The sequence below is a fragment of the Arthrobacter sp. 260 genome (assembly GCF_013116745.1).
Classification (GTDB): Bacteria; Actinomycetota; Actinomycetes; order Actinomycetales; family Micrococcaceae; genus Arthrobacter_D.
The window spans coordinates 1-57,310 of sequence record NZ_JABFOE010000012.1; the positions used below are offsets into that span (position 1 = coordinate 1).

A 57,310-nucleotide genomic window follows, 5' to 3' on the forward strand; every position below is an offset into this window, starting at 1 on the left:
GCTCAGCTGGCGGAAATCAAATAGCGCGAGTCTCCATCAAACCCAGAGCGGTTCAATATCCATTGGGAAGAGAAGGTATGAAAGCCCGGAAACGGGGGTGGTCCCATGGGGGCGTCACCGACACGCAACAAACGTTATAGATGGCACGGTTGAGATGGGATTTGAGCTGGGGAACTGCTGACCTCAAGGCTCAATGTCCGGGACTTAGGGCCCTGTTGTGCGGCTGCCTATGGGTCTACTCTGAGCAAGCCGGGTTAATGCAAGTAACGCCTCATGACCCGTGAACATCAGATGGGGCTTTGGTGTGGGATCGTCTTCGCTCCCGGGGAGTGAAGACGATCCCAAGGCTTGTTTCACCCGATGGCACTCAAATTGAGGTAGGGCGGGGACCAGGATTCGAGAGGTTTTTCTTGGATATCAACGTAGGAAACGTTCCAGCGTTTCTAGCACTGACCGTCACCGTAAATTGGCCCAGAGACCAGCGGCGCATTCAGGAGCTTGGCCCCGCCGTCATGGCCTAAACCCACCTGGCTAGCCACCGCCTCTCACCTCACGCGAGGTGCTGTGTGAGGTGTACTCGCAGGGAGAGTGCATTGAAATGATGAGCCAGTGATTGTGTTCTATAGCAGGGAGCGTCGCTACTATCGTTAGCGACCGGCCCAGGGTTCACTCCTGGTGCTGCCGGTGACGGAGGACGAATATTATGGGTCGGGGAGCATAGCGATGGTAGGGCGGTGGTTGGATCCGCCCGTTCCTGGGATGATTTGCTGTTCGCTGAAATTGGTTCCGTCGGCCGATGAGTTGGCGAAAAGGCGCTGATCGCCGTTTGCACCCTTCCATGCGACAAACAAGCGGTTGTTGAAGGATGCTAGTGAAGGGCTGTCGTCTGTGCCTCCGGTGCCCGGGATGACTTTCTGATCCGTGAAAGTAAGGCCATCGGCGCTGGAGTTGTAGAAGAGTCGATTGTCTGAGCCTGCTCCTTTCCATGCCACGTACAGGCGATCACGCAGAACCGCCATCGCCGGAGCGTGACTTGAACCGCCGGTGCCCGGGATGACCTTTTGATCCGAGAAGGTGACACCGTCACCTGTCGAGCAATAGAACAGTCGTTCGTCGGTGCTGGCTCCTTTCCAGGCAACGTAGAGACGGCTGGTTGAGGTTGCGAGGGCTGGGCCGTGGCTAGTCCCGCCTGTTCCTGGAATGGTTTTCTGCTCGTCGAACGTGGTTCCATCGGGGGAAGAGTTGAAGAACAATCGGGAATCTTCGCCCGCTCCTTTCCAGGCAACGTAGAGACGGTTTGATGATGCTGCGGCGGCCGGACTGTGGCTGGTTCCACCCGCTCCTGGTAGGAGCATTTGGTCCAAGTAGTCCAGGCCGTCGGCGGAAATACTGTAGAAAAGACGCGGATCTGTGGTTGATCCTTTCCAAATTGTGTACAGGCGCCCGTGTAAGGCTGCGGCTGCTGGACCTTCACTCGTTCCTCCGGCACCCCTGACGACCCTCTGCTCGGTGAAATTCCCACCGTCAGCGGTGGAGTTGAAGAAAAGGCGTTGGTCCTCTCCGGCTCCCTTCCAGAATACGAATAGCCGATCGCGGTCAACACGGAGGGTTAGCTGCTCTTTTTCAGGATCTAGCGTCGCTACTGTGATCCGGAATCGGGCTCGAGGGATGTATACGGTCGACCCTAAGGTGGCGGGAATTGCTGCGAGGCTTAGGCTTGTTGTGCCGCGGCCAATGCCAGTTGCGAGATGGATGACTACCCAGCCCCTGCCGCCCGATGGGACAGCGGGAAGTGCGCGGTCCCAGTCCTCGTGGATCCGGTATTCAATGACTATGCGCTGACCCTTCGTGGGCAGATCCATAGTCGCGACTACCGAAGGACCCTGCCAGTCGACGGGCGGCGAACCGCGCAATGGGTACAGATCGGCAATAGCTTCCCCGTGATCGAGGAGTGTTTTGGATAGGTCGTTACTGACCTGCGGGTCGTGAAGATCTATCCAGGTGCAAGCCTCTAAGTTAGGAGCGACCATCCCCGGGCCATGACTGATGGGAGGTGTTGGTGCGCCGACACCTTGAAGGTCAGTGTCGTCAAAGGAGTATTTACCGCCCTCTGCCCCCATGACACAGAACGCGTCCCCATACTCGACGGGGCCGGTGGCGCTTTCTAAATTCGCGTGACCCGAGCCGTAGAAGTGCCCGAGTTCGTGGGCGACGATAGCGGGGGTGAGGCTTTGGGCGCCGAAGTGCGTGTAACGACCCGAGCGGCGGGCGCTGAAAGAATCTGCCTTATCGATGACGAGCAGGACATGATCGTAGATGCCCAAATCGTCGCCGATTTTCTTGGTCACTTCGGGAAGGATACTTGAGCCGGCGTCGCCTCCGTATCCCTCCCAGGTTGCGTCGGTGATGTTCAACTCTACCCAATCAAAAACTTTCCACTCTAGGTTCAATCGGCGGCCAGATTGGACGGCGAAATAGTAGGCGACACGCCCCATCATCTGATCAATCCATGAGGAAGTCATTGTTGTGATTCGTGGAGAGTTGTTTACGCTGAGGAGGAGCACTGCGGTTGCCATACCCGATAGTGGGCGCGGACGAGATTACTGTCAATGGGTTGTGGTGACGAGAGGCCGCCTGAGCAGGAGCGATTCGAGCAGGGCACCATGAGCCAAGTTTGAAAGCTCCGAAGCACCGCGTGTGTTTTGCCGGGGGCAGGGTTGGGTTAGTTATCCCTGGCGATCGATTTGGTGTTGGACGGCTAGGGCCATGGTCTGGAGTTCTTGTTGTTCTTCGTCGGAGAAGTGCCGAGGTTTCTGGTCAATGATGCAGAAGGTGCCGACGGCCCAGCCTTTGGACCCGAATATCGGGTAGCCGGCGTAGAAGCGGATGTGGGGTTCGCCGGTGACGAGTGGGTTGTTCTTAAACCGCTGGTCGGTCAGTGTGTCGCTGATGATCAGTGGTCCGGCTTGGCGGATGGTTTCGTTGCATAGCGCAATGTCCCGGGGGGTGTTCTGTTTGAGCGGTCCGACAACTGATTTGAGGAACTGGATCCGCTCGGTGATGAGGGCGACACTGGCAGAGCTGACCCCAAAATGTTTCTGGGCTTTCCGGGTGATCTGATCGAAGCGTTCCTCGGGGACGGTATCGACCAGGTGGGTCTGGTCAACGGAGAGCAGGCGCTGGGATTCAGCTTCTTCTGGGAGTAGGAAGGATCTGCCCGCGGCCCCTAAATCGGTGAGCGCTTCATCCACGATGGTCTGTGCCTGGTTGAGGCTGCCGGGAACCGGCCGGCCTTGAGCGTCCCTGTTGGTTATCTGGATGTCATCGCTGTAGGGGACCCGATCGTGCGAGGTGATGGATTGCAGCACTTCGTTGAGCGTCAGGGCGAGGGTGTCGCGTTCGAGCGACGAGATTCTTATGACCCCTCGTAGGTAGGCTTCCATTTCAATTTGAGACAGTGTCCCGCCGCGGGCGAAGTACGCGATCCACAGCTGGACCGGTTCTAATCCGGCTTGGGCCGCCCCGGAGACGGTCAGCTGATGCTGCGTTTGTTCATCCATCAATACCCTCGAACCCGCTTCGCGGGACCAGCCACCCTCAGTACAGGCAGTCGCATAGTTCCTGACCAAAAACCTAGTGAAGAGACTTGATCTCAAGATTAGCTCAGAGCACCCCGATCAAAGAGGGAAACCGAAGAATCTTTCTAGGGACAGTAAAAATGGGGGAGCCCAGGGCCCTGCCCGTGGAGGTTCCACGGCTCTAGACTGATGCCATGGAAGGCCGGGGAGGGTCGGTGGCGGTGCAGCTTCAACAGCTGATTCTGCGCTCTGAGAGCGTCGAATCGTTCCTGGAAGCTTTCGCTTTCTACACCTCGAGACTGTTCGGGTCAGAGGACGAGTATTCCTGCGGGGTCACACTCACCCGAGGGGACCTGACCGTCACCGCCGGCAGCAGCACAGAGGCCGCCGCGATTGAAGAACTCCGCCAGGGTTTCAGCGGCGACCCTTGGAGGAACAGCTCGCAGATCCATCAAACGTTTGTTGTTGACGAAGCCAGAACAGATGAGCGATTGCCGGGTTATGGGAAAGTTCTTCGAGACCGGGGTTTCCACGCAGTCGTTGGCGTGCCGGCAGTAATCGGTTCGGAGGGTGGGGCCGTCATTAGTTTGTATGCTCGGCGGCCCACGGTTTTCACCCCCGATGTGATCGAGCGTTTCGAAGAATACGTCACCGGCACTACGACCAGTCTTGAGCTGGCCCTGAAACTAGCGTTGTATCGGGGCGCCGCAGCGGATCTACTTGCAGCGATGGAATCGCGTACCAACATTGATATTGCGGTAGGAATCATCATCGCTCAGAACCATTGCACCCAGGCCGAGGCTGTCCAATTACTTCGCCGGGCTGCCAGGCATCAACAGATTAAACTCCGTGCACTGGCGGAACGGATCGTTCAAACGCTCAACGCGGCGCCGGTAGCCGCTCATTTCGTTCCTGCCCCGGGACAAAGCAGCGCATAAACACTTCAAACCAGGAGCGCTGATACCCACCAGGTAGCTCAACCTCCAGGGCAGCTATCGCGGGGACCACCTGACTCTTGTGCGGTGTCATTGGGCCCTATACAAGGGACGCGCTCGGCCGGATCATGGGGAGGACCTACCACCGCCGGGTTTCACTGAGCTAAGGACCAACAATGACTTCAGAGCAAACCCACCCCCAACCCGATACCACAACAATCCTTCCCCTGGTATCTTCTGTGCTTCCGCAGGCCAGGAATCGCCGCAAAAGTAGGGACACCGGTCAGCGGACACTGCTGAGCCGGCAGGGGGACCGCCGTCGGGAAACCGAACGAAAGCTCGAACTTCACAGGCGCGTCTACGCTCTCGCGCACCCCCGTCCCAGCCTGGGATAACCCCCCGCGAACCCTATGCCGGGCTCCGGATATGACGCCAAGAATGCTGGGAAAGAACACCGGTCGCTGAACCAAGGGCTATCGAATCAGTTGAATGCGGCCCAACGTGGTCAGCAAAGCAGGGGGTTCTTCGTCCACTAGCTAAGTAGGCTGCTAGTAACTGGTGGGATAGCGGCGCATACTCTGGCTAAGCAGGCCTCCGGGATCTTCGAAACGCACCACTAATCGTTTCGGCTACACCAGTGTTCCTGACCTACCGGAATGGTTGGTGCGACGATGAAAGCCGAACTCGCGAACCCTCTCGTGCCCTTCTGCTACCTCTGTGGCACGGCACGGTTCCTCATGTATGAAAACTTCGCCCCACCTCAGCTGCTCCCGTCCGGTCACCTACTGACGGGCGGCGTGAACTATACGTGCATGCAATGCGGACAGTTCAGCGGCCACAACATTCCAGCGGGCTGGCGCCCGCCCGAATAGCTTCACGGACCCACGATCCTCCCCTCATGGAACTCTCTCGCTGGCATGAAGGCATCACACCTGACGTCACAATCCTCTGCACACATAAGGGAAAACGCCAGGATCACCTACCGGCAAGTCAGCCGGAAGCGTAGACCACAAAAATCGCGGCAAACGGGAGAAGGACTGAAATGGGCTATTCAAATGAGCGGATCATCGAGCGGCTACAGCTATCAGGGACAAGTAGGGATCTGACCCGTCGCCTGACGCTGATCGATAAGGAAATAGATCAGATCCTCCGCTCCGGTGGGACATCCCGTGAAGCACGCGAACCACAACAACGCTTCAACGACCTCCTACCCCTGCCCTAGCGAACACAGCAAAAAGACGGTCGTTGGCTAAAGGGAAACGATGAAGGCCACGTTGTGAGCTACTCGAACGAACTAACAATCAGGAATCTACGCTATGACGGTTCTGACAAAGATCTCTTGGAAGAACTAGAAGCACTAGACCGAGATATCGACATGCTCCTCCAGACAGGCGGAAACCCCCGCGACGTTCGCCTCATACAGGAACACTTCGATGATCTTCTACCCTCAGAGTGACCCTCCGAATAGACGGTCCGATGGGTGAACCAGCATGCACTTTGGTGCGAGCTCGCGGTGCGATTGCTGCGCCTCCTGTGCCTGACAGGCCGCGGGGTCCGGGGGTAGGGCCTGAATCGCTTGGAATTGCCGTGCTTCTGAAAGCTAAGAATGGTTAGCCCATGGCAGAACGGACGGGGAAGCATAGGAACCGCAGAGCTCCTGCCAATTCCGGAACTTCGCGACTACCGGAGAATGGAAACTTTGCCTCCGCCGAACTGTTGCGTGTGACTCGGCTACGAGTGAGTACGCTACAGAGCGAGCGGAAGCGCCTGGCAACAACGGTCCACCATGCACAACTGAACGTACTTGCACAATCAGGCAGCCCAGAATACGACCACCGACTACTCACAGCCGCGGTCGAGGATCTGGACATCCTCGACCGGATGCTACTCCAAGCACAAAGCACCCAAACAACTCTGGAAAACGCTCCACGGGTCCGGTGATCCTGACCGGACCGTCTTGACGTATTAGAACGTTATCGGCGTTCCGATCCCCCACGATACGTTTTGATGGGATGGCTTTGCTCATTTATGGGCGTTGTTGTAGGCATCCACGATTGAGTACTGGATCCGTCCCCGCGCGCTGGGGTTGTGGCCGTTCGTTAGTGCCCATTGGCGAATTTTTTCGAGCTTTTCACGCTTGCGGCGGGTTGTGGAGGACCCATATTGTCTGCGTTTGCTGGTGCTTTCGTTGGCTGCACTACGACCTTTCTCCACGTAATCAGAGAGTTCTGAGCGCAGCTGGGCGGCATTCTGCGATGTCAGGTCAATTTCGTATTCTGTTCCGTCGATTCCAAAGTAGACGGTTTCCTGTGCTTCCTGGCCGTTGAGGTCATCGATCAACTGGACCTGCGTACGCTGCATCAGATTGTTCCTTTTCAAAGTATTGCTATGGGTTTGGGCACGAAGAAGGCCCTGCAACGGGAGGGTCTGTTCCGCTGCAGGGCCAGTTCTTGGTTGATCCTAGTTAGCCTCCGAGGCCTCCGGGGAGTTTTCCGATGAGGTCTTGAGGGTTGATGCCTAACTTGCTGAGCAAACCCTGGTCCTTGTCGGTATCTACCTGATCGGGCAGTTCCTGACTGGCTTGGTCGGTTTTATCGTCATCTCCCTGCCCCTTGAGATGGTCGAGGATCTGTTTTTTGTCGATTTTCACTATGCGCTCCTTCAGTTGGTTACTCGGTTCTGCGTGAAGACCTTCCAACGGGTGTGGCCTTCCCGGTCAGTTACCGGTGTTGTAGGGAAGTTGCTTAGGTTCGTAGGCCGGCTTTGTCTACTTTGCGGTGGAAACGCATGCCGGCGAGGCCTCCAAGAATCGCTCCGAGGAGGGCAACCGCGGCTGCGATGAGCGCGGCGATGATCCCTGTCGTTGTCAGGTCATCGCCTGCGGGGATCTGCGGGAAGCTGTTGATCTGGGAGAGGATGTTGAACTGATCCCCCGCGATGAGCCCCAGTATTGCCACGATAAAGGCGATGACGATGGCCCAAACCCAGACGGCGATGCCTTGTTTGACGCCGTTGAATCGTGCCATCCGGCCGGCAACGTATCCGCCGCAGTAGTAGGCGATCAGCAAGATCGCTAGTAGCACGATGCTGCTGATGATGCTGGCGGTTTGTGGGTCCGCGGTGGCTTCTCCGGCGATGTCGGTGTTTGTTGCCGAGCCTACGGCCGCGCCGAGCGCGGCAGCCAGGGCGCTAAGGAGAATCGCTGTTCCGGTAGCGGTGAGCCACCCAAAGAATGCGGAGCCGATCTTGATCCCGCCGAATTCTTCCTTCTCCCGTGCTACATCATGCTTCAAACCGTGATCAGTATCCCCATCATTGTCCTGATGGAGTGCGTCGCCGTGGTCGCGGTTGGCTCGCCTTGAGTCCGCACCACTTCCGGTATGACCTGAATGGTTTGAGTCAGGGTGATTATCCGGGGACTTAGCCGGACCTGCACTGGTACTCATGTGTACTCCTCTATCAAGGCCGTCACCGGCCCGGTCGGGTACCTACTCAGGGGTACCCGACCGGGCGGTGAGTTGCCAATGATTATCTAGCGGTTGTCCCGGCGGCTGTCGTCGGTGAGGTCGGCGTCAGTGTCGGTGTCGATTTGTTCCTTGCGGACTTCCTCCGTCACGGTTTCCTGATCGGTGACGGTTTCCTTGCCCATGCGGACACGTTCTACCGCAACGGTTTCCTTGTCCACGACGGGGGTTTCGGCGTGAAGGATCACTTCGTGTTCCTCTTCGCTAATGTCCGGCCCCGAGGTAGCGTCACCGCGGTTGGCATCGGTGATGGGCTCGCGCTCAATGGTCACTTCCTCACGGCTGACCGGCACCGTCTTGGTGACCATTTCGGTCACCACGTGCTTACGCAACCTGGCCCGACCGGTTTCCCGGCTTTCGGTACCAACGTGTAGGCGTTCCTCAGAACGAGTCATCGCGTCATCAGTGGTCGGACCGGACGTGTCATGGCCGACAACACCGGACTCGCCGACATTGTCATTGCGTTCGTCGGTGCGCTGGAAGCCCTGCTCGCCGCGCGTCGTCGCCGACTCGTCATACGTGCCGGCCTCGTCGTAGGTTCCGGTGCCGCTGGGGCTGCTCAGTCCATAGTGCTGATAGAGCCGGCTTTCTTCCTCGACGGAGAGGTCGCGGTCGGGATCGACCCGGGGGGCGTCTTTGATCTGGTCTTTGGTGTACCCGACCCGGACGTCGTCACCGTCGACGCTGGCGCCTTCCAGGGGCGCGAAGGATTCCGAGGTGCCGAACATGCCGGTCTTCACGGTGACCCAGCTGGGGTTGCCGGTCTGGTCATCCAAGTAGATTTGACCGACTGAACCGACTTTGGTGCCATCGCTGTCGATGACGTTTCCGCCGGTGCTCAGAAGACGGTCAATGTTTTCCTGCGTAATCATGGTCTGCTCCTTGCTATCTAACTTCGGTGATGTGCTGGACAGTGCGATTGTGCGGGTGGAGTCTAGTAGCGGTGCGCGCCCGGGCCCTGAGGCTCGGTCTTCGCTGCCTGCTGCTGTGCCTTGGTTTTGGCCTGCTGGGCCTGGTCCTTTACGGATGGCGCGCTCTGGGCTTGTTCCTTGATCTTGGGGGCTTCTTCTTCAGCCTTGGTGAGGTAGGTTTCCCAGCGCTGTGACATTGGCTTGATCAGCCCGCCGCCAACACCAACCACGATCACGCCGACAATGGCTGTGAGGACCGCGATGAGGATCGGGGTGGTGACGGTGACAGCGATGTCCACCTGGTTCAGCGCGGCGATAACGCCGATACCGATGATGAAGATGCTGGCAATGTTCGCCAGAGCCTTCCCGTAGGAAAGGCCGCCTAACGTGTTCTGGATTAGTCCCTTGACTGCTGCCGCGATCGCCGAGGCGATGATGACGATGATGATGGCAATAATGACCTTGGGCAGGAACGCGATGATACCGGCCAACAGGTCACTGACCGGGTTGGGCCCGAAAACGCCAAAGGCGAACTGCAGCACGAATAGCACCAACGTGTAGTACAGGATCTTCGCGATGATGTCGCTGGCATCCATCGAGGACTTATCCAACGCCTTCTTCACACCGCCGCGCTCCACCAAACGGTCGAACCCAACTTTTTCCAACACCTTCGAAAGTGCTTTCGAGATCGCCTTAGCGACTAACAGGCCAACAATGAGAATGACGAGGAAGAGCAGCAGCAATGGCACAAACGCCACCACCGCGGCCAACCCGCCCATAAGTGTTTCTTGCACAAAAATCTCCTAGTAGTCCGATCAACTTGCCTTGCGTTTTCGTCCCGAGGGGCCAATCCGCACTGCGCTTCAGTCCAACGGGGTCTTAGCCCCGGGATCTGTAGTCCCTAACAGTAAGTGCTAAACGACTTAATAGAAAGCCTGCTTATTAAAAGGAAGACTAGCGAAAATGAGATCGTGTCAGATTGCGTTAGGTCAAGAGCGATCCCGGCGTTACTCGTGTCGTATCCGGGATGTTCAGGCGGGGGAGTGGGGGGCGCCTTCAGTATCGATAGCCGCAGTCATTTGCCCAAGAAATTTGCTGACCGTTTCGGCTTCGGTGGGGGTGAGGGATTGCGCAACGGCAAGCATGCGCTGATAGACGACGCTGAAGGTTCGGTAGACATCAGTGTTCTCACCCATTGTGGGGATCAGGACCAGCGCGCGTTTGTCGGTGGGGTGCGCCCCTCTGGTCAGGTGACCACTTTTTTCCAAGCGGTCGATCAAGGTGGTGGTGGACGCCGTGGAAATGTTCAAGAGCCGGGAAAGGTCTATCGGCCGGAGGGTCCGGTCTTCGTGGTCTGCCTGCAAGAGATGCGCCAGAGCTGAAAGATCAGTGTCATTCATCTCCATAGAACCTTGCATTCTGTCCCGCTGCGCCTTTTCGGCGGCATGGTATGAGCGCAGGATATTCAAAACCTGAACACCATCCGCCCGGTCCGGTGCTGGGGCATGCCCGCACTCAGCTTGAGCAGAAGCGCGGGGCGGAGCCATTCACTAAGTCTAGGCCGCGAGTCAGGCATACAAGAGTGTGACCAACACACTGTCGACGCCGGAAGTGACCTCCTTGCACGCCAGGCGCAGGGCCTCCAAAGCACGAGCCACTGCTGGCTGTCTCCTAAAGCCTTACCTCCACTTCGAGGTTCCTGCCTGACTGGATACAAGGCGCACCTCTTTCCATCACGCCTTATGTGATGTGAAATAGTAAGTAGGCTTTGCGTCTACTGGTGAAGAAGCCCGGCAGTGGGCGTGAAGCCCCAGCACGCAGCCGATTTAAGAGAACCCACATCCAAGAAGCTTTGCCTACCAGTAGCTGCTGAGACTGGGACGGGGAACACCGGCCGTTGTCTTTCCCGAGTGATAGCGATAGCACGTGAGAGGAGTCCCATGTCAGATCTAGAGAATTGGTCAACCGGGCGCCTCCTGAGCACTGCTGCTCGGCTGTCCGAGCGGGTACTGAATAAGGCACTATTGGAACTTGGCGTCACCCCCGCTGGCATCAACGTTTTGACGGCGTTGAACACCCACGGCCCGATGGCCCAGAACGAGCTCGCGGAACTCATGCACGTTCAACCTCAAACAATCGGCAGAACTATCGAGCGTTTGGAAGCGTCAGATCATCTGACCAGAACTCGCAGCGGCCCGGACCGAAGGGTGCGGATGGTAGCCATCAGCAGCAAAGGCCGGACAGTACTGGAAGAAGCGCAGGACACCGAAAAGAACCTCACCAACGTCGCGGACTCGCAGGGCTATGAACTGCGCCGCCCCCTTCAGGCAATCATCCGGTATCTGACGTCGATCGCGAAGTAGACGGATCGTGCTGAGGGCTCTCGAAGATGCCAGGGCATAGACCCCGAGGATAACCCCGTTCACCGACCGTCCCGGGCATGAGCCACGCGTTGTGTACCGTCATCATGTGCCCTTTCTTACTGTGAGGCTGTGCGCTTCAGCAGTGCTGATCAGCCGAGGGTTTCTCAGCATCGAGATGGTGGTCAATCTGGTTAAAGGTTTACGGAAAGGCCGGAGTGCCCTAGGCTCGAAAATGTCGGTTTAGCAAAGAGCCTGCAGGAAACGCTTACCTTGTGGAGCACCTCATGGACCTCAAATCCCCAAACATTCTCGGCACAGACACCGATCGAATTCTCGAAGAATATCGCCTTTCCAATAGCTCTCCGGAGACTTCCGCCCTCTCAGATTGCGACCTCTACGCACTTTTCGATCTGGGCGACGACGAGCTGCCCATGCTTCCAGCAGATCTTTCCGAACTCGCCGTCGAAGAATTGGTTAGCCTGTGTAACCGGATGTTTCGGGAGATGAATAAAGACTTCCCCCGCTTCGGTGCACGCGAAGACTACGGAATCCTCTCCGACGAGCTCAACCACCGATTGGGACAGCACCCTCAGTGATGACACCCGCCTGAACCACGAAAAATTGTCACGGACCTGACCCCATTGCTGCCGGTCCTGCCAAATTCTAACCGTGCGGGGTGCGGCGAGTAGCTCATTCGAAGTGGGTTCGGGCGCTTTCGCCTCCGCTAGAGGTAACGAGTTGCGCGGCGAGATCCCGCAATTTGATGTTCCGTGTGCTTGAAGCGGATTTCAGGATTTCGAACGCCTCATCTTGGGTGCACCGGTTCTGTCCCATGACGATGCCCACCGCCAGATCAATGGTGGTGCGGGATTCTAAAGCATGCGCTAGATCGTTGGCCCGCTCGGTGCGTTCCGCGACCAGGACGGCTAACCGAAACGCTTTAGAGGTTTGACGAACATGCGCCTGCACGATGTCCCGCATGGACCCTTCGAAATAGTTCGGCTCTCTCGAGTACAGGTTCATCGCTGCTTTCGTTTCCCCTTCAAGATCGAACGGGATGGCCAGCGACGAGAGTATCCCTTCTTTCACCATGACTGGCGTGTACTCGGGCCACCGCTTTTCCGTGCGCATATCGGCGACGTAGATGACGGTCTGTTCACGAGAGGCTCGGAGGCATGGCCCGTCACCATATTTGTACTGGATTTCGTCGGTTTTCTGCGCTTCGGCGCTGCTGCTGGCAACGGTGCCGGCCCTGCGATGACGTAACAGGGTGATCCCACACAGAATGTCTTGATCATTCGAGAGGGCCTGTACCGAGAACCGGACAAGTTCGTTGAGGAATTCGTCGACGTCGCCGGTATTCAGGACCAGGTCCTGCATGTAATCGCCGAGGGAAGAGCTATGAGGATCCGTCATTGGGTCTCAACTTCGGTCAGGTCCGAAAATGTGGCTCAATGGTCCCCGCCGTGATGGGCATGTACGGAGGGGACGATTCAGACGCAGTGACGAACGTGTAAGCGGCCGGGGTCTGGGACCGCATGACCACAGCCTACCTACCAACCTTGTGTTCCTGACGATGGAGGTCCGCGAAGGCGTCCGCCAAAACAAGGACCTCACACGGTCAGGGAACGGTTCACTTCGGCCTCGGCTAGCTGTGGTGGCTAAGACCGGCGTTCCATGATCAGAGTGACGTATTAGAACGTTATCGGCGTTAGGGTGTCGGGTTCGAGGCATAGGTTCGGGCCGGTTGTTCATTTCGTCTAGTGATCCAGCAAAACAAGGGACAACGGCCGATCGGTCCTGCGAGACATCCACCTGTGGGCGGGTGGAGCCCGAAGGATAGAACTCAAAGCCGTACACCTGTGGGTGAGTCGGAGTCGGCAGCACCCAACTTTCAAGCGGTCCGGGACAACCCCCGCCACCGCGCCGAGCCAAGCGAGTTCCGCTTCTGGTGTAACGATTGCAGAGGCACATTCGAGGACACATACGAAGGTATTCACGCCAATTCTTGTCGCGCCTCATTGAGTAGTTGAAGCAAATCCCCTGACACCACTGTGAAACTTTCACCGGCACGGTACCTACCAGTATGGAGCCCTTGCAAGAGCGTTGTGGGACATGTAGATGATCTAGGGTACTGGCGTGAATTTTTGTGCGGCAGCGGTCATGACCTGCAGAATCTGGTCTCGCTGTGCCGGCCTGGTGTTGAGGTTGGTAGCACTGGGGTGGGGGACTGTTTCCCACGGGATGGTTGCAATCTTTGGGGAACGGGACCGAAGGAGTTCCCAGCCCGCGCGTGCCAGTGTGCCCATAGGTATCACGAGCTGCAAATGTGGGAAAAGGTCGAGAACGGTTTCAAGGTCGCTCGTTGCTTCCACTACATCCGCCATCCTTGTCGTACGGGTGCGGGATCCGTCGGGAAGATACCAGGGAACGATATTCCAGCTAGCAAAAGCTTCCCTAGGTAGGGCTGCCTGCTGTATGAGTGTGAACCAGTTCGCGGCCGTTCCATCATTGTTATCGATGGAGATGATCCCGGACCCGCGGGATGCCGAGGATCTGCTGCCAGGGGCTTCGAGTAGGAAGAGGACGCGGGCGTTAATCCCGCCTCCGCTGGGATCAAACCAAGGAACCACCGATTCAGATGCTGAGGTGGCGCGGGCACGGTTCAGGTCACGTACCCAATCGTTGAGCGGCTTAACGTGTGCCTCATCAAGCAGGGACAGTTTCCGCTCCACTTCGGCCCGGTTGCGGTGGGCACGGGGAGCCTGAGGCCATTGCTGTACTTGAGGTGCAGTTCCAGCCCTGGAGTGACTGAAGTGGGCGGTGTTTTGGGTGTTGCTGGACGCTTCAGTATCCGTTGTTCCTTCGGTGCTCTCTGCTGGTAGCAGCGATAAGGCAGCCGCAAGGTCCTCGGCATCAGGCAGGGACTGTTGCTCGGCCGGGGGCAGTGTCTCGTAGGTGTAGGTGGATATTGCCATGGGACTGCCTGACTGGTTTAGCGCATACCGAACGGTGTGATCGTTCCGGCTCCCACAAATCAAGATGCCCACCGTGGGCGCGTGAGCTGGCCGACGGAGTTTGTCATCGACCAACGCGATATAGAACTGAAGTTTGCCCGCGTACTCAGGTTGGAAGCGCCCCGTCTTTAGTTCGATGACGACGTAGCGCAGCTGGTCTACATGGAAGAACAACAGGTCGAGGTAGAAGTCATCGCCGCTGACGTCGAAGTGGACTTGGCGTCCAACAAAAGCAAAGCCCGGTCCGAGCTCTCGCAGCGTTTCTACAATTCGGTCCATCAGCGCTTGCTCTAGCTCACGTTCGGCCACGTCCCCGGTCAGGCCAAGAAATTCCAGTGCGTAAGGGTCTTTGGCCATCTGCTGTGCCAGTTCTGAATCCTGCGTCGGAAGATGCTGGCTGAAATTTGAAGGCGCGGCTCCGGAACGCTCGAGGGTTTTGTTCATGATCATGTTCATCAACACGTTCCTGGACCAGCCGTGTTTGACCGCTGCAGCAGCGTATTCGTCGCGGCCTTCAGGGCTGAGGTTCTTATCGATGAGCACCCGGATGTGTCCCCACGGTAAATGTCCCACAGGGTGTGGGACATTTACCTCCCAGCCTGGCCACGCGCCGGCGAAGCTGCGCATGTACTGCAGATTGCTGCGCGATAGACCGGTCATGTCCGGGAATTCGCGGCGCAAATCTGTTGCCAGGCGTCCGATGACGGCGCTTCCCCACCCTTGCCGTTTCTGTTCTGCCAGGATTCGATCCCCAATGGTCCAGTAAAGGCCGATAAGGGCCGTATTCACGCTCCGCTGGGCCTGCACACGAGCCGAAGACACCCGGGCCTTCAGATCCTCCAGAAATAGGGAATAGCCGGCAGGTACCACTGAGTCAGGTTCGGACATAACATCAACCCTAAGCCGGGGTTGACTGCGCCCGTGTCTGCGTACATTCTCAACTGGTGAAGCTTGAAGAAAAACGCATTGCCTTGCTCATCGATGCTGACAACGCGCCGGCAGCTAAGGTCGACGTCGTCCTTGCTGAAGTGGCACGTCATGGTGTCGCCAACGTGCGGCGAGCTTACGGTGATTGGAAGAGTCCTCATCTTCAGCAATGGGAAGCCGCTCTCCACCCATATGCGATTCGTCCCATGCAGCAGTTTGCCTATAGCACTGGCAAGAATGCATCTGACATGGCCATGGTGATCGACGCTATGGATTTGCTTCGTGCAGGTTCAGTCGATGCCTTCGCTCTCGTATCCAGCGACGCTGACTTCACTCCGCTGGTGATGCGCATACTGGCGGACGGTTTGAAGGTGTACGGGTTTGGCCAAAGGAAGACCCCGGAGCCGTTTGTCAACGCTTGTTCGCTGTTCACCTACGTCGAGGGACTAGGACAGACAACCACAAGCCTTGAGACCGCGTCAGAGGGCACCGACCCGAACAAACTACGTGGCGATACCCGTCTCGTGCTCTTGGTTCGCAACGCTGTCGAGGCTGCCAGTACTGAGGATGGGTGGGCTCACCTAGCCGCGGTGGGAAGCCAAATCGGTAACCAAGCGTCTTTGGATCCGCGCAATTACGGCTACCGGAAGCTGAGCGACCTCATCGACGCGATCGGCCTGTTCGAACTCAAACGGGAGGACCAAAGAGTTTTGGTGCGGGACAAGCGAACCCTGGTACGCAGCGTCATAACGTGAGCCCGTCGCTTATGGACAATCTTCTAGTTCTGGTCGGGCTGACCGTTCCACGCCCGTAACCCTGGAGAGCGGTCGTCCCACCTGCTTTCTGCTATCACTTTGACTCTTTGAAGAACCGCGCGGGAGCTCTCCTCGTATGAAGGAATGAGATTGCGAACATAGGCGGCGCCACGTCGAGGAAACGAAATGCGATGCCGGATCTCCAACCGGGTTCCTTCAGCCGTATCTGTTAGGAAGTAGCCGACCGTAGGAGCGAACTCGCCACCACCGATCGGACGAGTGATCGAATACTCCGCGGGTACCTCATCGATGACCTCCACGGCGGTCACCTGTTCTTTTCCACCCAGGGTATGAATGAAGACCTGAATTTCGCCTACTCCCATCGGTGTTCCCTCAGCCCTGAAGGCTCGGGTAACCGTAGGTGCCATCAGCGGAGCGCTCTCGGCCGGTTTGATAAGGTCCCAGACCAGTTGCCTGGGCGCCCGAATATCGGTGTTGGCTCTGCCCTCGAGCGTCTCGTTCTGCCCGTCGGCTTTCGATGATTCCCGTCTCCCCATTCACCCAGTATCGCAAAGGCCAACCTCTCGTCAGGTACACAGCGCCCGTTCACCCGGGCACTCACACCCGAAGAACCGTTGTGGAAGTCGTGAGAAAAGCCTCACCGAGTGCGCCGCCGTCAGCCGAGGGGCAGTGCAAGATTCCCCAAAGTTTAGGGGACGCCTGGTCCTCGACGACGTAACAGGGTGTTATCGGCGTTTCTGCTCTTGGGGACTGTGGCAACTGGTCAGCCTGATGAAGGGCATGGTCTCCCTGTCCAGAGTTGTGCCAGCATTCCAGTCCGCGAGTGATGCTGCTCGTTACGGGGAAGGTCGAGGCGTTAGTTGTTCGCGGTTTCTAAGGTGATGGGAGCAGGGGGCCAGGTCGAGCCGTCCAGCAACGTGCGATCTCCCAGGACTTGATCTAGTTGTAGGGTGCGCTCGACCCATGGGTTGCTGGGACAGTCGGCGCCACCCTGGATTAGTTGGGACGTCCAGTAGACGGTGACTTCGTCCTCGGTTTCAAGAACGACGGGTTCGGTTGCCAAGAAGGGGGCGGGATCCCTAGCGCCCGTGCAGTCGGCCTCAGAGACCCGCAGATTCACGGTCTTATCTTCCGGGGTCGAGGTGTCGGGGGAGAGAGCTAACGTCGCCCACATATCTCCCTCGGTTAGGGCTGGTCGGGCACTGCAACTAGATTGCCAGCTTGTGGCACGCAATTGCTCGCCCTGACGTCCCAGGACGACGTACCAATCAGTCTCAAGGGAGAAGTCAGCCGAGTTGCTTGGGGAAATCAGGAGGCCAAGGGACCTCTCGGCGGTAGCGTCGTCCATCCACAATACGGCCCGATTAACCTCTTCGACGTCGGCTTGCTGCAATGGCATTGGGGCGTCGATACCACCCACTTCTTTTAGGTCGGCCAAAGCAGTGAAAATTGCTTCGGTTTCCTGGGGATCGACTTGGATCCCCCCGCTGGCAACCGTGTCAGCAGGGAAGGGCAAGCCGTCGCTGCAAGTAACCATGACGCCACCGTCTGGCGCTTGCCACGGCTGCGCGCCAGGGGTGCTTTGCGGAGGTGGTGTCGCGTCTCCACCTTTATCTTGGGTCGCGCCTGTCATGCCGCAACCAGATAGCGGAGTGGCAAGGGCGAGGATCACCAACGTGCTGAGGGTTAGCCTGCGCATGTTATCCATCCCATTAGCCATCACGGACGCCGTTCCAATGCTCTGAGTCTGACAGAGGTTCCGCGCGAATTCGAGGGGCGTGCACGAGAGGCTCCGCTCGCCGCCCCGCAGAAGACCGTGGGGCGGTAGCTGCAGAAGTACCGAAGACCGAATCGGCGAACGGCACCGGGAGCCCGGGTGACGTAATAGACCGCTATCGGCGTCTCGATGAGGCTAGGGAAGCTTCAGCCCAAGCACCTAAGGCGCGGATATTCACCAGGATATGTTGCACATTCAGAACTCTTGATGCTCAAGCTCGCTGAAAAGCGCTTCGGTTAGGTCGCGGAGGGCCTGGTTTGCGTAGGGAACGAAGGGTGCGTCGTAGACCCAATCGGCGTCTGTTGGAAAAGGGAACGTGACTAATTCGGCCCCCTTCGGGATCCCACCGGAGTTGCTTTTGTAACCGTAAAAAAGAATGCGGAGGCCGCGCCCGTCCTCGGTGCGAAAGCTGAGCCAGTTCGACACCGCGTCTCCAGCTGGATGATCGAGGTGAGTCCGATACAACCGGGCCAGTTCGAGCAGCTCACACGCAGCTTTTGTATCCGGGTATTTACCTGCGACTGCGTCCAGGAATTTCTTCATACTTCGAACTTTCAAGTCCCCATAGACTGTCTGAAATCTGACGGTTACTGCCGCAAGAGTTGACAGCGTTTTATAGAGACCCTGGAAGTAGCTTTCGTAGAGATCGAACACTTCATGCTGATGGTGAGCGGGCGGTATGCTTCGCATCGTCATGGTCGTGAAAAATCCGGCGGTGTTGGCAAGCTGCTCGCTCTTCAGCGTCAGTCGCCCCACTGCTTCGACATAGTTGGCGATAGCTCGGGTGCGTCCATAATCCATCCCCGGTAGCGGGTACAAACGGTCAGCCCAGTTATTTATGAATTGCACGCTAAGCAGGCGCGGCGGAACGACTACTTTTTCTACCAGGGTTGGGTTCATTTCTAGCAAGGTGTTCCTTTCGGCGAAATTAGATGGCATGGATATTATCCAGACTCGGTGCTCATCAACAGCATCACACAAACCTGCAGAAGTACCGTTTAAGATTGAGACGGTCAAATTATCCTGTCGCTCGTAGGAAAGTCAGAGGTATCTGGCAAGATCAGAGAGTCTCCCTTCGCGCCGTCTGAAAGAGCACATATGCCGAAACCACTGTTCATCGCGCTCCTCCTTGTGTTGCCGATCATTTTGGCCGTGGCGACACAGAGCGGTTGGGTGCTGATTCTTACGGTTGCACTGCTCCTTATTGCTAATCCAATCATTCGCACGATCCGCAAGGCTCGCTACTTCCGATCAGAGCAGTTCCAGGACCTGAAACAGGAGATTGCGTCGGTCGTCAAGGAGCACAACGAAGTCGTGAATTACGTCGCTGAGATCAGGTCCGAGGGGGCATTCGAGCTCGGAGCGTCGTCCACTGGCCAATTTGCGCATCTCGCCACGTTCGAAAACACCTCGGCGTGGAACAATCGGCGCGATCGCAACGTAGCGGAATACGCTCCGCACGTGCACAACGCCTCTCTTCAAATCGTTCGGAACGCCAGCCAGGATCCCATCAAGTACCTGATGAAGTACTTCGGGATTAAGGCTGATCAGACGACTCTGATGGACGTTCAGCGCGTTGCCAACGACATCGCTCGTCTCGAAGAAGCTGTCGGTAACGTCAGAAGTCGCGAAGCCGCCATCACAGCCAAGATCGCTCCACCGGCATTCATTATGGAGCACTATGCGGGGGAGTTCTGGAACCAGATCGGGGCGCACCTGTCGCCTATCCAGGTTCCCTATCCGCTCTATAAGTTTCAGTACACATCGGCGGGCGGGAACACCAGTCAGGAGCTGAAGGTTGACTTGAACACGCCCACGCTCGAGGCGCTGTCGGAGATCCTCGTCGAGAAGATTCGATGGGCAAAATCTGCTGCCGGCCAGCGTGCACTCATGACAGCGCGGCTCCGGAGCTACATCAAGGAGCGGGACCACTTCACCTGTCAGCAGTGCGGCATCTCGACCGCGGAAGCACCCTATTTGCTGCTAGAAATCGATCACATCATGCCTGTGTCGAGGGGCGGTCTGAGCACCCCGGAGAACCTGCAGACTCTGTGCTGGCGTTGCAACCGAAGCAAAGGAGCAAAGGTCATCGCCTGACCCAGAACAAATTCAGAGTGGTCTGAAGCGCACCTAGTCTTTTACTAGTTCTCGGATGATCCCGCTGTATCGTCAGTGGTGGGCAGAGGAATAGTTCGACTAGTCCCGAGCATTCCCGTTCTTGCTCATCCGCTTCATGAAATCGGCGAATGATCCGGGATCAGAGTAGGGCAGGATCGTCCAGTGCAAATCTTCAGCTGAGTCGATCAGGCTGAGATCTGCACAGTCCTGCTGCCGAGTGTGATCTTCGATCAGATGCATCTGGATTACTTTCGCCGCATGCTGAATGTCCTCAGCTACGCCATCAGCGGGAATATTCAGGGGTGATGTGACAACATCACCTGCTCTATCGACGTAGAAGCCTGCTTGCTTGTCCAGATTCCGCCGCCTTGCGGTCGATTCGAAGGTGGCCAAATCTGGAAGTTGGTAATACTCCACTCGTCGTCTTTGATCCCAGAACCCACCGAGGCGTGACGCGAACTGCTCGGCCACTTGCAACTTTTCAGCATGTGGTCGGCGTGTAGTGCGTAGTCCTTCAGGTACTCGAACTTTTCCCCCTGGCGTGGGCGTTTGCCCGAAGAGCCCTAGAGGCGCGGTCCACTCCCTCTCCGAGGTCTCGTAAAGCCAACGTGCTTTTGCAAGCTCCTCGATCGCCAGGACGACGAGCGACTGAGATCTGCCCGGGCTTTGGTGCCCAGCAAGGAGGGCGGCGTCCTCAATCAACGCCACTGCATTCGCCATTAGCGATTTCCACCACCGGCGCGCAAACTCTGCGCCGATGTACTCGATTTCAGGCTTTTCCATGTACTGATTATCGCGTGAGGTGCTGACAACCGAGTCAAGCCCTGGTCGTTCCGCTGGCCCCAAAGGTTCGAAGAAGACGACCAATATGTAGTCGGCTGGCCTCAAATGTAGGCCGCGAGGCACCCATACGTAATAGGAATCGGACATTCCCAGCGGTGGCTCTAGGTTCCAGAACTGACTTCGTGGACGCTTATTGGTGCCGGAGCGAATCGAAGGGAACGTTCAGTAGCTCTTTCAGGTTTGAATGTCAGTGGGCCGTTCTACTCTGGCTAAAGACCAGCCTTTCGAGCTGGTTCCAAACGAAGGAACACCATGGCACACTCAGTTCCCACCATCACTTGCCCTCACTGCCGCCACACCTTTGTCGGCGTGAAAGTAAAGACGCACGGCCTTATTCGGTGCAGTAAGTGTGGAAAGACAATCAGGATCTGATCAAAAGCACCTTAAATCGCAGCCACAGGAGCACCGTCGACGTACCCCTTGGTAGGAAGCTGGCTGTAACTGTTTCGGTCAAACTCTGCCCAACCATCAGGAGAACTTATGAGTGCTAATCAATATAGGGGCCAACTTGAACGCAAGCGTCGGCAGCGCTCGGAGGCTGAAACGAAAGCCGGGAATTACCGATCGAAAGAGTCTCAGAAGCGGAGCGACGCCACGAAAGCCCGTCAGGCTGTGAGTAAGGCCAATAGTTTGAATACGGCTCAGAGCAAGTCACGTGAAGCAGAACGGCGGGACAAGGAAGCAGAGACAGCTGGCAAAGAAGCCGGACGGTGGCAAACCAGGGCCTCGGCATACATGAAGGAAGAGATTTCTCTTCAAAAGAAACTGGCGCAAGCCGAACGCTCCGAGAGTGACTCCGCCGAACGAAAGCAGAAGCGTGAGCAGCAGCAGATAGACCGACGTGCTGCAGCCGAACGCGTGGCCCTTGAGACGCGGGTCGCCAATGCGGAGGCGACAGTTATTAAGGCGTCCCGCCCACTTCCCGCACCAAAACCCGAAAAGTTACGAGTCCTAATTCTTGGTGCGTCCTCTGAAGGAGATCTGCGGGTAGGCCGGGAACAAAAGCGAATTCGTGCCGCCGTTGAATCAGCCTTGCATCGAGATCAAATTGATTTGGATGTGCGGCCAGCAGCTACGACGGCAGACCTGCTCGACGGAATCACTAAGTTCCGCCCTCATGTAGTGCACTTCTCAGGTCACAGCAATCAGGACCTCATTGTCTTCGAGGACGAGGGCGATGCACCACATAGCGGCGTTATAGTCACCGCTCGTGCCTTCGCAAACGCGGTCCAGGCGACCGACACCCCACCCCAGCTTGTTGTATTGAACTCCTGTAACTCCGCTTCGCAGATCGAAGATCTCGTGAGCGTCGTGACACCATTCGCTATTGGGATGGCGGACTCTATCGATGACGTTGATGCGATTAACTACGCCGCATGGTTCTACGCCGCTATTGCAAACGGACAGTCCATCAATGCTGCGCATCTGGCAGGGCGGGCAGCACTGGAACTCGCGGGCTTAGACAGCGCAACTTTACCCACCCTTGCCGCCGCCGACGACGCCGATGCGTCGTCGGCTATCTTGGTACAGCCCGTCGACGACACACGCTGACCATCCGGCGCAGGGTTCGAGGTTGGAAACACTCATGATGTCGATCGCAGACCAAGTTTGGTGGTCAAACTTGTGATGACCTTTTGCTCATGGGGTTCGTTGGACGATGCGGTAGACCGTGGATCTGGCGATTTTGAAGAGTTCGGCGATTTCGGTGGTGGTGTGTTGTCCTCCCTTATATAGGGAGATGAGGTGTGCTTCTTGGGACTTGGTGAGTTTGGGTTTTTTGCCGCGGAGTCGGCCTTTGGCTTTGGCGACTTGCATGCCTTCGCGGGTGCGGGCGCGGATGAGGTCTGATTCGAATTCGGCGACCATGGCGAGGACGTTGAAGAGGAGCCGGCCGACGGGGTCGGTGGGGTCGTGGACGGATCCGCCGATGCTGAGTTTCACGTTTCGTTTGGTGAGGTCTTCGATGATGTCGCGGGCATCGGGGAGCGATCGGGCTAACCTGTCGAGTTTCGTGATGACGAGGGTGTCGCCGGCTCTGCAGGCGGCGAGGGCTTCTCGGAGTCCTGGTCGTTCGCGGTTGGTGCCGGTGAGTCCGTGGTCGACGTAGATCCGGTCTTCGGGGACATTGAGTGCGGCGAGCCCGTTGCGTTGGGCGGTGAGGTCTTGTTCGTTGGTGGAGACGCGTGCGTATCCAATGATGTGTCCGGCCATAGGGTCCACTGTAGCGCTAGAGCCACCCAAGCGAGACAGTTTTACGGGCGGGGTAAACGCGAACGTCCCAAGCCAGGTTTCATATGGGTGTTGTCAGTTTCAGAAGACGTCTGCACGGAATGTCAGAAGTCGTGTGCACTGCTCGCCGATGCGGATGTGTCCCGTCAGGCAGACATTCGGTGAAGGGCAGGGTCAGGAAGCGCAGCAGGAGAGTTTGGAGACATCCGTTGTATAGGACTGGGCGGCGATCTTGATCCCTTCGGCCATCGTCAGGTAGGGGCTCCAGAGGTTCGCGACCTGGTCCACGGTCATCCCGGCTTCCAGTATGTAGACGCCGGCGGCGGCGAGGTCTCCGGCGTCCTTGGCGACGGCGGTGATACCGACAATCCGTCTGGTCTCGGCGTCTGCGACGATCTTGATGAAGCCGCGGGTGTCCCTGTTCACCAAGGCCCGAGGCACGTACTCCAGGGGCAGGACCCGGCATTCGCACCGGATGCCGGCTTCGTTGGCTTCCTTGTCCGTCATTCCAACCGCGGCCAGAGCGGGGCTGGTGAAGGTGACCCGGGGAAGGTGCCGGTAGTCGACCTCGCGGCCGGCGTTGTTGAACGCGTTCTCCACCATCAGGGATCCGTGGGATGCTGCGACGTAGACGAATTCGCGGTGTCCGGTCACGTCCCCAGCGGCCCAGATCCGTCCATTGGAGCTGCCCAGCTGGTTATCGACCAGGATCTCGCCGCCATCTCCGGTCTTGACGCCGACCCCGGACAGGTTCAGCCCTTCCGTGACCGGCCGGCGTCCCGTGGCGACCAGCACCCTCGTGGCTCGGAATTCCTCCTGCCCGCCAGAGATGGTCGCGGTCGCGATGATCTCGCCTGTGGCCGGGTCCGTGCGCACGGAGGACACGGCCGCCCGGCGGACGACGCGGATCCCTTCGTCGGCGAAGATACCCATAAGGGCCCGGGAGGCCTCGGGTTCCTCCGCGGAGGCCAGGCGGGAGCGGACCAGGATGGTGACCTTGGACCCCAGACGGGCGAAGAGCTGGGCCTGTTCCAGGGCCACGTACCCGCCGCCGATGACCAGCAGAGACTCGGGGACCTCCTGGAGTTCCATCGCGGTGGTGGAGGTCAGGTATTCCGTGTCCGCCAGACCCTCGATCGGTGGCACCCATGGAGCGGAGCCGGTGGCCACCAGATAGTGCGCGGCCCTCACGGATTCCCGGGCACCGTCGCCTCCGGTGATTTCCAGGACGGGATCGTCCTGGGTGCCGGCGAAGACGGCATTGCCCTGGCGCAGCTCCCAGCCGTAGTCCGCGATCAGGTCCACGTACTTATCCGAACGCATCGTCTCCACCAGGAAACGTTTCCCGCCGATCAGCCCGGCCATGTCCACTTCCCCAGCTGAGGTGCTGATGCCGGGGAACCTGCCGGAAGCGTCCAGGGCAACATGCCTGGCCTCGGCCGCAGCTAGGAGCGCTTTGGAGGGAATGCAGCCCGTGTTCACACAGGTCCCGCCGACGGTGGAACGCTCAATCATCAGGACGCGTTTGCCAAGGTTGGTCGCCCGGATCGCCGCCGCGAACGCTGCGCCTCCAGAACCGATGACGGCCAGATCAAAATCAGGTGTTGGTTCAGACATGAAATCCTCCAAAGTCGTACAACAGCGCCGTTCTGAACTACCCGTAACGGTGCCTCGTGCATGGTTCTGCCCCCAGTCTGCACCTTCCACCATGGGGGAAGGTCAAGAAACCCATCGCGCCCCTGGTCTGGGCCCCGAACCGCGGAGCCCCGAAGATGTGGTTTCCCCGCTCCGGGTTGCAGAACCGGCTTCCAATAGCACTTCTTTACCTTCCACTAAACTGGAAGGTAAGGGGAAGCCCCGGGATAAGAGGTACATGATGCGTATTGGCGAAACCGCCGCAGCCGCCGGAATGACGACGAAGACACTGCGGTTCTACGAGGACCGTGGCCTGTTGCCGGCCACCGACAGGGCACCGAACGGATACCGCGACTACCCCCACGAGACGGTCAGCCGGCTCGAATTTATCCGCCGCGGACGCACCGCCGGACTCACCCTGGCCCAGATCGGAGAGATCCTCGCCGTCCGGGACATCGGCCACGCCCCCTGCATACACGTGAAGGATCTGCTGGCCAAGCAGCTCCACGACCTCGACGCCCGGATCGCAGAACTCACCGCGCTGCGGGCGACCGTCGCCGAGTTCCATGAAGCGGCGGCCGCGGGAGACCCGGCAGCCTGCGATCCCGAACGCATCTGCAGCTACCTCTAATGAGAGCAACGCCTATTACTCCCTCTGCCCGCCGTACCCACCATTCCGCTGGCACCGCGTAGTAGTGCGGAGTCCTTCTTACAAACGAAGGATTCCGAGAAAGCATCGAATCGAGAATCCCTAGATCGATCGCTCATCGAAGTGGCGCGACGTCCTGCCGCGGAAAATTGGCTCGACGAAGAAGAATCTGCAACCCGCCCCCGTTCTCACAAATAGTTCTCGAATCTGTACAGTCGAACTAAGACCCCGAACCGAGTTTTGAGAAGAGAACACCCTCCATGACCACGCACCGCATCGGCTACGCCCGGGTTTCCACCCGGGACCAGAATCTGGACCTGCAGCGCGACGCCCTACAGAAGGCCGGATGCGACAAGATCTACAAAGACACGATCAGCGGCACCAAGTCCCAACGCCCCGGCCTCGACCAGGCGCTGGATAACCTGCGCAAAGGTGACACCCTGGTGGTGTGGAAGCTGGACCGCCTGGGCCGGAGCGTGAAAGACCTCCTGGATTTCGCCGGCGGACTGAACGACCGCGGCGTAGGATTCGTCAGCCTCACCGATGCAATCGACACCACCACGGTCTCCGGACGCTTCTTTTTCAACGTCATGGCTTCCCTGGCCCAGATGGAACGGGAACTCATGATCGAACGTACCCAGGCCGGCCTGCAGGCCGCTCGTGAACAAGGACGGGTCGGCGGCCGCAAACGCATCATGACGGATGCCAAGATCCGCTCAGCCCGAAAGCTCCTCCACCAGGGAACACCGCCCCGGGAGGTCGCCGACACCCTAGGAGTCTCCGTTCCCACCCTCTACCGATGGGTCCCGGCGACAGGCGCGACCGAGGCACCAAAGAAGTAGTTCCTGCAGGTTGGTGCAGGCGACTTCTGAAAAATGACTGCTGGTGCAGAGGACTATTGAGCAGAATGCACTTCCGTGCAGGGCACTTCTGACGTTTCAATGTCCATACTCGTCTGCACTACCCCGGAATTCCGCGGGCGCCCGTGCAGACAGCTACTGAAAACGACATTGTCGTTGACTGGACTGCTTGTAGCGAATACGAACAATTGCGGCACTGTTCAGGACGGCAAAGTAACACTAGAACTGCTGGCCTACCGCGTAACAAGTCGCTCACGAAAGGTCAGCCGCTGATGTATAGTTCAGTAGATGCTGACTACTGCCTCACGCTTGGACGTGATGAACCGACTCGGCCGTGCCATGGCCGATCCGACCCGCTCTCGGATCCTCATGATGCTGTTGGACGCACCGAGCTATCCCACTGCCCTTGCTGCCGACTTGGGCCTGACGCGTTCGAATGTGTCTAACCACCTCACTTGCCTCAGGGAATGTGGGATCGTCTCTGCTGCGCTTGAGGGCCGCCAGACACGGTACGACATCGCTGACCCTCATCTTGCCTCCGCGCTCACCGCGCTGGTCGATGTCACTCTCGCCGTGGATGAGAGCGCCCCCTGTATTGATCCTGCCTGTTCAGTTCCCGGGTGCTGCAACGCAGCAGCGGACGCATGATGCTGTCCTCGGTTCTGCAGGCGATTGGCCTGTTTGTCGCCACCAATATCGACGACATCATCGTGCTGTCATTGTTCTTCGCCCGCGGTGCCGGGCAACGGGGGACAACAGCCCGGATCCTCGCAGGCCAGTATCTGGGCTTCGCAGCCATCTTGGGTGCGGCCGTGCTCGTGTCGTTGGGGGCAGGGGCATTCCTGCCCCCGCAGGTCATCCCCTACTTCGGACTCATACCCCTATTCCTGGGGCTATGGGCCGCATGGCAAGCTTGGCGCGGGGATAATGACGATGACGACGAGGCGAAGGTTTCCGGCAAGAACGTGACCATGTGGACTGTCGCTGCGGTCACCTTCGCCAACGGTGGGGACAATATCGGCGTCTACGTGCCGGTCTTTCTCAGCGTAGGACCTGCCGCCGTCGTCGCCTATTGTGCTGTCTTCCTCGCGCTCGTCGCGGTCCTCGTCATGCTGGCAAAGTTCGTCGCCACCAGGCCGTCGATCGCCGAAATTCTAGAACGCTGGGAACACATCCTCTTCCCGATCGTCCTGATTGGTCTCGGTGTCGTCATCCTCGTCAGCGGCGGAGCCTTTGGACTCTAACAAGAGCAGGTCAGACACCCATGCCGCATGTTCGCCCCTCGTCATGGTTCAGCTCGAACCGCCAAACGAAGCTGCGAATAACCGCCATTCTTAGTTAACAGTCACACAGTCACACATATGGGATTTTTGTGGCCGGGGGAGTGGCGAAAAAGTGTCGCGGTGAAGGACCGGCTTACGCTCCACGGTCCGACATGCGTTGTGGTCAGTTTCGAGGCGACCAATTCTTGTGTCTCGATGTTGACACAAGACATAAGCGCGTGTTTGTATTGCGTTGAAGATACAAGACGGGCTTTGCGGGTTGAGAGTGGGGAATGATGGGTGCTATATGGATATTGCTAGCCATTACGTTTGTGGCTTTGATCATCACCGCCTTGGGGATGATCCTTCGGAGGTTGCCAAATAGTCGAACTAATCTACAGAGGCATGTTGATCAGCTTTCGAGCGGTGAGAGGGACGCCGCGGTCGCTTATCTTCGGCGGGAGTGGCAGGCTTTGCTGGTCGCGCTGTTGGCTGGCATGGCTGCATCGGTTACCGCTTTTTCCCTAGGCGGTTCGCTGACTTCTCTGCATGGTTTGCCCTACGCTCTCGCCGGTGGCATAGGCGCATTGGTGGCGCTTTTGGTTCTCAATCTATGGCCACGTGTTCAGTGGTTGGAGGACGAGAGGCGGCCTAGAGTGGCGGATCTTGAGCCCCGAAACTCGATGAGTTTCGGTAGACAATGGGTGTTCGTTCTTCCTCTGGTTTCTGCGGTGCTCTTGATCTTGGGGCTTATTCTCACCGGAAGCTATTCAGCGACGGATGAAAATGGACTGCATCGGATCTACGCCTACCGAGGGTTATCGGGGTGGGGTGTAGAGGACGGCCAAGTTGTCGATGTTCAATACAACATGAATGCTACTGGGCCATTCCCGGGTTGGTTTTACGGCGTTCCCGTCGTGGTGTGCACTGTGTTGTTCATTGTTGCTGTTTATTGGACGCTGCGTCGCATCGCTTTGGCACCGCGGCCAATGTCCCCTGAGCTGTTCACGTTGGATGATGCTTTCAGAACCTTGCAGACGAGATTCGTGATGGCGTTCTCAAGTGCGGCCTTGGGCTTTCAGATTGCGGGTTTGGGTTTCGTAACTGGTATTGCGCTGCTCAACGCTAACCGGGATCCTGTTCCGACCGCGGACCTTAGCGCTGTTCCGGGCACCGTTGCTGTCGAGCCGGGTCACACGCTGGCGATCGTCCTGATGGCCGTGTCCGTGGCTATTGCAATGACCGGTCTAGTTCTGCTCTTTCGCGCTATGGCCGCGGTGTCAGATGCAGCGGCGGTCAGCCATGGCATCAGGCCACCTGTAGGGCAGGTTCCAATCTGATGATTAGTGTAGATCCGGCTTCTTCGATCTCTCCTACGGAGCAAATCAGATCCCAGCTGGAGGCGCTCATTAGGACCGGCCAACTGATTGAAGACAGCCGACTACCGACGGTCCGGCAGCTGGCGGCCGACCTTCGCGTCGCAGTCGGTACCGTGGCTAAGGCCTATAAGGAGCTCGAGCACGTCGGAATGATTCGGACCGGACGCGCTGCTGGCACCAGGGTCAACGTCGGTTTCATTACGACTCCTCCGGTTCTCGCGGCCGCACAAGCATTTGCTAGGACGGCGATAGACGCGGGATTGGACTTAGACCAGGCGCAAGGGATCCTCGCGACCGGCTGGGGCAGCTACCCCAAATCCCCCTGATTGCGAACAGGTTGTCGCCTTCTCACCCCGATATGCAGCCATTTGCATATCTTTGCGGGGCTCGGTGTCGCGGTGGGGGATCGCTAAATAGGACGGCAGAACCGCCAACTGAAGCTGAGATTAACCGCCATTCCTGGCTAACAGTCACACGTATGGGGTTTTTGTCGCCGGGGGAGCGGCGAAAAAGTGTCGCGGTGGAGGACCGGCTTGTGACCGGCATGAGGATTAAAACCAGATGAAGAATTTCACTCTGGCCTTCCATGGTGCGTCCAGATGAACAACTTGGATCTCCGGGTGTGCAGGACTCGATTTGAGCATCAAGACTTATCCTGAAAGTGTCATATGACGGACTACAGCACGGGGGAACTTGTGAATGATGCGGCCATGCCGATTTTTGTGGCCCTAATTTTCTTCGTCTTCATGGGCTTGGTGTTCGGCTGCACTGGAGCGATGCTTAACTCTGGTCGGATCACCCGTAACAATGCTATCGGGCTTCGTACACGTGCGACCCTTTCCTCAGACGAGGCTTGGGAACGAGGCCATAAGGCCGGGGTGCTATGGGTCGCAGTAAGTGCTATTGGAGCGGTTACGGCAGCTGTCCTAGGGTTAATTGCTCTCTTTGTCACGGGCTTTGAACCAAATGAACCGACAAATGCAGTAGTAATCCTTTCAGGCATGCTTGCAATCATCGGACCGCTTATCGCGGCAGGGATAGCCGCAGATAGAGCCGCAAAGAAGGTTAGCTAGTTCTCCGTGAGGAAGACTGTTCAGATCGCGCTCTTCTTCAGGTTGGCGACTCTCCTTCCAAGACCCTAAATACAGCAGAACCGGACACCGCCAAGTGGTCGTAGCGGAACCCTGGTGTACGGGAGGTCATCGTGCTGTCATGTGAGGCGAACTTCTAGCAAAAACATGTAGCGCTGAGGGATCCTCCTGTAGGACACCGTTGACCTCCAACGTCGTGAATGGGCGGTAGATTCTAAGGAACCATAAGGGGCAATGTGAAAGTCAGGTTCTTCAAACGCCAGCAACCGATCGAAGAGGCGGACCGGGCCCGCCAGCTCCTCGCCCCAACTCCCGGCGATGTCCTGACCGCGCGGGTCATTGCTCTGGTGGGTGATGCCGGCAATGTAACCGTGTCCATGGTCCAGGCAGAGTTCTCTCACGTCATCATTGTCCGGCCGCACCGTGTGGGTGCGATGCCGTTCAACCTTTGTGTGACCCCCGGCTTCGTCGTTGTCCTGGAGGGAGCGGATCTTGGTTGGTGGACATTCGGAGGCGACTACGACAATGACGGCGTGATCGAAGCCCTCGAAGTGGTCGAACACCTGGTCCTTCGTGGGGGCACTGTTCGTAGCACTCGACACACCTCTGAGCTACTCGATTCAGACGGCAGAAGCGTCAGCGGACCCCACCGAGATGGCGTGCGGACGCGCCACACGCAAACCGTCGAATACCTTCCCTACCGGGGGCAATAATCGAATCGAGGTTGTCAACCTTTGGCGCGGTTGGATGCACCCCCGCCGACAGGGGACGAGGACCGGCCGGTTGAGAACTACTGCCATTCCGATGGAGGATCGGCTTATGGGACGGACCACTGTCTCGCAACCAACTATCTAGTCGCAATTTAGCGCTCCTACTTAGGAGACAGAGTGGCAAGACAGCGAAGAGCGGCAGCGGCGGGGGAGTGCGGGTGTCTCGTTCCAGAGTCTTGTAACCCAAAGCATACGAGACAAGTACGTGAATCTATGGACCGAGGAGTACATCTCATTCACCGCAAGAGTCAGCTCCCTTGGTACTTCTTGACACTTTTCAACCACACGTCGAGCACCTCAATTTCGTTCGTGAGAGTTTGTACTGACGGAGGTGTGTAATTTAACTCGGGGTGAGGATCATGCCGAGCAGCCCATGCCGAGATCATGCTGTAGGAATCGTCGTACGTCTTGATGTCATCAGGAGTGACTCGACCAATGACTCTCAGCTTTCCGACTCGGACTTCAAGAGCTCGATAGTCCACAAGCGGCTCGGCCAGCACTTGGCTGATGATGCGTTCCCAAGTCTGGGACATGTGACCCGCGATCTCCTCGGTTGCGCGCTGGTAATCCGGTTCAGACATCCCTTCCTCGTTGCGGCGTAGCGAAGCGACCTCTTGCCTGAGGCTATTCACGCGTTGCGCGGCGTCCTGCGCCGTCCACGGATGCTTGAGGGTGGTGAAGCCGGGGCCGATCTTTCGCTTGCGTTCGATGCCGCGGGTCGCGAAGGGAACCTCATCTACCTCTGTGGCTTTGCGAAGGGCCATAGTAAATCCGATGTCATGCGTGAAGACAATGACCTGCCGCTCTCCAGCCAGGTCGACGATTCGATTGGCGACCGCCTCTCGCCGCATGTGGTCGAGCGAGGACACGGGGTCGTCGAATACCAACGCCGACTTGCTCGTGTCGAAATGCACTTCTGTCAGGAACCCGGCGAAACCGAGCGCTGTCTTCTCGCCTTCCGAGAGGACATCGACGAGGCGGGCGCCTGCACTCGCGTTCAAGAAATCGGCCTTATGGAGCAGGCCAGCTCCTTGGCGCGATTTTGTTGCCCTAAAGGTGACTCGCTCCAGTTCGAGCCGGTCCGTCTCGCGAGTGAAACGGTCTCGGGCTTCTTCAGTAACGTATTTTTTCGTCAGCTCGCCCACCTTGTCGGTGATGGCGCGCGTGTTCGTTTCCGAGAACTTATCGCTGAGCACCGCCAACTTACGCAGGCGGGTACGTTCCAACTCGATCAGGGTCTTCCCGTCGCGCATCGCGATCTGGTTGCGCAGCCGGTTCTCTTCAGTCTGGGCCTGAGTGAGACGTTCGGTGAAGTCAGTGGCATCAATTAGATCAGCTTGATCTCGGAGGTCTTTCTCTTGGGTGGCAAGCGTGGCGACCTCCGCGGCGACGCTCACGCCGGTCGGTAGCTCATCGGAGATCATGGCCGCCTGGCGCGCGCGGAATGCGTCGAACAGCACCTGAATTCTCGCAGCAAATCCCGGTTCTGACTGCTCGACCGCCGCGATGGCGACCACCACCGGTTGGCTCTCGACTGGTTGCCGGCCGAGAGTTGTGAGAAACGCTTCGAGCGCCTTCTTGGCCGACTCAGCGTCCTGAGCCGTTGTGTCCGAGACGAACTCGTGAAACCGCTTCAGGCGCGCCGCGCCTCCGCCGTCGAGAGACTGCTGACACAGAACGCAGACTGCTCCGTCATCTGAGTGCGGAAAGTCGTGGTTTGGGTAGACGACACGCGAGTACTTCTCCGCCGCTTGCCACAACGCCTTCCAAATCGGTGATCCGATGCCGGTGAGCGGCTCGTCTCCGAACGTAGTGAAAGACGCTGCGTCCGCCGCTTCCTGGGCTGCCTTCGCGCTCTCGCGCAAGCCCTTGAGCTTCTCGTGCACAGCCAAGCCCAAGGAGCGGTCGAGGCCGGACAGGTGACCTGCGGTCAGATTCAGCGCATCGGCCGTGCGGATCAGCTTCTGCTTCTCCTGCCCCGGATCAGCAGTCCGAAGCCGAGCCACTTCCTCGACCTGGTCGCTCAGCTTCTGATCGATATCGTGAGGGCAAGACGTTGCCGTGGCGATCTCGTCATCTTTAGTGTTTGCCGTGAGAGACCGAAGAAACGTTGCAGCTGAGCTTGGATCGGTGACGACTGGGAGGGCTTCAGGCGTGCTCTTCTCGGTTTTCCACCCATCAATGACACGTCGTACGCCTGCGGTCACCATCGAGAGATCATCCAGAAGCTGAACCGCCGAAGGTCGGTAGGAGATCTCAGCTTCCGAGTTGATGTACGTGTCTCCGCAGCGCTCGTCATATAGAGCCACGCGGCCGAGGGCAGGATCGGCAGCGGACCCAAGTGACGAGACGTGTTCGGTCTCAGCGATGAGGAACGTCACCTGCCCGGACTGCTCTCCCGGAAATTCAGTAAAAACGTCTGGGAGGATGTCTGCGCGGTGACGTGCGCGCACCATGGACTGCAGTATGCGCGCATAGCCGGACTTCCCGCTGCCATTGTTGCCGTACACGACCGTAAGACCGTCCGGCGCGAAGGTCAGCTCCTGGTTCTCGGCAAGTCGATTGACATTCGCCACGCCTTTAACAGAGATGATCCGAACGGGTTCATCATTCGCGATCTCAGGGGCGGTGACCGACGCCAGCCAGCCCCCTTCCGGAGCAGCGGGTGGCAACTCGAACAGACTTTTAGCGATTTCCTCGTAATCGTCCTCACCGATCGTCTCACCGCTGGCTATGCGCGCCAGCGCTCGTTGCTGCCACCAGGATCGGGTAGCAATCCAGTCGAGTACGTCTTCGTAAGCGGACATTTGATCTCGTTCCATCGAGGCTGGCGTTGCTCAGCCGGGTGCAAGGTGGCTAGTCCCGCAAGGCTATCGGTTCCAAACTTAGCCACCCCAGGAGTGATCGCGCTCTCAGCGGAAGTCGCCTCCATAGAGGGTGTTTCCAAACTTTTCTGTCTCATATTGCATGAAGTTCGAAGCGGACCGCCCCATCTGACACGCCAGATAGCGGTGCAGAAAGACGGCCATATAGCGCTGCGATCCACATATGGGATTTCTGTCGCTGGGGGGAGCGGCGAAAAAGTGTCGCGGTGAGGGACCGTCTTACGGGCGGACATCCTCACGTTGACCGGCGTTGTAAAGCCTGAGGTTCCCACCGTAAGGAATTTCTACGGGTTGTAGAACAGTAGGGTATCGTCGCACTAATGCCGTAAGAGGAGGTTGAAATGCGTCGTTATCGTCCATTGCTGGGCATCACCCAGAAGAGGGTGGTTCCGGTGATCCTCATCCTGGGGGTTTCACTAGCAATGACAGGCTGTGCCGTTGAAGATCCGCTATCCGAACAGGCCCGGGCAGGTGATAGTAAAAACTACATTGCTGGCGACGGCTCGGTTTCGGAGTTCGCCCCCGACTCCCGTGGGGAGCCCGTGGGTTTGGTGGCTGAACTCTATGACGGCACGGCGGTGGACGTAGCCGATTGGAAGGGGCAGGTCACCGTGTTGAACATCTGGTATGCCGCCTGCGCACCCTGCCGGGTGGAAGCTCCGGACCTCCAGGCCCTTTATGAAGAGCACAATGGTGCCGGGGTTCAGTTTCTTGGGGTGAACATCCGGGACGAAAAAGCCACCGCCGAAGCGTTTGAACGTACCTTCGACATCACCTATCCGAGTGTCAACGACGAAGATGGTGGAACGCTGCTGGCACTGACCGAGTACGTTCCGCCGCAGGCTGTTCCCAGCACACTTGTACTGGACAAGCAGGGTCGGGTGGCTGGACGTATCATCGGCCTTGCTGAGAAAAGTACTCTCGATGCACTCATTACCGATGTGCTGGCCGAACAGTGAGTATAGGCCTTCCGTCTTTACCGCACATGGCGCCCATGGCGGTAAATAATCCGTTTGCTGAAACCATTCTCAGCGGTTCGTTGTTGCTTGCCGTTCCTGTGGCGGTGCTGGCGGGCCTTGTTTCCTTTGCTTCCCCCTGTGTACTGCCGCTCGTGCCAGGATATCTGGGGTATGTCACCGGGTTGACCGGGGTGGATTTGGAGAAGCAAAAGCGTGGCCGGATGCTCGCTGGAATTGGGTTGTTCGTGCTCGGCTTCTCTGTGGTGTTTATGTTGATTGGTGCGGTTTTTGGGCAGCTGGGGGCATGGCTGCAAAATGCGGAACAAGCGTGGATCACCCAAGTGCTCGGCCTTGTGGTCATCCTGATGGGCGTGGTCTTTCTCGGTGGCTTGTCGTGGTTTCAAAGGGACGTGAAGTTACATACCAAAGCGCCTACCGGCCTGTGGGGTGCACCAGTGCTGGGCATCACCTTCGGACTCGGTTGGGCGCCGTGTATCGGCCCTACACTCTCGGCTGTGCAGCTCCTAGCTTTCACCGATGGATCCGGAGCCGCCAAGGGGGCATTACTGACTTTTTTCTACTGCCTGGGCCTTGGTGTGCCGTTCCTGCTCATCGCGCTGGGTGCACGCCGCGGAATGGGCGCCTTGGCTTTCTTCCGCAGGCACAGGAAAAAACTACAGCGGACCGGAGGATCAATCCTCATAACCCTCGGCCTGCTGATGGTCTCAGGACTCTGGGGTGCATGGGTTTCTCAGCTGCAGAACTGGTTTGCGAACTCCGTACTACTTCCCATCTGATCGAACTCTTTTCGGGACGCCAAAATCTGGGCAACTGGTTCCGGCGGTCGGGAACGAGCCGTCGTCTACCGCACAAGAGCGCGCGCTCCTAGTCAGTTAGCTTACGTTTTACTAGGGTGGTCGTCAGGTGAACAAGCCGGGAGGACCCATCACTGTTTCAGCGCGGGGCAGAACGGGCATCACCGTACAGACGGTGATGCGCCTCGTGTTGAGCTTTTCACTGCTGATCGCGTTCACCTCTTCTGGCGCCGCGGCTTTGTGCCTTCAGATGGAACAACACAATCCCTCCCCAATGGCGCACCTTGCGGTGGGTATGGATTTATTAGGGCAGGGTAGCGAGGCGAATACGCCAGTCATGACCGTGGCACCCTCGCATTCCCCGTCGGCACAAACGTGCTGCCATCAACAGGTAAGCACTGCGGAGCGGGTTACGGCGCCGCAGCGTGCGCTACCGGCGGAGCAGGGCGTGGCCCTTCCAGTGTGGCTGGAACTGCTTCCTGCAGATCACAGGTATATGCCGCCGGGATTCTTTGATCCGGCTCTTGAGAAGCGTGATCATCTTCGGCCGTCGCTGACGGCTCTATCCATCAGTCGTACATAAACCACTCTTCCCTGGTGCGCCGGTCCTCCCTGGCCCGCCATATCGCCTGCCTCCAGCCGATAGCATCGGTCTTCCGGTCGCCCCATCGGCGCCCAGCTCCAGAACGAAAAAGACGAACAGCAGCTGACGTAGATCAGTTGCACCCTGATTGAGGAGAAACCAATGACACATCACGTGACGTCAATGCTCGATACCTTTCCCAAGGATCTTGGGGGAGTGGATAAGGAAAAGCTCGCCGAATGCATTGAGGCTTGCTTCGAATGTGCTCAGACCTGCACCGCATGCGCGGATGCGTGCCTAAGCGAGGGCATGGTCGCTGAGCTGACGAAGTGCATCCGCACCAACCTGGACTGTGCCGATATTTGCGCGACCACCGGCAACGTTTTGACCCGTCGCACCGGGTACGACGCGGCGCTCACACGGGCCGTGCTTGAGGCCTGCCGCGCGGCCTGCAAAGCCTGCGCGGATGAGTGTGGACAGCACGCCGAGATGCACGATCACTGCCGGGTCTGTGCCGATGCCTGCCGGCGCTGTGAAAAGGCTTGCGAAGAACTACTGTCTTCGCTGGGGTAGACACCTTTTCCCTACCGGTGATCCAAGGAGCACTTCATGAATTCAGCAGATAACACACCAGGTAGTCACCCAGTAAGAGGCTCCGGGCGCGAGCATCACGAACACGGCCAGCAAGAAACGGTTTCCGGCAAAGACAACGCCCGGGGCGGCCAGGACCAGTCCAAGAGCAGTGGTTCAGCCAAAATGTATCTAAAGTTCGGTGTCATCCTCTTGATCAGTCTCGGGCTGATGTGGGTGCTGTCAATGTCGATGGTGCGGTCCATCGATCACTTCTACTTCAACCTAAGTAACTTCTGGATGGCGTTGTTAATGGTCGGGGCGATGGCGATCGTCATGGTCGTGGGCATGTGGTCGATGTTTAAGAACAAAAAAGCGAACATCGCCATGCTGGTCGGATTCACCGTGCTCTTCGTGGGCGCGTTCTCCCTCGGGCGGACGGAAACCTTCGTCGGCAACGAAGAATTCCTGAAGTCAATGATTCCGCACCACTCCCGCGCCATCCTGGTCTGCCAGGAATCAAACATCACGGATCCAGAAATAGTGGAACTGTGCGATGCGATCGTGGAGACCCAGCGAGAGGAAATCAGCCAAATGCAATCGATCCTCGACCGATATGCATCCGAGTGACAAAGGAACACAAGAGGTTGGGGCGCTCTCTGAATTGAGGGCGCCCCGCCCTTGCTCTCGGCCTGTCATGGTCGGGAAAAGTACACAAGAGGGTCGGCCTTGACTTATACCCCTAGGGGGTATACTTTGTGGGTACCGGAACGGGAAGTCCGAGCCCGACTAAAGGCCGCTTACTCCTTGAAGGTCCCTCAACGCGACTGCAGCCAACGTGGACGACCACCATGTTGTTTCAGCCGCTGAATCTCGAATACCCACCCCTTCTGTTTGGAGATCATCATGTGCGGCACTTCTTCCGATCTGACTCTGACCGACACATCATCTTCCGGATGCGCCTGCTGCGCCCCCCAGGACAGCAAAACCACATCAGTTCCCACAGTTGGCAGCATCAGCGCCAGTTTCGGTGTGGCCGGCTTGACCTGCGGTTCATGTGCGTCCCGGGTTACCTCTGCAGTCGGCGAGATCGATGACGTCACCGACGTCCAGATTAACCTCGTTTCCGGCGGGACCTCCACGGTCACCGTCCTCAGCAACCAAGCTGTTCCCGCAGCAGCAGTCCGCTCCGCGGTCGAGCAAGCCGGGTACCAGCTTTCTAACGCCTGATCTTTTCTCAGGTCCGGGACACGATCCCGTTTGACTGAAGGAGAAAAACCATGAAACACCAGCACCACACGAATGCCGATACGCACGGCCAGGCCATGCCCACAACGGAACCGACCTCCGCGTTGGATCCTGATCAACACGAAGACAACGGTCACCGAACCCGGCCGGCTGACGCGGACCATGAGGTGCACTCCCACGGCGAGCATGCCGGGCACTCCACCGCAATGTTCAAAAACAAATTCTGGTTGAGCCTGATCCTGGCCGTTCCAGTGGTGTTGTTTAGCCACATGTTCGCCATGATCGTCGGCTACACGCCACCGGATTTCCCGGGGTCGATGTGGATTTCACCCATTCTGGGCACCATCATCTTCTTCTACGGCGGTGCCCCGTTCCTCAAAGGTGGGGTTACTGAACTCAAGACCCGGCAACCCGGGATGATGCTACTGATTGCCATGGCCATCAGCGTCGCCTTCATCGCATCCTGGGTCACAACCCTCGGGATAGGCGATTTCAACCTGGACTTCTGGTGGGAACTGGCATTGCTGGTGGTCATCATGTTGTTGGGGCACTGGATGGAAATGCGTGCCCTCGGATCCGCTGCGGGTGCCCTGGACGCGTTGGCCGCGCTGCTACCGGATGAGGCGGATAAGGTCACCGACGCGGGAATCGAAACCGTCCCGGTGAGCTCGCTGGTCACCGGCGACGTCGTCCTGGTCCGTTCAGGGGCCCGGGTGCCAGCTGATGGCGAGATCGTTGACGGGATAGCCGAGTTCGATGAGGCCATGATCACCGGCGAATCCCGCACCGTGCAACGCACGATCGGTGAGGTGGTGGTCGCGGGAACGGTAGCCACCGATAACGCGGTCCGGGTGCGGGTTACCGCCGTTGGGTCAGATACTACTCTGGCAGGGATCCAGCGCCTGGTCGCTGAGGCGCAGGCCTCGTCGTCGAAAGCCCAGGCCCTCGCCGACAGGGCCGCTGCACTGCTGTTTTACTTCGCCCTGATCGCTGGCATCTTCACCTTCATCGCGTGGATCCTGCTGGGGAGCCCCGATGATGCGGTCATTCGGACCGTGACGGTCTTGGTCATCGCCTGCCCACACGCCCTCGGTCTGGCGATCCCGCTGGTGATCGCAATTTCGACGGAACGCGCAGCGAAAGCCGGTGTGCTGATCAAGAACAGGATGGCGTTGGAGCGCATGCGCACCGTCGACATTGTGTTGTTCGACAAGACCGGGACCCTCACCGAAGGTCGGCACGCTGTCACCGCCACCGTCACCTCCGGGACAATGACTGACGCGGAAATGTTGGGCCTGGCCGCAGCCGCAGAGTCCGACAGTGAGCACCCGGTCGCCCGGGCCATCGTCAAGGCTGCGATGGACACACCGGAATCTACAGCGTTCGGTTATCGTGGCAGCGACTTTTCTTCCATGACGGGCCGGGGCGTTCGGGCGACAGTCAACGGGACAGCGGTCATTGTTGGTGGACCGAATATGCTCAAGGAACTGCAAGTAGAGACCCCTTCGGACATGAGCGCTACCGTCCAGGAATGGGTCGGCCGCGGCGCTTCTGTGCTGCATGTGGTCCGGGATGGCGCCGTTATTGGGGCTGTGCGACTCGAGGACCGGGTCAGGGATGAGTCCCGGGCGGCGGTAAAAGCGCTACAGGCCCGGGGCGTGAAGGTCGCGATGATTACCGGCGACGCACGCCAGGTCGCGGACGCTGTCGGGACTGAACTCGGTATCGACGAAGTTTTCGCCGACGTGTTACCGCAGGATAAGGATTCCAAGGTCGCTGAATTGCAGTCCCGCGGCCTGAAAGTGGCGATGGTCGGCGACGGTGTGAATGACGCCCCCGCCCTGGCCCGCGCCGAGGTCGGGATCGCTATCGGTGCCGGAACCGACGTAGCAATGGAATCCGCCGGCGTGGTGCTGGCGGGCAACGATCCACGGTCAGTCCTGGCGATGATCGACTTGTCCAGGGCTAGTTACCGGAAGATGATCCAGAACCTGGTGTGGGCCACGGGATACAATCTCATTGCTGTGCCGCTGGCCGCCGGCGTGTTGGCTTTCGCTGGTTTCGTGCTCTCGCCCGCAGCGGGAGCGGTCCTAATGAGTGTTTCCACCATTGTGGTCGCCCTGAACGCCCAGCTGCTGCGCAGGATCGACCTCAGCCCCGAACGCTTCACCACCACCTAACCGGAGTGAGGGAACTCCCGGCGTCGTCCTCTTGATTGGAGGACTAGGTCAGGAGTTCACTAGGCTGGAACAAGCAACGGAAAACGAAGGGTAACGGCAGTGGCAGGCATGATCAGGCAACGGGCAATGCTCGATCTGTCGCGGTCAGCCCTCACCTTTCTATGGTTTACCGCAATGATCATCGGGATCCTGGCAATGCACGTATGGATGGGCGGTCACGGCCCGTCAACGCATGGTATTTCAGCGCAGGGAGTTTCGGCGCAGGGCGCCTTAGCCCACGGTGCTGTGGTTTCGACCAATTCCATGACATCGGACACCGATCCTGCGACGTCGATGAGCGGTTCGCATCCCGTCCAGGGAAACGATGTCCCCGCAGCCTCGGAGGGGACCGCCGCCGAAGTTGGTCAGGGATGTGTGGGGTCCTGCGGCAATGACGGGGCGGCCCTGGGAATGTGTCTCCTGGCGGTCATCGTCGTCGCCGTGCTGGCGTTTCTCATACGTTCCCAGAAATTCGTTCCCGGGTCAGTACTTCTGCGTGGTCCGCCCTTGATTCGGCTGCGGCCCCTATCGATCCCTGTTCCTTCTTTGATTCAACTCTGTATCAGCCGGACATAAAACGCCGGCACCTGCCTTATCCGTGTGCATCTGCTCGCACCCGTTGGCATGCACGCCCAGTACGGGCCCCATTACAGACTATTCATCAGATGAATTCACAAAGGATCAGATCACCATGAAGCGTTCCCTCTCCCTCTCAGCATTGAGCGTCGCAGCCGTCATCACCCTCGCGGGATGCGGAAGCGACAACGAACCCGCTACCCCGGCAGCCGAGCCAACGGCTTCCACCCAGGAATCATCACCTACGGCAACCGAATCCAGTGCTGAGGTGTCCGCCGAGCACAATGACGCGGATGTCATGTTCGCCCAGATGATGATTCCCCACCACCAGCAAGCGGTGGAAATGAGCGACATGATGCTCGCTAAAGATGACGTCAGCCCCGACGTCCTTGACCTGGCCACCCAAATCAAGGATGCGCAGGGTCCCGAAATCGAAACCATGACCAGCTGGCTGGAAGCGTGGGATGAACCCGTTGAGCCTGAAGGCGGCATGGAGGGCCACGACATGGGATCCATGGGTGGCATGGACGGAATGATGGACGACGATCAGATGGCTGACCTCGAATCAGCCGAAGGCGACGACGCAGCCAGGATGTTCCTCGAATCCATGACCGAACACCACAACGGGGCGGTAGACATGGCGCAAGAAGAAATCGACAACGGCGAGAATCCTGAAGCGATCGCCCTCGCCGAGACGATCGTGGAAACCCAGCAGGCCGAAATCCAGGAAATGGAAGAACTGCTCGCCGAACTCTAACTCGGCACTAGTTCGCTAGTAGGGAGGGCCAGACATCTGGCCCTCCCTACCTCTCCCTTACTTCCTGTGACCCGAAGGATTATCACCGTGCCCCGCCCCAAACTTCTTCTCTCCTACCCGCAACGAGGCGCCAAAATGGCGGTCCTCACCGCCGGCCTCCTGGTCCTCACGGCCTGCTCACCGCAAGTCCCACAGGGCTCGGACACCAGTGAATCCTCTGAGTCTGCTACCAGCGCGCAGGGCTACCCCACCGGTCATATCCATGGCATGAGCGTGAACTCGAATCGGGTGCTACTGGCCACTCACGATGGGCTGTTCGACGTCTCCGAGTCGCCGGCAATCCAGATCGGGCCGACCATTGATTTGATGGGTTTCACCACGGCCGGGAACGGCGAATTTTATGCTTCAGGTCATCCCGGCCCAGGGTCTGATTTGCCGAACCCCGTGGGTTTGATTCGGTCCACTGATCAGGGTCAGACCTGGCAGCCGTTGTCCCGCCAGGGGGAGTCGGACTTCCATGCTCTCGCGGCCACTGACGGCGGAATAGTGGGATTCGACGGTCAGCTTCGGATCAGCGCCGATGGAACGACGTGGGAATCAGTGGATGAGCAACTTCCGGCTTTCAACCTGGCCGCAACACCCCGAGACAGTATTGTCCTGGCAACCACCGAGGACGGCCTGCAACGCTCCACCGATAACGGAGCGACGTGGGCCGCAGTGCCCAGCGCACCCTTGCTGATGCTCACCGCACTTTCTGAGGGAAAAGCGGCCGGAATTACCCCTGAGGGCAGGATTTACACCAGTAGTGACGCTGGTCTGACCTGGGTCGAGCAAGGGGTAGTTCCCGGTGAGGCGGCGGCGATTGCGACCCACATGCTTGACGACTCCACACTGCGGATCTGGGTTGCCACCGAAGACAGCGTCCAGGTATCCAACGACAACGGTCAGACCTTCATGGACATTAGGTCGAACCACCAGTAGCCACTAGACCCTGCAAGGCGTGTTCTAGTGGTAGATCCCTTGCACTGTGACGGTCCACTAGAACTGGTACAGCGTCGCGTGAGGAGAGTGAACTGGCGGCATCCATGGCATAGATGCAGTAACGGGCAAGATCTGCCGAGTTCATGGACACCTCCGCAGTCCTGTTCTGAACCTCTGCGCGTATCAGGTCGGCGATGAAGGTCTCAAGGTAGTAATGGGCGTGGTCGACATGGGCGCTGCGATGGAGTGCTGGGGATGATGAGTCATGGGCCTGCCTGTCGTAAAGCATCAGCGCGTAAGTCTCAAGCACGACCTGCAACTGGCGCCCGGTCCCAGCTGCTCTGGTTGCCCTCTTCGTTGCCTTGGGACTTTCCATCTATAAGTCACGCGGTCTCACCGGACTAGGTGCCACGGGTAACAGGCACACCACCCGCGCGAGGATCTGAACGTATCGGACAGCTTGTAGCGACGTCTTTGTGTTTAGCGCAGGAGCCTGCTGATCGCCTGGGTTGCTTCCTTGACTTTTGCGTCGATAGCTACAGAAGATCCGCTTGTTCCGGCTTCGTGTGCTGCGGCGACGACGCAATGCTGTAAATGGTTTTCCAGCAGGCCGAGGCTGACGGCATGCATGGCACTGTTGACTGCGGCGACCTGGGTGAGGATATCGATACAGTACTGATCCTCGTCAACCATGCGCGCTATCCCGCGGACTTGTCCTTCGATGCGCTTCAAACGCCGCAAATAGGCGGCCTTGTCCGAGGTGTAGCCGTGTACCGCGGCGGTAGTCACCGGTTGATCACCTGATGGACCTGCCGGGTCGGACTCGGTGGCAGAAGCTGTCCTCATCGTGCGTTTGGTATTGCTTCGAGTTCCGGATTCGGCGCTCACGGTTCGTTCCTTTCATGACCAACAGATACTCCGGTGCTGGCGGATGAGATCGTTGGCGCGTCCCCAACTACGCGTTCCGCGTAGCCACCATCAGTATTGCCGATATCGAGACCGGGTTGGAACGCTCAGACATTGAATTTGGTTCCAATAATGGTTCGTGGGCCCGCGGAATACGGTGGGTCTGGAATTGCAGCCGGGGACCGTTATCTTAACGTGACTTAAATACCACGGTGGGGTATTCTCGATCGAGTGATTCCGGCACCCCGCCGAGAGCACATTCCCGTGCAGAATGCCGAGTCCTGCCGCTGTACCGGGAGCCGTTCGCACAATCCAGATGGCAGGGACGGGGGAACCACGTTTCCACCGGGCCACCGTACGCGGTGACCCTCGGGGTTAAGTCGATCTGACTATCCAGCGCAGAACCAGCATCGTTCGCGATTGCCGGGAAGCTCTGGGATGGCGGACGGCCGGGTGACTCCCATCCGAACCCGACAGCTCACCCCGCAGGCATGGGAGAGGCAAATTACCATGTCACGTACGTCCATTCCGGCACGCCACCGCGCCGCTACCACCCATTCCATCGCCCTCGAAGGGCTGACCTACTCTGCGAAGACCAACGCCGTAGCACTGGGCAAGCCAGCCATCATCGCAGCAGCGACGGGCAGTCTCGTCTTCTCCGTCGGAGCAACCGCCCAGGCCGGAACCTATACCCAAGACGCCGCAGCAGCGCAGTCAACAACCATCTCAGCACCAGCAACGGCCGCAGGTGTCCACACCGTTGTCGCCGGCGACACCTTGGGCGCGATCGCTGCACTGCACGGTATCAACCTTGATAACCTTTTGGCCCAAAATGGCCTGTCCTACGCCTCAGTCATCTACCCGGGGCAGCAGATCCAGCTCACCGGTGGCGCAGCCGTCAGCGCGGCCGCCGTTCCAGCAGCTGCTGCAAGCCAGACCTTCTACTCGGCACCTGCACCTGCACCAGCCGCTCCGGCAGCTGCACCAGCCCCCGCCGCTGCACCAGCAATGATGACTTTAGCTTCTGGTTCCATCACCCCGATTGCACCTCCAGCTAAGGCGGCTCCGTCGTCCGCAGTCGGCGCAGCATTGGTCGCTTCCGCGTACGGCCAGCTTGGATCCATCCAGGACTGCACCATCCTCGTCGAGCGAGCACTGCGCTCCATCGGCCTGAACGTTGGCGACCTCGGACCCCTGCAGTTCGACCAGTACGGAACCCGGGTTTCAAGCCCGGTCCCTGGTGACCTCGTCGTCCGCCCTGGCCACATCGGCATTTATGTCGGGAACGGCAACGTCATCAGCAGCGGCATGAACGGGTCCAACCTCACCATTGAGCACCCATTGTCGGACCTCGCCGGATCATACTTCGTGCGAGTCAACGGCTAACAACAAACTTTACGGAGAGCCTCCGTAAACTGAACAAAAGTGGCAGGTGTCCTGGACGGAGGCGCCTGCCACTTTTGCGTTCAAGCAGGCACGGACAAACCGATTGATTGTCTCATCGTTCCCAGTCGCCCATACTCTCCTACTTGTGTCGGTTGTGCGTCAGCCCTGGCGAGCTTCTGTGTCGTCGGTCTGCTGCAATGCTGGCTCTTGGTCTGCTGTTTTACGTGTGGAGGAACGGCGACGACCGGCAGCACTGTTCTCTAGTCCGAGCTTCTTGAGCTCATCAGCACTCCACCCGTCTTTGGTGGCACGCACGTAGGCGCGCTTGTCGTCCTTCTCGGCTTCTGCGAGTTATTCTTTGAGGTCAGCGACTCGTTGCCTCGCCTTGACTAATGCGGTTACGGATTCAATGCGGGAATCCAGGAGAGCGCGGGCCTGAGTCTGTGTCTGCTCGATACTGATAGTTGCCATACCTCCACCCTAACTTTGGTGCTGTCGAGCTGGCACTATACGGCGCAAGGATTGCCCGCCTTGTTCACTGGGAGATCGTGCAGATGCGAGTTTCTTGGATCATGGAACCACTTCTCTAAATCGTCCATTCCGTATCGGACTAGACGGGCGGAAATTCGATAATACTGCGGACCCTGCCCGGCTTGCCGCCACAGTGCCAGGTCAGCGGTTCTGATGCCGTACTTACGTTCCACGCTCTGAGGCGAGATGAGAGCCATTGGTTGCGTCCTCCTGTTTGTCATTCCTGCCACCGTTCCTTTCGGCAACGCCGTCATCACTTGGCTGCGAAGTGAATTGGCAAGTGGGAGCTGGGAGACCGTGGAATACCGGAGGGAGCTTGCGAGTGAGGATATGCCGCGAAAGCGCCCGGCGGAGACTTGCCAAGAGAAGGGCAGACAGTACATTTACCAGCCGAAACGGAACGGCGCAGCCGATCAATCCAATGCAGACGCGAAGCGTCCCAAAGGCCCTTTACACCCCAACCGGAAACACGGCACCGGTTGAAAGCAGATGGAGACTTAGACCGAGCAAGCTGGGAACTTAGGTGCCCTAAGTTGCTTCCCGCCTCGACACGTGGTGTCGCGTGCGGCACACTGGGAGTGTGGTCCCCGGATTTACCGGGTTCGCTGCGCTGGCATTGAAGGGCGGTTTGACGGATGAGTGAAAGCAACGGGGTTGCCAGTTGGAAGTCGCGCCGCCGCCGCGCCAACGTTGAGGGCGGCAGGATGCACCGCCACGTCATCAAAGTCACCCCGGAGGAAGAAGCACGGTTAGTGCAGATCGCGGAGAAGCACCGCGTAACCGTTGCCAGGCTGTTAGTTGAATCAGCTTTGAGCGAGGGAGGGGAAACCCCGTCCGAACGGCGCAACCAGTTCATGGAGCTTTCCAACCTTGCCCGTCTCGTCGGGACGGTTGCGAACAACATCAACCAGGTTGCACGGCACGCAAACACCACCAGCGAAATCCCGGCGGACGCGGCAGAGTCCATCACCCACGCTAAGAGTGTCATTCACCGGGTAGACCGCCTACTGGCGACGATGGCCGGTCGGTAGGCGTGATACCGAACATCACCCAGGGTGATCGCATGAGCGGACTCATGGTTTACCTCGCAGGACCGGGCCGGGCCAACGAACACGAAGAACCGCACCTTGTGGCCGGGGATACTGCACTCATGGCTTGGTACGACGACAACGAACTCAACCGAGATTCAGCCCTCGATATTGCCAACAGCCTCGACCGTGCAAAGCAGTTCTACGGCACAGAGGTTGAGGGCGGGCACGTCTTTCATTGTTCGCTATCTCTGAGCGCCGAAGAAGGCAAACTCACTGATCAGCAATGGGGAGATATCACCAACGACTACATGAAGTCGATGGGATTCACCGACGACAGCGGGAAAGCCCCGGCACGCTGGGCGGCAGTACGTCATGGCGTGAGCAAGAATGGCAATGACCACGTTCACATTGTGGCCTCAATGGTGAGAGACGATGGAACGAAGTGGAACGACTGGAAATCCAAGTACAAATCCCAGCAGGTATCCCGTGAGCTGGAGAAGAAGTACGGACTCAACGAGTTAGGTTCGATCCGTGCCGAGCGAGGTTTCACCCCCGCCGAGCAGGAGAAGGCACGACGCCAGGGCAAACCAGAAGTAGAGCGCCACAGCGTCGCCCGGACTGTCCGAAGCTGCGCTACAGCGTCCGTGAGTGAGGCCGAGTTTGTGCGCCGCGCACGGCAGGAAGGTCTTCTGGTTAGGCCACGTTTCGCGGCAGGCCGCTCCGATGTAGTGACCGGTTACTCAGTAGCCGAACGCCCGGCCAGGGGAGAGCGCGCTGTTTGGTACGGCGGTAACTCGATGGGCCGGGATCTGAGCTTGCCGAAGCTCCGCGAGGGATGGGAGAGCACCCCGGAGAACGCCACTGAGGCCGTCACCGAGTGGACTGCCGCCGCACGCAATAAGCGAGTCGTAGCACCGGGGAGAGAGACAGAAACCCCAAGCGCTGAACTATGGGAGAAGCACGCCAACGAAGTAGGAGCGCTGCGCGAGATACTAGCGTCCACCCCGTACACCGATCATCAGACGTGGGCTAGCGCTGCGCGGGAAACATCAGCAGCGTTCGGCGCATGGTCTAAGCGGATCGAAAAGACCCCAGGCCCGCTAGCCGATGCGTCGCGAGAGCTGGCGAAGTCAGCCCAGCTACGCCGCTACCCGCCGAGCACCCCAAAGGCCGGAGCAGTCTCAGCCAGGGGAGCGACGATGATCCTGCTGGCCGCGACTTCCAGGAGTCCCCGAGCCGCCTATGCGCTGATGTTCCGCCAGCTCGCGGCCACAGCGAAAGCCATTCACGATATGCACAAAGCCACCGCAGACCTCAACCGGGTCAGAGGCCTATCAGCGTCAGTAATTGCCGCGACGAAGGCCGTCGAAGCCAGCGCACCAGGGCAGACCATGAAGTCCGCGCAGCCTGCACGGATGACGATCGAGAAGCTACGCGAACGCCACCCTGGACTGGATGAGGAAACTCTGAGGGCACGGCTGTTTGTCGAACGCACCCGCGAAGGCGCACCGATACCGGCGACACTTACACGCGGCCAGAAGCCCACCGAACACGCTGCACCAGCACGCGGACCAGAACAAGAGCGTCAACGAGGGATTGAGAGATAGGGGATAGCTCATGAGCGAATCGGACGGAATAGATGATGCAGTAGAAGGTGGGTTCCGCGCCGGCCTGATGGCAGCGGCACGCATTGGAGAGCAACTAGCAAGGATGCGTGAGGAGCAACAGCGCAGCATCCAGCAGGCAGAAGAAGCGCGGGCCAGAGAGCTCCAGGATCGATTCAATGCCTCCCAGGCAGCAGCTCGCGCCCAGCTCGACCCGGTAAGCCGGGATGACTGGTGGGACAAGGCCACCCCGGACATGATCGAACGCGCCCACGAAACAGCAGAAGCGTGGAAAGACTATGACCCGGTTGCCGCCGAGCACGCCGGAACGATCAGGGACCAGGTGCAGGACCGCTACGGGATCGACGTAGACAACCCCGGAGCCACTGAACAAGACATTTCCTCAGCCGTCACCCAAGCCCAAACGGCACGCCAGCAAGCCGAGAACGAACGGTCCAACGTCGCCGCAGCGCGCGGCGACGAAGTAATAGCCGGAGCAGCGATGGCAGGCGCGAACCGGGAAGACCGGACACGGGCCAACAACTCAGCAGAGCCAGCCTACGACGCACCGGAGCGCCGCCAGCAACTCGCCAAAAGCCTAGAGAACCACCCCGACCGTGAAGCCGTGAATGCCCGCCTGATCGCTGACAGGCACCAAGGAACACCACCGAGCGCAGCAGTGAACTCCAAGTCGACAGTGGGCAAGACCTCGAAAATGAAAACCCCTTCCATAGGAAGGATCATTGAGCGCGGCGGTCTGGGACGCTGACTTGGTCAGACAGGAGTGCTGAGGATAGTGGCCAGTTCTTCTGGGTGTCGGGAAGAGGTAAGCCAGTAGGGTGTCCGGTCTTGATCATCAGTGATCTCTATTTTTACCACTGCGCTGATCCAACCTCGAATACAAAGATACGCAAGCCCGTTCATCGCTGGTCCGCGCTGGTGGGTTGCGTCTTGTCCGGTATAGGCCGTCACTGTTCCAACGAACGTGCGCTCGATTCGTGCCCGTCCAACTCGCACAGTTGTTGGCGTGACGATGATTTTTGGCGTGAAGAGGATGAGGGTGGTTCCTAAGGCGAGGAAGGTAGCGATTGATGAGATGACGCCTACGGTGGGATTAATTGGTGCGAAGGCAATTGCCCCGAAGGATGACAGCCCAGTGGCGAGAATCCATATCCAGATGTTTGGTCGCAATGACTCCTTATATAGGATCGGTTCTTTGGCAGCGCTGGAGGAACGTTTTTGCATCGGATTTTCCCGTGGTTGTCGTGGGGCCGTTCCATGAAATCTGACCGGTGGAGTCGTCGAAGCGGCGAGCCTGAGGTGCTGAGTAAGACGGACATGAAGACGGCTTTTGCAGGATTGTCTGTTGGGTTACAGAGTGTCCTTGTCTACTGTGCCCGCATGGGGGATGGATCCCCCATTTTCATTTTCAGGGCCGTGTACTCGAGGAACGGTGGAGGGGGGTCGGCTACGGAGGGCCAGGAATGTGACTGTGCCGGCGATGAGGAGTATCCCGGATACCCAGGTGTTGACGCGCAGCCCGAGGATGGTGTTCGCGTAGTCGGAGCGCATGAGTTCGAAGAAGAATCTGCCCGCGGTGTAGAAAGCCACGTAGAGCGCGAAGACCGCTCCCGCCCCGGGTTTGAACCGTCGATCTATTAGGAGAAGCACTCCTGCCGCGGCCAAGGACCAGAGGGATTCGTATAGGAACGTTGGTTCGAAGTATCCGAGAACAATTGGGTTCCCTGCAGTGTCGAGGGCTGCCCGCCCTGCAGATAGGTCCATTTGATAGATCTGTACGGCCCATGGCAGGGTTGATGGGTCACCGTAGAGTTCGTTGTTGAACCAATTTCCCCATCTGCCGATCCCTTGAGCGATGAGCAGTCCCGGGGCTACGGAGTCGGCGAACGCGCTGAAACGCACACCGTTCCGGCGGCAACCAATATAGGCGCCTAGGGCGCCTAAAGCGATGGCACCCCAAATCCCGAGACCGCCGTTCCAGATACGCAGTGCATCCCAGGGGTCTCTTCCCGGCGCGAAGTACAACTGGTAGTCGGTGATGACGTGGTAGAGCCTTCCCCCGATAATTCCGAAGGGAATAGCCCACAGCACCACATCTAGAACCTGTCCGGGCTGTCCGCCGCGCTGAGTGAGACGCCTATCCGTCAACCAGCAGGCGACGATGATGCCTGCAAGGATGCACAGCGCATAAAAGTTGATGGAAACCGGACCCAGTTGGACAGCGCTGATAGTCGGAGAAGGAAAGTAGGAGGAGGGTTCAGCTAAAATATTCATGACCTATTCCGGTAAGGGGCGAGGAGCTTTTGCGCTAGAAGCAGCATGACGAACGCGCTGGCTCGACACCAATTCTGGTTGTATTTTCGTCATGCTAATTCGTTTTCTGTCCGGCCAGGACGGCACCAATAATGATCAGCAGGGCCGCAGCCGGGTATCCGACTGCAAGATCCACCAAACCACTTGGCTGCTGTCCGGGCGGGGCAAGGTGAGCGATGACATGGATGACACCTACGACGATGCCAAGGACCATGAGCACCTGACCCAGACGTATCTTGCGGCGTTGGCGCTGATACAGGCGACGGAATTCTTCCGATGAGTGAGCTGATGACATAACTGACCTTTCACTGGAGGCACCGATCGTTCCGGAGCGTTCGGATGATTTCGAGAAAGTTGCACTTAGGCCACTCGAAGGTAGCCGGGTAACGGGGCGACCAAGACAACAGGAAGGCCCACCCCCAGGCAATACACGAAGCCCAACAGTGCCCTGCAAGGCGGCGAGACCGGTTATCCTGCTCAGCGCGAGGACCGCGCTCAAGGCGCCCCCATGTACGGGGTCCGCCCACGACCGAACACCATCCCAAGGAATGGTGCCCCGGCGATAACTGTCATAAAAACCGTTGTGAGGCCAGCGCCGACCATTACAGGTCTGCGGACCCAGACAGGCTGAGGGGTGCGACGTGAGAGGACAGAAGACACAGACGATTTCCGATTCATTTTGGTTTGCCATCGCTACGGGCTTTGTAGGACTTTAAGGGATTCATGGCCGGGCAACCAGGGCGGTGAGATCCGCGTAAGAGCACAAATAATTGGGGAGAGACAACACCTGATATTTATTCGGGTTGCCGGTAACGGCCGGAAGCCGAGGTGCGGACTAGGCGGGTGAAGTCGTAAATTGCTTCACCCGCCCCCAACAAATCGGGCTAGCGCTGCTCGAGAAGAGCAGTCATTTCCTCAATTTCTGCCTGCTGTGTTTCCACGATGGTTTCGGCCATTGCAATCGCGTCAGGGAACATCCCTTCCTCGATTTCCTGCTGAGCCATGTCCACTGCGCCGTTGTGGTGTTCGGTCATGGATTCAAGGAACATCGTTTCTGCTTCGATGCCTTCTGCGGCTTCCAGAGCTCCCATGTCCTCTTCGCCCATCATGCCGTTCATCGAACCCATACTGGAGTCCATGCTTTCCATGTCTGCATCGGTCATTTCCAGAGGTTCGTCCCAGCCTTCCAGCCAGCCGGTGAGCTGTTGGATCTCCGGTTCCTGAGCTTCCTTAACGCGTGTTGCGAGATCCATTACGGCCGGATCAATGTCTTCCTTTTCCAAAAGCATGTCGCTCATTTCCACGGCCTGCTGGTGATGCGGCAGCATCATTTGCGCGAACATAACATCGGCGTCGTTGTGTTCGGCCACCGCTGCTGCGTCCGCTGACCTGCTGGGAGTTGCATCAGCTGGCGCGCCGGAACTCGGAGCGGTTGTGGTGGAACTATCTTCGCCCATATCCATCCCACCCATGCCTCCGGAAGAGGACCCGCAGGCGGAGAGGGTGATGACTGCAGCGGCTGAGAGGGCAGTCAGTGTTGCATAACGGTGCTTCATCAAATAACAGTCCTTAAGAAGTAGGTTCAAAAATTCTGGATCAGTCGTCGTCCTACACGCCACGAGGGGTGATGTGCAAGACAGGATGCAGGAGATCGAGGAGATCTCCCGCATTTTATGTACGACTAATCGAGAGCCGAACCAAAGAAACTGTTTGTGGTCTGCAGCGGAGGATGAGCGTCAGAGGTGGTGGGCCACGCCAGCTGGTCCCGATGACAATCAGGGCTCGGCGGAGCCAAAGAAAACTGAAGGCTCCGATCACCAGGAACGCAATCAGGCAGATCGCGGTGATCATCGAATGATCGGTCGGGCACGTACTTACGCACGGCGAGGTGCTGGGCAATTCCTGACGGTCTACTGAAGTGCCGGTGACTGTTGCGGGTGTCGCATCTATAATGCCGGTTGGGCTGGTGAGGGCTGAGGTTGACCTAGTAGCGTCGAAGAACGCTACTTCGGCGGCAGACACGATTGGCACGTCATATGCCGACAGGGCCGCATCATCCGAACTAGGACTGATCCACAGGTGCATGACCAGCACCCCGACCAGCAGGATAAGAATGTGTAAGCTCCACCCCGGAGTCCGACGCGAAGGCAAAAGGCTAAGTGCGGCGAACTGAAGCATCTTGCCTTCCTTCCTTAATCACCGGAGCCGAGTCTGAAGCGATGAGTGGCGACACCATAGGGTCCCCGCTTTGATCATATCCCCTGGGCGCCGAGATATGATCAGAGCGGAAATGCTGCTTCCTCCTGTGGTCCAGGTAGGACGCTGGGCCCTCCGGTTCGACGTGTTCGGCGGCCTTTTACTTGTCACTTTAGAACGCTGCTGTTTCGGTTTCCTGACACGGGTGCTCGGTAGGCTTATGCTCCAAAATTTTATTGGACCGGGTAATGAGTCCAACCGGTCCGTAGGGAAGGGCGCAGTGCGGCAGCCCGTCGCTACCCACAATGTCGCACGGCACGTTGTTGACACGGGTCAGCGTAGATGGGTTAAAGGAGAAAAGTAGAACGTGCATATTGAACTTCTTTACACTGAAGGTAACCACGAAGCTCAACACCTCCGGGAGATAACGGAACGCTTACTCACAGAGTTGGCACCCTACGAACACGTGAATCTAGTCAAAGTCAGTGCCACCGATCCAGCCGGCGGGACAACCGACGTAAAACTTCCAGTGGTGCGCATAGACGGTATAGACATTAGGGCGGTCAGGGCTGATAAATCCGCTCGGCCGTTGACGTCTGACAGGGATGCCCGCACAGAAGGGACTCTGAGGTCCGCCATTTTGGCGGCCGCTTTGACATCCCAGGTACGTATGCCCTTGAAATACCGCCGAGCAATTCTTGTAGCTTCGCTGATGATTCTTGTCGGAGCTCTGCTGGCGCAGTTTCAGTCCTGGGGGCCGATCCTGACCATGGTCGGGATAGCCCTTCTGGCCGTGGCATTATCGAACAACGGTAGACGTACTGGTCGGCAGTCGTTCATGTGGCCGGCCGGGATTGCGGCTCTAATCTGGGTGGGTATCACGACGTGGTTCTGGTGGCCGGTGTTGTTTCGTGAATCCCCAACCACGGGGGTGGTTGAGCCGGGGCTCTGGCTCTGGTTAGGGGTAACGGCTTTTGTCGCGATGGTCGTTGCGGTCGTTGCGGCCGGTTGGTCCCGTTCGCGTTTGGCCCGGCAGTTGCCGGGCCGGACAAACCGCATGGATAATCCTTCGCCTACCTCCACGGGGAAGCCCGACAAATGAATTGAGGAACCATGATGATCAACCACTTTGCTGTCCTGCCGGTTCTGGTCCCGGACGACAGCCAGCTGCGGCCTGGTCTGGATCCGAGTCAAGTAACGCCAGGTCTTCTTGGATTCATTATGACGTTAGCAATGGTCATTGCGATGATTCTGTTGATGCGCTCGATGGCCAAACGGATACGCCGGGTCCGGTACCGGGAAGAACTGGCAGCGACGGACGTGGCACCTATCGATGGGCCGGAGAGTCCCCTGCCCTTCACCGAGGAAAAGGACACAAAGGGACACGCTGCTGAGTCAGCAAAAAGGGCTGCAGAATCCTGAGCTCGAGGCGGACGACATAGCCCGCTGCTTGCAGGTATTCACCCGCTACGCATGGGCGATGGAGCTGCCGCAGTACATAAGATCAGCATTGATCGGGCTAGATTAGGCTGACGACAGGCCCAGCGACTGTCGTGCCGTGAGGTCGCCCTATTACGAGACTGCGTCTATTCCGACCGGGAGCTCGTCACAAGTAGAATGCCTTCCCGTTCTTCCAGAGCAACGGGGCAGTGTCCGGTAAAGCTATCTGCTGCTCTGGCAGAGTTGCTTTCGGCAGGCTCACTTACAAGTGTGGGCTGCCCCTTTGGCCCGATCTGAACCCCGTCCACGGGCACCCATACCCTGCAGTTGGGGCCTGGATGCTAGTGCCGGCTTGTTCGCGGCTTCTGTTGCCACACGATCCGGTGACCTGTTCAGCGCACCGTTTATTCTGCCGACTATGCCGAGCGCTCAGACCCTCATTTCGCTACTAGATCTATTCCAATGCCCTATTTACTTACCGGCATTTAGGAGGGCCTGCTTGGTGAATGAATCCGTTGTGGTGAGGGCCTACGCGGAGAAATAGTGTGAGGATTGGAAACCATATTTTTGGATCCCACCCCCCTGTTCTACACTGTGTAGAAGTGAACTCTTCTACGCCGTGTAGAACAACTGGGTCGGTGGGCTCACACCCTCAAATGGTTCAAAGGAAGTTGTATGGAAGCCCTGGAGCTTGCCCGTTGGCAATTCGGCATCACCACCGTCTACCACTTTTTGATGGTGCCCCTCACTATTGGCCTGGGGCTGCTGGTCGCCATGATGCAGACCATGTGGGTACGGACCGGGAAGGCCCAGTATCTGCGGATGACCAAGTTCTGGGGGAAGCTGTTCCTGATCAACTTCATCATGGGAGTTGCCACCGGTTTGGTTCAGGAGTTCCAGTTCGGGATGGCGTGGAGCGAATACTCCCGGTTCGTCGGCGATGTGTTTGGTGCACCGCTGGCCATGGAAGCACTCCTCGCGTTCTTCGTTGAGTCGGTGTTCCTCGGGCTCTGGATCTTCGGCTGGGACCGGCTCCCCAGAAAACTTCATTTGGCCACCATCTGGGGCGCGAGCCTCGCCTCGATCATGTCGGCGTATTTCATCCTCGCCGCAAACTCCTGGATGCAACATCCGGTCGGAGTGGAAATGGTCGATGGCCGCCCGGTCCTGGTCGACATCTGGGCTGTTCTGACCAACAACACCCTGTTAGTCGCTTTCCCGCACACCATCCTCGGAGCCTTCTCCGTGGCGGGCGGATTCCTGCTGGGGATCAGCTGGTATCACCTGTGGAAGCGTCGCCGCGACGGAATCGACACGATCGGACCAGACGGCAGCGTCCTGGTCGGTAGCGTCGAGGGTACGGGACGGGATACTGCCGACCACCAGGTCTGGCTCCGCTCCCTCCGGATCGGCGCCGTCGTCGCCGTCGTGTCGTTCGCCGGTGTTGCCGTCACCGGAGACCTGCAGGCAAAACTGATGTTTGAACAGCAGCCCATGAAGATGGCCGCAGCGGAAGCAGCCTGCCACGATGGGACCGGATTCTCGGTCCTGTCGGTAGGAAATCTCGGTTCGCAGGACTGCGATGACATTGTCGCGGTGGTCGAAGTCCCAGGGATGCTCTCCTTCATGGCAAACGGCGACTTCACCACCGAAGTCCAAGGGGTTAATTCCCTGGTGCCGCAATATCAGGCCCAGTACGGAACGAACCTGCCGGATGATCCGATGTATGGGGAACGCGCCGGAATGGAGATCGACTATGTCCCGGTGATGGAGGTGACCTACTGGGGGTTTCGGATGATGATCACCTTCGGCGCTGTCGCCGCGTTTGCAGCGGCGGTGGCACTCTTCCTGACCCGCCGGGGCACCGTCCCCCGATCGAAACGGTTGATGCAGCTCGCTGTCTTCGGGATCCTCGCGCCCTTCGGGGCCAACGCCGCCGGTTGGATCTTCACCGAGATGGGGCGGCAGCCGTTCGTGGTGGCACCCAACCCCGATCCCAACGGTATCGACAACGTGTTCATGTTCACCGCAGCGGCTGTGTCGCCGGGCGTTTCGACCGCCGAACTCGCGACGTCGCTCATCGCCTTCACCGCCGTCTACAGCGTGTTGCTGGTGGTCGAGGTGAAGCTACTGGTCCGGTACGTGCGCGGTGGGGTCCCCTCGGCCATGCCTGAACTCGTCCCTCAACACGGCGCCGACGATGACGATCCCGCGGGCGGGGACGCTCCCACCAACAAGGGCGGCGGCGATGTGCTGGCCTTCGCCTACTAACCCCCTGCGTCCCACTGCGATCCCGGCCCCGCCCGAACGTTTGGAGATTTGAGATGGAATTCCTCCCCACCTTGTGGTTCGTCATCATCGCGTACCTCTGGACCGGATACTTGCTCCTGGAAGGGTTCGATCTCGGCGTCGGCATGCTGATGAAACTGTTCGCTCACACCGACCGGGACCGCCGGGTGCTGCTGAACACTGTCGGACCGGTCTGGGACGGCAACGAGGTATGGCTCATCACGGCCGGCGCCGCGACCTTTGCTGCCTTCCCTCTCTGGTATGCGTCGCTGTTCTCCACCCTCTACCTGCCCCTGCTGCTGGTCCTGATGGGACTGATTTTCCGTGCCGTCGGCTTCGAATACCGGGGGAAAGGCGACACAGAGGCGTGGCGCAACCGCTGGGACTGGGCCATCGCCCTTGGGTCGCTGGTGTCAGCCTTCGGGATTGGCGCGGCACTAGCGCTAACCACGACGGGGCTTCCCATCAACGCCAATGGCGACCGGGAAGGGGGAGCCTTCGCCTGGTTCAACGGCTACGCAGTCCTCGGCGGATCGGCTGTCGTCCTGTTCAGCCTTGTCCATGCCCTCGGGTTCCTGGTGTTGAAGACCGACGGCGACATTCGCGACCGAGCCCGGCGCCAGTTCCTCAGATGGCTACCCCTGGGGTTGCTGCCGATGGCCGCCTGGGCGATCGCGATGCACGCCGCCGGAGGGGAAACCACCACTTTGCTGACGCTGGTGATCGCCGTGATTGGCGCTGTCGCCGCCTGGGCCATGGCCCGCCGGCGCCGGGACGGGTGGAGTTTCGTGGGGATGGCTGTCTTCCTCGCCGCTGGCACCACCACAATCTTCACGGCCGCGTTCCCCGTGGTCCTTCCATCGACCCTGGACGCGGCCTTCGACCTCACGGTCTCCAACGCATCATCCTCTGGCTACACGCTCAGCGTGATGAGCGTCGTCGCCCTCGTCGGGTTGCCCGGCGTGCTCGTCTACCAAGGCTGGACCTACTGGGTGTTCCGCCAACGGGTCAGCCGGAGCCAGATCCCAGCCGCCCACGCCATAACAGCACAGTGAAACTCGCGCTACCGGTTGGCGCGGCCGGCAAACGCGCCCTTTACCTGCTCGGCTTTCTCGCCGCGCTGAAGGCCGCAGGCCTGGTCCTGATGGCCCAGGCCGTGGCGGATGGCATTGCTTCCCTCGCCGCTTCTGACACAGTTACTTCTGTTACAGGTGTTTCCCCCACTGGCGGTGGCATCGACTGGTCGGCGGTCCTCCTTCCGGGTATCGCCGGAGCGATCCTCCGGGCGCTGGCCACCTGGTGGCAGGAAACCGTTGCCCAGTGGGCCGCGGCCGGCTCCAAGGAAGAGCTGCGAAC

55 protein-coding genes, 1 pseudogene and 1 riboswitch (1 of these 57 cut by a window edge) are annotated in these 57,310 nt (G+C 58.6%); of the genes and pseudogenes, 34 read left to right on the forward strand and 22 right to left on the reverse strand.

Features of this window, described 5'->3' with window-relative positions:
* Positions 1-701: 701 nt before the first annotated feature.
* Together HMI57_RS13470 and HMI57_RS13475 are read right to left on the reverse strand one after the other, a co-directional pair.
* On the reverse strand, positions 702-2,522 hold the full coding sequence (locus tag HMI57_RS13470; protein ID WP_171586536.1) for a hypothetical protein: 1,821 nt from the start codon (positions 2,520-2,522) through the stop codon (positions 702-704).
* Between the two features lie 204 nt (positions 2,523-2,726).
* Positions 2,727-3,560: a GAF domain-containing protein gene (locus HMI57_RS13475; protein WP_171586537.1), complete on the reverse strand. Its 834-nt coding sequence runs from the start codon at positions 3,558-3,560 to the stop codon at positions 2,727-2,729.
* A 212-nt stretch (positions 3,561-3,772) separates the two neighbouring features.
* On the opposite strand from HMI57_RS13475, the gene HMI57_RS13480 reads away from it, so the two are divergent.
* Positions 3,773-4,516: an ANTAR domain-containing protein gene (locus tag HMI57_RS13480; RefSeq protein ID WP_171586538.1), complete on the forward strand. Its 744-nt coding sequence runs from the start codon at positions 3,773-3,775 to the stop codon at positions 4,514-4,516.
* Between the two features lie 1,039 nt (positions 4,517-5,555).
* A complete protein-coding gene (locus tag HMI57_RS13485) occupies positions 5,556-5,735 on the forward strand; it encodes a hypothetical protein (protein ID WP_171586539.1) in 180 nt (59 codons plus the stop codon).
* An 800-nt stretch (positions 5,736-6,535) separates the two neighbouring features.
* On the opposite strand, the gene HMI57_RS13490 is transcribed toward HMI57_RS13485, so the two are convergent.
* The 6 genes from HMI57_RS13490 to HMI57_RS13515 form a co-directional block, all read right to left on the reverse strand.
* Positions 6,536-6,874 (reverse strand): Lsr2 family protein, encoded by a 339-nt coding sequence (locus tag HMI57_RS13490; RefSeq protein WP_228721117.1) that lies wholly within the window; start codon positions 6,872-6,874, stop codon positions 6,536-6,538.
* Between the two features lie 103 nt (positions 6,875-6,977).
* Positions 6,978-7,163, reverse strand: a complete 186-nt coding sequence (locus HMI57_RS13495) for a hypothetical protein (RefSeq protein WP_035747812.1) — start codon at positions 7,161-7,163, stop codon at positions 6,978-6,980.
* Positions 7,164-7,257: 94 nt separating this feature from the next.
* Positions 7,258-7,806: a hypothetical protein gene (locus tag HMI57_RS13500; RefSeq protein WP_171586540.1), complete on the reverse strand. Its 549-nt coding sequence runs from the start codon at positions 7,804-7,806 to the stop codon at positions 7,258-7,260.
* Positions 7,807-8,045: 239 nt separating this feature from the next.
* Positions 8,046-8,909, reverse strand: a complete 864-nt coding sequence (locus HMI57_RS13505) for a PRC and DUF2382 domain-containing protein (RefSeq protein ID WP_024476669.1) — start codon at positions 8,907-8,909, stop codon at positions 8,046-8,048.
* 62 nt (positions 8,910-8,971) lie between these two features.
* Positions 8,972-9,742, reverse strand: a complete 771-nt coding sequence (locus HMI57_RS13510; protein ID WP_024476670.1) for a hypothetical protein — start codon at positions 9,740-9,742, stop codon at positions 8,972-8,974.
* Positions 9,743-9,979: 237 nt separating this feature from the next.
* A complete protein-coding gene (locus HMI57_RS13515; protein ID WP_171586541.1) occupies positions 9,980-10,495 on the reverse strand; it encodes a MarR family transcriptional regulator in 516 nt (171 codons plus the stop codon).
* A gap of 393 nt (positions 10,496-10,888) precedes the next feature.
* Here HMI57_RS13515 and HMI57_RS13520 point away from each other — a divergent pair, with 393 nt between their 5' ends.
* Together HMI57_RS13520 and HMI57_RS13525 are read left to right on the forward strand one after the other, a co-directional pair.
* Positions 10,889-11,311, forward strand: a complete 423-nt coding sequence (locus tag HMI57_RS13520; RefSeq protein ID WP_024476672.1) for a MarR family transcriptional regulator — start codon at positions 10,889-10,891, stop codon at positions 11,309-11,311.
* Positions 11,312-11,595: 284 nt separating this feature from the next.
* Positions 11,596-11,907: a hypothetical protein gene (locus HMI57_RS13525; protein ID WP_156911276.1), complete on the forward strand. Its 312-nt coding sequence runs from the start codon at positions 11,596-11,598 to the stop codon at positions 11,905-11,907.
* Between the two features lie 94 nt (positions 11,908-12,001).
* On the opposite strand, the gene HMI57_RS13530 is transcribed toward HMI57_RS13525, so the two are convergent.
* Positions 12,002-12,727 carry a GAF and ANTAR domain-containing protein gene (locus HMI57_RS13530; RefSeq protein ID WP_024476674.1) on the reverse strand — a complete coding sequence of 242 codons (726 nt, stop codon included), beginning with the start codon at positions 12,725-12,727 and terminating at the stop codon, positions 12,002-12,004.
* A 710-nt stretch (positions 12,728-13,437) separates the two neighbouring features.
* A complete protein-coding gene (locus tag HMI57_RS19580) occupies positions 13,438-15,216 on the reverse strand; it encodes a PDDEXK nuclease domain-containing protein (protein WP_171586542.1) in 1,779 nt (592 codons plus the stop codon).
* A 56-nt stretch (positions 15,217-15,272) separates the two neighbouring features.
* Between HMI57_RS19580 and HMI57_RS13540 the strand changes: the two genes are divergently transcribed.
* Complete coding sequence (locus HMI57_RS13540) at positions 15,273-16,010, forward strand: NYN domain-containing protein (protein WP_346655212.1); 738 nt, start codon at positions 15,273-15,275, stop codon at positions 16,008-16,010.
* A gap of 23 nt (positions 16,011-16,033) precedes the next feature.
* Here the strand turns inward: HMI57_RS13540 and HMI57_RS13545 are convergent, their stop codons facing one another.
* From HMI57_RS13545 to HMI57_RS13555, 3 genes are all read right to left on the reverse strand, one after another.
* Positions 16,034-16,567, reverse strand: a complete 534-nt coding sequence (locus tag HMI57_RS13545) for an SRPBCC family protein (RefSeq protein ID WP_171586543.1) — start codon at positions 16,565-16,567, stop codon at positions 16,034-16,036.
* Positions 16,568-16,887: 320 nt separating this feature from the next.
* Positions 16,888-17,568, reverse strand: coding sequence for a hypothetical protein (locus HMI57_RS13550; protein ID WP_171586544.1), 681 nt, complete (start codon positions 17,566-17,568; stop codon positions 16,888-16,890).
* Positions 17,569-18,003: 435 nt separating this feature from the next.
* Positions 18,004-18,825 carry a hypothetical protein gene (locus tag HMI57_RS13555; protein WP_171586545.1) on the reverse strand — a complete coding sequence of 274 codons (822 nt, stop codon included), beginning with the start codon at positions 18,823-18,825 and terminating at the stop codon, positions 18,004-18,006.
* An 81-nt stretch (positions 18,826-18,906) separates the two neighbouring features.
* Between HMI57_RS13555 and HMI57_RS13560 the strand changes: the two genes are divergently transcribed.
* Positions 18,907-19,905 (forward strand): HNH endonuclease signature motif containing protein, encoded by a 999-nt coding sequence (locus HMI57_RS13560; protein ID WP_171586546.1) that lies wholly within the window; start codon positions 18,907-18,909, stop codon positions 19,903-19,905.
* A 99-nt stretch (positions 19,906-20,004) separates the two neighbouring features.
* Here the strand turns inward: HMI57_RS13560 and HMI57_RS13565 are convergent, their stop codons facing one another.
* The gene (locus HMI57_RS13565; RefSeq protein WP_171586547.1) at positions 20,005-20,709 is read right to left on the reverse strand and encodes an AbiV family abortive infection protein; all 705 of its coding nucleotides are present in this window, start codon (positions 20,707-20,709) and stop codon (positions 20,005-20,007) included.
* A gap of 540 nt (positions 20,710-21,249) precedes the next feature.
* Between HMI57_RS13565 and HMI57_RS13570 the strand changes: the two genes are divergently transcribed.
* The gene (locus tag HMI57_RS13570) at positions 21,250-22,320 is read left to right on the forward strand and encodes a CHAT domain-containing protein (RefSeq protein ID WP_171586548.1); all 1,071 of its coding nucleotides are present in this window, start codon (positions 21,250-21,252) and stop codon (positions 22,318-22,320) included.
* 87 nt (positions 22,321-22,407) lie between these two features.
* On the opposite strand, the gene HMI57_RS13575 is transcribed toward HMI57_RS13570, so the two are convergent.
* Positions 22,408-22,980 carry a recombinase family protein gene (locus HMI57_RS13575; RefSeq protein ID WP_171586549.1) on the reverse strand — a complete coding sequence of 191 codons (573 nt, stop codon included), beginning with the start codon at positions 22,978-22,980 and terminating at the stop codon, positions 22,408-22,410.
* Between the two features lie 192 nt (positions 22,981-23,172).
* Positions 23,173-24,615 carry a mercury(II) reductase gene (gene merA / locus HMI57_RS13580; protein ID WP_024476694.1) on the reverse strand — a complete coding sequence of 481 codons (1,443 nt, stop codon included), beginning with the start codon at positions 24,613-24,615 and terminating at the stop codon, positions 23,173-23,175.
* Between the two features lie 259 nt (positions 24,616-24,874).
* On the opposite strand from merA, the gene HMI57_RS13585 reads away from it, so the two are divergent.
* The 8 genes from HMI57_RS13585 to HMI57_RS13620 all read left to right on the forward strand — a co-directional run bounded on the left by HMI57_RS13585 (position 24,875) and on the right by HMI57_RS13620 (position 30,587).
* Positions 24,875-25,264, forward strand: coding sequence for a heavy metal-responsive transcriptional regulator (locus tag HMI57_RS13585; protein WP_024476695.1), 390 nt, complete (start codon positions 24,875-24,877; stop codon positions 25,262-25,264).
* 278 nt (positions 25,265-25,542) lie between these two features.
* Positions 25,543-26,124, forward strand: coding sequence for a recombinase family protein (locus HMI57_RS13590; RefSeq protein WP_024476696.1), 582 nt, complete (start codon positions 25,543-25,545; stop codon positions 26,122-26,124).
* 306 nt (positions 26,125-26,430) lie between these two features.
* Positions 26,431-26,790, forward strand: coding sequence for a metalloregulator ArsR/SmtB family transcription factor (locus HMI57_RS13595; protein WP_024476697.1), 360 nt, complete (start codon positions 26,431-26,433; stop codon positions 26,788-26,790).
* Positions 26,787-27,386, forward strand: coding sequence for a cadmium resistance transporter (locus tag HMI57_RS13600; RefSeq protein WP_024476698.1), 600 nt, complete (start codon positions 26,787-26,789; stop codon positions 27,384-27,386). The genes HMI57_RS13595 and HMI57_RS13600 overlap by 4 nt, the downstream gene beginning before the upstream one ends.
* 356 nt (positions 27,387-27,742) lie before the next feature.
* The gene (locus HMI57_RS13605; RefSeq protein ID WP_171586550.1) at positions 27,743-28,744 is read left to right on the forward strand and encodes a hypothetical protein; all 1,002 of its coding nucleotides are present in this window, start codon (positions 27,743-27,745) and stop codon (positions 28,742-28,744) included.
* On the forward strand, positions 28,744-29,109 hold the full coding sequence (locus HMI57_RS13610) for a GntR family transcriptional regulator (RefSeq protein ID WP_171586551.1): 366 nt from the start codon (positions 28,744-28,746) through the stop codon (positions 29,107-29,109). Before HMI57_RS13605 ends, HMI57_RS13610 begins: the two co-directional genes overlap by 1 nt.
* A 342-nt stretch (positions 29,110-29,451) precedes the next feature.
* Positions 29,452-29,856, forward strand: coding sequence for an SdpI family protein (locus tag HMI57_RS13615; RefSeq protein ID WP_171586552.1), 405 nt, complete (start codon positions 29,452-29,454; stop codon positions 29,854-29,856).
* A 254-nt stretch (positions 29,857-30,110) separates the two neighbouring features.
* A complete protein-coding gene (locus HMI57_RS13620) occupies positions 30,111-30,587 on the forward strand; it encodes a hypothetical protein (protein ID WP_171586553.1) in 477 nt (158 codons plus the stop codon).
* Positions 30,588-30,892: 305 nt separating this feature from the next.
* Here HMI57_RS13620 and HMI57_RS13625 read toward each other — a convergent pair whose 3' ends face one another.
* Entirely contained in the window at positions 30,893-33,451 is a 2,559-nt protein-coding gene (locus HMI57_RS13625) for an AAA family ATPase (RefSeq protein ID WP_171586554.1), read from the reverse strand.
* 419 nt (positions 33,452-33,870) lie between these two features.
* On the opposite strand from HMI57_RS13625, the gene HMI57_RS13630 reads away from it, so the two are divergent.
* The 9 genes from HMI57_RS13630 (at position 33,871) to HMI57_RS13670 (ending at position 42,237) form a co-directional block, all read left to right on the forward strand.
* The gene (locus tag HMI57_RS13630; RefSeq protein ID WP_171586555.1) at positions 33,871-34,488 is read left to right on the forward strand and encodes a TlpA disulfide reductase family protein; all 618 of its coding nucleotides are present in this window, start codon (positions 33,871-33,873) and stop codon (positions 34,486-34,488) included.
* Positions 34,489-34,523: 35 nt separating this feature from the next.
* Entirely contained in the window at positions 34,524-35,285 is a 762-nt protein-coding gene (locus tag HMI57_RS13635; protein WP_171586556.1) for a cytochrome c biogenesis protein CcdA, read from the forward strand.
* 127 nt (positions 35,286-35,412) lie between these two features.
* Positions 35,413-35,886: a hypothetical protein gene (locus HMI57_RS13640; protein WP_171586557.1), complete on the forward strand. Its 474-nt coding sequence runs from the start codon at positions 35,413-35,415 to the stop codon at positions 35,884-35,886.
* 162 nt (positions 35,887-36,048) lie between these two features.
* Positions 36,049-36,459, forward strand: a complete 411-nt coding sequence (locus HMI57_RS13645; RefSeq protein ID WP_171586558.1) for a four-helix bundle copper-binding protein — start codon at positions 36,049-36,051, stop codon at positions 36,457-36,459.
* A gap of 36 nt (positions 36,460-36,495) precedes the next feature.
* Positions 36,496-37,086 (forward strand): DUF305 domain-containing protein, encoded by a 591-nt coding sequence (locus HMI57_RS13650; RefSeq protein ID WP_228721119.1) that lies wholly within the window; start codon positions 36,496-36,498, stop codon positions 37,084-37,086.
* Between the two features lie 276 nt (positions 37,087-37,362).
* A complete protein-coding gene (locus tag HMI57_RS13655) occupies positions 37,363-37,686 on the forward strand; it encodes a heavy metal-associated domain-containing protein (protein WP_171586622.1) in 324 nt (107 codons plus the stop codon).
* Between the two features lie 50 nt (positions 37,687-37,736).
* Positions 37,737-39,884, forward strand: coding sequence for a heavy metal translocating P-type ATPase (locus tag HMI57_RS13660; RefSeq protein WP_171586559.1), 2,148 nt, complete (start codon positions 37,737-37,739; stop codon positions 39,882-39,884).
* 730 nt (positions 39,885-40,614) lie between these two features.
* A complete protein-coding gene (locus tag HMI57_RS13665; RefSeq protein WP_171586560.1) occupies positions 40,615-41,256 on the forward strand; it encodes a DUF305 domain-containing protein in 642 nt (213 codons plus the stop codon).
* Between the two features lie 87 nt (positions 41,257-41,343).
* Positions 41,344-42,237: a F510_1955 family glycosylhydrolase gene (locus HMI57_RS13670; RefSeq protein ID WP_346655213.1), complete on the forward strand. Its 894-nt coding sequence runs from the start codon at positions 41,344-41,346 to the stop codon at positions 42,235-42,237.
* A 480-nt stretch (positions 42,238-42,717) separates the two neighbouring features.
* Here HMI57_RS13670 and HMI57_RS13675 read toward each other — a convergent pair whose 3' ends face one another.
* Entirely contained in the window at positions 42,718-43,125 is a 408-nt protein-coding gene (locus HMI57_RS13675; protein WP_346655214.1) for a metal-sensitive transcriptional regulator, read from the reverse strand.
* Positions 43,126-43,405: 280 nt separating this feature from the next.
* Positions 43,406-43,650: riboswitch (cyclic di-AMP (ydaO/yuaA leader) on the forward strand.
* A 3-nt stretch (positions 43,651-43,653) separates the two neighbouring features.
* Between HMI57_RS13675 and HMI57_RS13680 the strand changes: the two genes are divergently transcribed.
* The gene (locus tag HMI57_RS13680) at positions 43,654-44,529 is read left to right on the forward strand and encodes a LysM peptidoglycan-binding domain-containing protein (RefSeq protein WP_171586561.1); all 876 of its coding nucleotides are present in this window, start codon (positions 43,654-43,656) and stop codon (positions 44,527-44,529) included.
* A gap of 159 nt (positions 44,530-44,688) precedes the next feature.
* On the opposite strand, the pseudogene HMI57_RS19160 reads toward HMI57_RS13680, so the two are convergent.
* Positions 44,689-45,000 (reverse strand): annotated as a pseudogene (locus HMI57_RS19160) (hypothetical protein).
* A gap of 695 nt (positions 45,001-45,695) precedes the next feature.
* On the opposite strand from HMI57_RS19160, the gene mobC reads away from it, so the two are divergent.
* Genes mobC through HMI57_RS13695 form a run of 3 tightly spaced genes read left to right on the forward strand, consistent with a single transcriptional unit; the run spans position 45,696 to position 48,464 of the window.
* Positions 45,696-46,091, forward strand: coding sequence for a plasmid mobilization relaxosome protein MobC (gene mobC, locus HMI57_RS13685; protein ID WP_171586562.1), 396 nt, complete (start codon positions 45,696-45,698; stop codon positions 46,089-46,091).
* A 32-nt stretch (positions 46,092-46,123) separates the two neighbouring features.
* Positions 46,124-47,698, forward strand: coding sequence for a relaxase/mobilization nuclease domain-containing protein (locus HMI57_RS13690; protein WP_216607480.1), 1,575 nt, complete (start codon positions 46,124-46,126; stop codon positions 47,696-47,698).
* 10 nt (positions 47,699-47,708) lie between these two features.
* A complete protein-coding gene (locus HMI57_RS13695) occupies positions 47,709-48,464 on the forward strand; it encodes a hypothetical protein (RefSeq protein ID WP_171586564.1) in 756 nt (251 codons plus the stop codon).
* Between the two features lie 5 nt (positions 48,465-48,469).
* On the opposite strand, the gene HMI57_RS13700 is transcribed toward HMI57_RS13695, so the two are convergent.
* Both HMI57_RS13700 and lgt read right to left on the reverse strand, forming a co-directional pair.
* Positions 48,470-48,940: a DUF3093 domain-containing protein gene (locus HMI57_RS13700; RefSeq protein ID WP_171586565.1), complete on the reverse strand. Its 471-nt coding sequence runs from the start codon at positions 48,938-48,940 to the stop codon at positions 48,470-48,472.
* Between the two features lie 126 nt (positions 48,941-49,066).
* Entirely contained in the window at positions 49,067-49,990 is a 924-nt protein-coding gene (lgt, locus tag HMI57_RS13705; RefSeq protein WP_171586566.1) for a prolipoprotein diacylglyceryl transferase, read from the reverse strand.
* A 91-nt stretch (positions 49,991-50,081) separates the two neighbouring features.
* Here lgt and HMI57_RS13710 point away from each other — a divergent pair, with 91 nt between their 5' ends.
* A complete protein-coding gene (locus tag HMI57_RS13710; RefSeq protein ID WP_171586567.1) occupies positions 50,082-50,309 on the forward strand; it encodes a hypothetical protein in 228 nt (75 codons plus the stop codon).
* Between the two features lie 604 nt (positions 50,310-50,913).
* On the opposite strand, the gene HMI57_RS13715 is transcribed toward HMI57_RS13710, so the two are convergent.
* Positions 50,914-51,585, reverse strand: coding sequence for a DUF305 domain-containing protein (locus tag HMI57_RS13715; protein WP_171586568.1), 672 nt, complete (start codon positions 51,583-51,585; stop codon positions 50,914-50,916).
* Between the two features lie 1,007 nt (positions 51,586-52,592).
* Between HMI57_RS13715 and HMI57_RS13720 the strand changes: the two genes are divergently transcribed.
* From HMI57_RS13720 to cydD, 5 genes are all read left to right on the forward strand, one after another.
* Positions 52,593-53,327 (forward strand): hypothetical protein, encoded by a 735-nt coding sequence (locus HMI57_RS13720; protein WP_171586569.1) that lies wholly within the window; start codon positions 52,593-52,595, stop codon positions 53,325-53,327.
* Positions 53,328-53,338: 11 nt separating this feature from the next.
* Positions 53,339-53,647, forward strand: a complete 309-nt coding sequence (locus HMI57_RS18875; protein ID WP_216607482.1) for a hypothetical protein — start codon at positions 53,339-53,341, stop codon at positions 53,645-53,647.
* A gap of 693 nt (positions 53,648-54,340) precedes the next feature.
* Positions 54,341-55,936 carry a cytochrome ubiquinol oxidase subunit I gene (locus HMI57_RS13730; protein WP_171586570.1) on the forward strand — a complete coding sequence of 532 codons (1,596 nt, stop codon included), beginning with the start codon at positions 54,341-54,343 and terminating at the stop codon, positions 55,934-55,936.
* Between the two features lie 53 nt (positions 55,937-55,989).
* Complete coding sequence (cydB, locus tag HMI57_RS13735) at positions 55,990-57,009, forward strand: cytochrome d ubiquinol oxidase subunit II (RefSeq protein WP_171586571.1); 1,020 nt, start codon at positions 55,990-55,992, stop codon at positions 57,007-57,009.
* On the forward strand, positions 57,006-57,310 hold the 5' end (the start) of the coding sequence (gene cydD, locus HMI57_RS13740) for a thiol reductant ABC exporter subunit CydD (protein ID WP_171586572.1). The gene runs 3,151 nt beyond the window's last position; the window shows 305 of its 3,456 coding nt (coding positions 1-305); it begins with the start codon at positions 57,006-57,008; the stop codon falls past the right edge of the window. Before cydB ends, cydD begins: the two co-directional genes overlap by 4 nt.

Coding starts and splice junctions, on each gene's coding strand:
- HMI57_RS13615 (WP_171586552.1), top strand. CDS start 29,452: ATGACGGACTACAGCACGGGGGAACTTGTGAATGATGCGGCCATGCCG.
- HMI57_RS13660 (WP_171586559.1), top strand. CDS start 37,737: ATGAAACACCAGCACCACACGAATGCCGATACGCACGGCCAGGCCATG.
- HMI57_RS13610 (WP_171586551.1), top strand. CDS start 28,744: ATGATTAGTGTAGATCCGGCTTCTTCGATCTCTCCTACGGAGCAAATC.
- HMI57_RS13565 (WP_171586547.1), bottom strand. CDS start 20,709: ATGGAAAAGCCTGAAATCGAGTACATCGGCGCAGAGTTTGCGCGCCGG.
- HMI57_RS13590 (WP_024476696.1), top strand. CDS start 25,543: ATGACCACGCACCGCATCGGCTACGCCCGGGTTTCCACCCGGGACCAG.
- HMI57_RS18875 (WP_216607482.1), top strand. CDS start 53,339: ATGATGATCAACCACTTTGCTGTCCTGCCGGTTCTGGTCCCGGACGAC.
- HMI57_RS13645 (WP_171586558.1), top strand. CDS start 36,049: ATGACACATCACGTGACGTCAATGCTCGATACCTTTCCCAAGGATCTT.
- HMI57_RS13475 (WP_171586537.1), bottom strand. CDS start 3,560: ATGGATGAACAAACGCAGCATCAGCTGACCGTCTCCGGGGCGGCCCAA.
- HMI57_RS19580 (WP_171586542.1), bottom strand. CDS start 15,216: ATGTCCGAACCTGACTCAGTGGTACCTGCCGGCTATTCCCTATTTCTG.
- HMI57_RS13600 (WP_024476698.1), top strand. CDS start 26,787: ATGATGCTGTCCTCGGTTCTGCAGGCGATTGGCCTGTTTGTCGCCACC.
- HMI57_RS13715 (WP_171586568.1), bottom strand. CDS start 51,585: ATGAAGCACCGTTATGCAACACTGACTGCCCTCTCAGCCGCTGCAGTC.
- HMI57_RS13525 (WP_156911276.1), top strand. CDS start 11,596: ATGGACCTCAAATCCCCAAACATTCTCGGCACAGACACCGATCGAATT.
- HMI57_RS13595 (WP_024476697.1), top strand. CDS start 26,431: ATGCTGACTACTGCCTCACGCTTGGACGTGATGAACCGACTCGGCCGT.
- HMI57_RS13505 (WP_024476669.1), bottom strand. CDS start 8,909: ATGATTACGCAGGAAAACATTGACCGTCTTCTGAGCACCGGCGGAAAC.
- HMI57_RS13575 (WP_171586549.1), bottom strand. CDS start 22,980: ATGGCCGGACACATCATTGGATACGCACGCGTCTCCACCAACGAACAA.
- HMI57_RS13470 (WP_171586536.1), bottom strand. CDS start 2,522: ATGACTTCCTCATGGATTGATCAGATGATGGGGCGTGTCGCCTACTAT.
- HMI57_RS13665 (WP_171586560.1), top strand. CDS start 40,615: ATGAAGCGTTCCCTCTCCCTCTCAGCATTGAGCGTCGCAGCCGTCATC.
- HMI57_RS13515 (WP_171586541.1), bottom strand. CDS start 10,495: ATGGCTCCGCCCCGCGCTTCTGCTCAAGCTGAGTGCGGGCATGCCCCA.
- HMI57_RS13690 (WP_216607480.1), top strand. CDS start 46,124: ATGAGCGGACTCATGGTTTACCTCGCAGGACCGGGCCGGGCCAACGAA.
- mobC (WP_171586562.1), top strand. CDS start 45,696: ATGAGTGAAAGCAACGGGGTTGCCAGTTGGAAGTCGCGCCGCCGCCGC.
- HMI57_RS13630 (WP_171586555.1), top strand. CDS start 33,871: ATGCGTCGTTATCGTCCATTGCTGGGCATCACCCAGAAGAGGGTGGTT.
- HMI57_RS13700 (WP_171586565.1), bottom strand. CDS start 48,940: ATGCAAAAACGTTCCTCCAGCGCTGCCAAAGAACCGATCCTATATAAG.
- HMI57_RS13530 (WP_024476674.1), bottom strand. CDS start 12,727: ATGACGGATCCTCATAGCTCTTCCCTCGGCGATTACATGCAGGACCTG.
- HMI57_RS13570 (WP_171586548.1), top strand. CDS start 21,250: ATGAGTGCTAATCAATATAGGGGCCAACTTGAACGCAAGCGTCGGCAG.
- HMI57_RS13550 (WP_171586544.1), bottom strand. CDS start 17,568: ATGGTTACTTGCAGCGACGGCTTGCCCTTCCCTGCTGACACGGTTGCC.
- HMI57_RS13655 (WP_171586622.1), top strand. CDS start 37,363: ATGTGCGGCACTTCTTCCGATCTGACTCTGACCGACACATCATCTTCC.
- HMI57_RS13485 (WP_171586539.1), top strand. CDS start 5,556: ATGGGCTATTCAAATGAGCGGATCATCGAGCGGCTACAGCTATCAGGG.
- merA (WP_024476694.1), bottom strand. CDS start 24,615: ATGTCTGAACCAACACCTGATTTTGATCTGGCCGTCATCGGTTCTGGA.
- HMI57_RS13480 (WP_171586538.1), top strand. CDS start 3,773: ATGGAAGGCCGGGGAGGGTCGGTGGCGGTGCAGCTTCAACAGCTGATT.
- HMI57_RS13730 (WP_171586570.1), top strand. CDS start 54,341: ATGGAAGCCCTGGAGCTTGCCCGTTGGCAATTCGGCATCACCACCGTC.
- HMI57_RS13545 (WP_171586543.1), bottom strand. CDS start 16,567: ATGGGGAGACGGGAATCATCGAAAGCCGACGGGCAGAACGAGACGCTC.
- HMI57_RS13560 (WP_171586546.1), top strand. CDS start 18,907: ATGCCGAAACCACTGTTCATCGCGCTCCTCCTTGTGTTGCCGATCATT.
- HMI57_RS13585 (WP_024476695.1), top strand. CDS start 24,875: ATGCGTATTGGCGAAACCGCCGCAGCCGCCGGAATGACGACGAAGACA.
- cydB (WP_171586571.1), top strand. CDS start 55,990: ATGGAATTCCTCCCCACCTTGTGGTTCGTCATCATCGCGTACCTCTGG.
- HMI57_RS13650 (WP_228721119.1), top strand. CDS start 36,496: ATGAATTCAGCAGATAACACACCAGGTAGTCACCCAGTAAGAGGCTCC.
- HMI57_RS13625 (WP_171586554.1), bottom strand. CDS start 33,451: ATGTCCGCTTACGAAGACGTACTCGACTGGATTGCTACCCGATCCTGG.
- HMI57_RS13710 (WP_171586567.1), top strand. CDS start 50,082: ATGCTAATTCGTTTTCTGTCCGGCCAGGACGGCACCAATAATGATCAG.
- HMI57_RS13695 (WP_171586564.1), top strand. CDS start 47,709: ATGAGCGAATCGGACGGAATAGATGATGCAGTAGAAGGTGGGTTCCGC.
- HMI57_RS13490 (WP_228721117.1), bottom strand. CDS start 6,874: ATGCAGCGTACGCAGGTCCAGTTGATCGATGACCTCAACGGCCAGGAA.
- HMI57_RS13635 (WP_171586556.1), top strand. CDS start 34,524: ATGGCGGTAAATAATCCGTTTGCTGAAACCATTCTCAGCGGTTCGTTG.
- lgt (WP_171586566.1), bottom strand. CDS start 49,990: ATGAATATTTTAGCTGAACCCTCCTCCTACTTTCCTTCTCCGACTATC.
- HMI57_RS13520 (WP_024476672.1), top strand. CDS start 10,889: ATGTCAGATCTAGAGAATTGGTCAACCGGGCGCCTCCTGAGCACTGCT.
- HMI57_RS13680 (WP_171586561.1), top strand. CDS start 43,654: ATGTCACGTACGTCCATTCCGGCACGCCACCGCGCCGCTACCACCCAT.